The 55,702-nt window shown below is 70.8% G+C and carries 46 protein-coding genes; 20 read left to right on the top strand and 26 right to left on the bottom strand.

Annotation, left to right across the window (positions count from 1 at the left end; translation table 11 throughout):
• Positions 1-278: 278 nt before the first annotated feature.
• The 3 genes from ACWCPY_RS34875 to thyX all read right to left on the bottom strand — a co-directional run bounded on the left by ACWCPY_RS34875 (position 279) and on the right by thyX (position 3,883).
• Positions 279-1,964: a ribonuclease J gene (locus tag ACWCPY_RS34875; RefSeq protein ID WP_362454108.1), complete on the bottom strand. Its 1,686-nt coding sequence runs from the start codon at positions 1,962-1,964 to the stop codon at positions 279-281.
• A gap of 129 nt (positions 1,965-2,093) precedes the next feature.
• Positions 2,094-2,993, bottom strand: a complete 900-nt coding sequence (gene dapA, locus ACWCPY_RS34870; RefSeq protein ID WP_451271840.1) for a 4-hydroxy-tetrahydrodipicolinate synthase — start codon at positions 2,991-2,993, stop codon at positions 2,094-2,096.
• A gap of 152 nt (positions 2,994-3,145) precedes the next feature.
• Positions 3,146-3,883, bottom strand: coding sequence for an FAD-dependent thymidylate synthase (thyX, locus tag ACWCPY_RS34865; protein WP_072489299.1), 738 nt, complete (start codon positions 3,881-3,883; stop codon positions 3,146-3,148).
• A 186-nt stretch (positions 3,884-4,069) separates the two neighbouring features.
• Here thyX and ACWCPY_RS34860 point away from each other — a divergent pair, with 186 nt between their 5' ends.
• Together ACWCPY_RS34860 and ACWCPY_RS34855 are read left to right on the top strand one after the other, a co-directional pair.
• Positions 4,070-4,309, top strand: a complete 240-nt coding sequence (locus ACWCPY_RS34860; RefSeq protein WP_072489300.1) for a hypothetical protein — start codon at positions 4,070-4,072, stop codon at positions 4,307-4,309.
• Between the two features lie 94 nt (positions 4,310-4,403).
• Entirely contained in the window at positions 4,404-4,955 is a 552-nt protein-coding gene (locus ACWCPY_RS34855) for a hypothetical protein (RefSeq protein WP_451271838.1), read from the top strand.
• Positions 4,956-4,998: 43 nt separating this feature from the next.
• Here ACWCPY_RS34855 and ACWCPY_RS34850 read toward each other — a convergent pair whose 3' ends face one another.
• The 6 genes from ACWCPY_RS34850 to eccD form a co-directional block, all read right to left on the bottom strand.
• Positions 4,999-5,457 carry a hypothetical protein gene (locus tag ACWCPY_RS34850; RefSeq protein WP_451271836.1) on the bottom strand — a complete coding sequence of 153 codons (459 nt, stop codon included), beginning with the start codon at positions 5,455-5,457 and terminating at the stop codon, positions 4,999-5,001.
• Positions 5,458-5,469: 12 nt separating this feature from the next.
• On the bottom strand, positions 5,470-6,222 hold the full coding sequence (gene dapB / locus ACWCPY_RS34845) for a 4-hydroxy-tetrahydrodipicolinate reductase (RefSeq protein ID WP_451271834.1): 753 nt from the start codon (positions 6,220-6,222) through the stop codon (positions 5,470-5,472).
• Between the two features lie 24 nt (positions 6,223-6,246).
• On the bottom strand, positions 6,247-7,626 hold the full coding sequence (locus ACWCPY_RS34840) for a M16 family metallopeptidase (RefSeq protein WP_451271832.1): 1,380 nt from the start codon (positions 7,624-7,626) through the stop codon (positions 6,247-6,249).
• Positions 7,623-9,836: a polyribonucleotide nucleotidyltransferase gene (locus ACWCPY_RS34835; RefSeq protein WP_072489305.1), complete on the bottom strand. Its 2,214-nt coding sequence runs from the start codon at positions 9,834-9,836 to the stop codon at positions 7,623-7,625. Before ACWCPY_RS34835 ends, ACWCPY_RS34840 begins: the two co-directional genes overlap by 4 nt.
• A gap of 336 nt (positions 9,837-10,172) precedes the next feature.
• Positions 10,173-10,463: a 30S ribosomal protein S15 gene (rpsO, locus tag ACWCPY_RS34830; RefSeq protein ID WP_003965855.1), complete on the bottom strand. Its 291-nt coding sequence runs from the start codon at positions 10,461-10,463 to the stop codon at positions 10,173-10,175.
• Between the two features lie 161 nt (positions 10,464-10,624).
• A complete protein-coding gene (gene eccD / locus ACWCPY_RS34825; protein ID WP_451271829.1) occupies positions 10,625-12,106 on the bottom strand; it encodes a type VII secretion integral membrane protein EccD in 1,482 nt (493 codons plus the stop codon).
• 186 nt (positions 12,107-12,292) lie between these two features.
• Here eccD and eccCa point away from each other — a divergent pair, with 186 nt between their 5' ends.
• The 7 genes from eccCa (at position 12,293) to ACWCPY_RS34790 (ending at position 22,320) form a co-directional block, all read left to right on the top strand.
• Positions 12,293-16,255, top strand: coding sequence for a type VII secretion protein EccCa (gene eccCa, locus ACWCPY_RS34820; RefSeq protein WP_451271827.1), 3,963 nt, complete (start codon positions 12,293-12,295; stop codon positions 16,253-16,255).
• Between the two features lie 139 nt (positions 16,256-16,394).
• Positions 16,395-16,847, top strand: coding sequence for a hypothetical protein (locus ACWCPY_RS34815; protein ID WP_451271825.1), 453 nt, complete (start codon positions 16,395-16,397; stop codon positions 16,845-16,847).
• A 260-nt stretch (positions 16,848-17,107) separates the two neighbouring features.
• Entirely contained in the window at positions 17,108-17,251 is a 144-nt protein-coding gene (locus ACWCPY_RS34810; protein WP_451271823.1) for a hypothetical protein, read from the top strand.
• Between the two features lie 35 nt (positions 17,252-17,286).
• On the top strand, positions 17,287-19,602 hold the full coding sequence (locus ACWCPY_RS34805) for a hypothetical protein (protein ID WP_451271821.1): 2,316 nt from the start codon (positions 17,287-17,289) through the stop codon (positions 19,600-19,602).
• Positions 19,603-19,666: 64 nt separating this feature from the next.
• Positions 19,667-20,677, top strand: coding sequence for a hypothetical protein (locus ACWCPY_RS34800; RefSeq protein WP_451271819.1), 1,011 nt, complete (start codon positions 19,667-19,669; stop codon positions 20,675-20,677).
• A 146-nt stretch (positions 20,678-20,823) separates the two neighbouring features.
• Positions 20,824-21,834 (top strand): hypothetical protein, encoded by a 1,011-nt coding sequence (locus ACWCPY_RS34795; RefSeq protein ID WP_451271817.1) that lies wholly within the window; start codon positions 20,824-20,826, stop codon positions 21,832-21,834.
• A 252-nt stretch (positions 21,835-22,086) separates the two neighbouring features.
• Positions 22,087-22,320 (top strand): DUF397 domain-containing protein, encoded by a 234-nt coding sequence (locus tag ACWCPY_RS34790; protein WP_329813693.1) that lies wholly within the window; start codon positions 22,087-22,089, stop codon positions 22,318-22,320.
• A gap of 70 nt (positions 22,321-22,390) precedes the next feature.
• Here ACWCPY_RS34790 and ACWCPY_RS34785 read toward each other — a convergent pair whose 3' ends face one another.
• The 4 genes from ACWCPY_RS34785 to eccB all read right to left on the bottom strand — a co-directional run bounded on the left by ACWCPY_RS34785 (position 22,391) and on the right by eccB (position 26,178).
• A complete protein-coding gene (locus ACWCPY_RS34785; RefSeq protein ID WP_329813694.1) occupies positions 22,391-22,696 on the bottom strand; it encodes a WXG100 family type VII secretion target in 306 nt (101 codons plus the stop codon).
• Between the two features lie 50 nt (positions 22,697-22,746).
• The gene (locus ACWCPY_RS34780; RefSeq protein WP_329813695.1) at positions 22,747-23,097 is read right to left on the bottom strand and encodes a hypothetical protein; all 351 of its coding nucleotides are present in this window, start codon (positions 23,095-23,097) and stop codon (positions 22,747-22,749) included.
• Positions 23,098-23,356: 259 nt separating this feature from the next.
• Positions 23,357-24,580: a type VII secretion-associated serine protease mycosin gene (mycP, locus tag ACWCPY_RS34775; protein WP_451271814.1), complete on the bottom strand. Its 1,224-nt coding sequence runs from the start codon at positions 24,578-24,580 to the stop codon at positions 23,357-23,359.
• Between the two features lie 47 nt (positions 24,581-24,627).
• Positions 24,628-26,178, bottom strand: coding sequence for a type VII secretion protein EccB (gene eccB, locus ACWCPY_RS34770; RefSeq protein ID WP_451271812.1), 1,551 nt, complete (start codon positions 26,176-26,178; stop codon positions 24,628-24,630).
• A gap of 219 nt (positions 26,179-26,397) precedes the next feature.
• On the opposite strand from eccB, the gene eccE reads away from it, so the two are divergent.
• From eccE to ACWCPY_RS34730, 8 genes are all read left to right on the top strand, one after another.
• On the top strand, positions 26,398-27,729 hold the full coding sequence (gene eccE / locus ACWCPY_RS34765) for a type VII secretion protein EccE (protein ID WP_451271810.1): 1,332 nt from the start codon (positions 26,398-26,400) through the stop codon (positions 27,727-27,729).
• On the top strand, positions 27,729-28,451 hold the full coding sequence (locus ACWCPY_RS34760; protein WP_451271808.1) for a hypothetical protein: 723 nt from the start codon (positions 27,729-27,731) through the stop codon (positions 28,449-28,451). The genes eccE and ACWCPY_RS34760 overlap by 1 nt, the downstream gene beginning before the upstream one ends.
• Positions 28,452-28,772: 321 nt before the next feature.
• The gene (locus tag ACWCPY_RS34755; protein WP_451271806.1) at positions 28,773-31,487 is read left to right on the top strand and encodes an SCO5717 family growth-regulating ATPase; all 2,715 of its coding nucleotides are present in this window, start codon (positions 28,773-28,775) and stop codon (positions 31,485-31,487) included.
• A gap of 197 nt (positions 31,488-31,684) precedes the next feature.
• On the top strand, positions 31,685-33,556 hold the full coding sequence (locus ACWCPY_RS34750) for an ABC transporter substrate-binding protein (protein ID WP_451271805.1): 1,872 nt from the start codon (positions 31,685-31,687) through the stop codon (positions 33,554-33,556).
• 93 nt (positions 33,557-33,649) lie between these two features.
• The gene (locus ACWCPY_RS34745) at positions 33,650-34,732 is read left to right on the top strand and encodes an ABC transporter permease (protein ID WP_451271803.1); all 1,083 of its coding nucleotides are present in this window, start codon (positions 33,650-33,652) and stop codon (positions 34,730-34,732) included.
• Between the two features lie 11 nt (positions 34,733-34,743).
• Complete coding sequence (locus ACWCPY_RS34740; RefSeq protein ID WP_266427465.1) at positions 34,744-35,664, top strand: ABC transporter permease; 921 nt, start codon at positions 34,744-34,746, stop codon at positions 35,662-35,664.
• Complete coding sequence (locus ACWCPY_RS34735; protein ID WP_451271801.1) at positions 35,661-36,689, top strand: ABC transporter ATP-binding protein; 1,029 nt, start codon at positions 35,661-35,663, stop codon at positions 36,687-36,689. Before ACWCPY_RS34740 ends, ACWCPY_RS34735 begins: the two co-directional genes overlap by 4 nt.
• The gene (locus ACWCPY_RS34730; RefSeq protein WP_451271799.1) at positions 36,686-37,681 is read left to right on the top strand and encodes an oligopeptide/dipeptide ABC transporter ATP-binding protein; all 996 of its coding nucleotides are present in this window, start codon (positions 36,686-36,688) and stop codon (positions 37,679-37,681) included. The genes ACWCPY_RS34735 and ACWCPY_RS34730 overlap by 4 nt, the downstream gene beginning before the upstream one ends.
• 236 nt (positions 37,682-37,917) lie before the next feature.
• Here ACWCPY_RS34730 and ACWCPY_RS34725 read toward each other — a convergent pair whose 3' ends face one another.
• The 9 genes from ACWCPY_RS34725 to rimP all read right to left on the bottom strand — a co-directional run bounded on the left by ACWCPY_RS34725 (position 37,918) and on the right by rimP (position 49,800).
• Positions 37,918-38,871: a bifunctional riboflavin kinase/FAD synthetase gene (locus ACWCPY_RS34725; protein ID WP_403781991.1), complete on the bottom strand. Its 954-nt coding sequence runs from the start codon at positions 38,869-38,871 to the stop codon at positions 37,918-37,920.
• A 43-nt stretch (positions 38,872-38,914) separates the two neighbouring features.
• Positions 38,915-42,568, bottom strand: coding sequence for a trypsin-like peptidase domain-containing protein (locus ACWCPY_RS34720; protein WP_451271797.1), 3,654 nt, complete (start codon positions 42,566-42,568; stop codon positions 38,915-38,917).
• Positions 42,569-42,782: 214 nt separating this feature from the next.
• The gene (truB, locus tag ACWCPY_RS34715; protein WP_451271795.1) at positions 42,783-43,679 is read right to left on the bottom strand and encodes a tRNA pseudouridine(55) synthase TruB; all 897 of its coding nucleotides are present in this window, start codon (positions 43,677-43,679) and stop codon (positions 42,783-42,785) included.
• On the bottom strand, positions 43,676-44,128 hold the full coding sequence (gene rbfA / locus ACWCPY_RS34710; protein WP_451271793.1) for a 30S ribosome-binding factor RbfA: 453 nt from the start codon (positions 44,126-44,128) through the stop codon (positions 43,676-43,678). Before rbfA ends, truB begins: the two co-directional genes overlap by 4 nt.
• 25 nt (positions 44,129-44,153) lie before the next feature.
• A complete protein-coding gene (locus ACWCPY_RS34705; RefSeq protein ID WP_266427449.1) occupies positions 44,154-44,450 on the bottom strand; it encodes a DUF503 domain-containing protein in 297 nt (98 codons plus the stop codon).
• A 167-nt stretch (positions 44,451-44,617) separates the two neighbouring features.
• Positions 44,618-47,710, bottom strand: a complete 3,093-nt coding sequence (gene infB, locus ACWCPY_RS34700; RefSeq protein ID WP_451271791.1) for a translation initiation factor IF-2 — start codon at positions 47,708-47,710, stop codon at positions 44,618-44,620.
• A 147-nt stretch (positions 47,711-47,857) separates the two neighbouring features.
• Positions 47,858-48,136 carry a YlxR family protein gene (locus ACWCPY_RS34695; RefSeq protein WP_072489326.1) on the bottom strand — a complete coding sequence of 93 codons (279 nt, stop codon included), beginning with the start codon at positions 48,134-48,136 and terminating at the stop codon, positions 47,858-47,860.
• Positions 48,137-48,259: 123 nt separating this feature from the next.
• On the bottom strand, positions 48,260-49,300 hold the full coding sequence (gene nusA, locus ACWCPY_RS34690; RefSeq protein WP_266729381.1) for a transcription termination factor NusA: 1,041 nt from the start codon (positions 49,298-49,300) through the stop codon (positions 48,260-48,262).
• 2 nt (positions 49,301-49,302) lie between these two features.
• The gene (rimP, locus tag ACWCPY_RS34685) at positions 49,303-49,800 is read right to left on the bottom strand and encodes a ribosome maturation factor RimP (protein WP_403781976.1); all 498 of its coding nucleotides are present in this window, start codon (positions 49,798-49,800) and stop codon (positions 49,303-49,305) included.
• Between the two features lie 177 nt (positions 49,801-49,977).
• Here rimP and ACWCPY_RS34680 point away from each other — a divergent pair, with 177 nt between their 5' ends.
• The 3 genes from ACWCPY_RS34680 to ACWCPY_RS34670 are packed head-to-tail and all read left to right on the top strand — an operon-like array spanning position 49,978 to position 51,951.
• Positions 49,978-50,505 (top strand): hypothetical protein, encoded by a 528-nt coding sequence (locus ACWCPY_RS34680; protein WP_451271788.1) that lies wholly within the window; start codon positions 49,978-49,980, stop codon positions 50,503-50,505.
• Complete coding sequence (locus ACWCPY_RS34675) at positions 50,502-51,020, top strand: ferritin-like domain-containing protein (RefSeq protein ID WP_451271786.1); 519 nt, start codon at positions 50,502-50,504, stop codon at positions 51,018-51,020. The genes ACWCPY_RS34680 and ACWCPY_RS34675 overlap by 4 nt, the downstream gene beginning before the upstream one ends.
• Positions 51,021-51,048: 28 nt before the next feature.
• Entirely contained in the window at positions 51,049-51,951 is a 903-nt protein-coding gene (locus ACWCPY_RS34670; protein WP_451271784.1) for an aminoglycoside phosphotransferase family protein, read from the top strand.
• A 69-nt stretch (positions 51,952-52,020) separates the two neighbouring features.
• On the opposite strand, the gene ACWCPY_RS34665 is transcribed toward ACWCPY_RS34670, so the two are convergent.
• The 4 genes from ACWCPY_RS34665 to ACWCPY_RS34650 all read right to left on the bottom strand — a co-directional run.
• Complete coding sequence (locus tag ACWCPY_RS34665) at positions 52,021-53,715, bottom strand: proline--tRNA ligase (protein WP_451271782.1); 1,695 nt, start codon at positions 53,713-53,715, stop codon at positions 52,021-52,023.
• Between the two features lie 81 nt (positions 53,716-53,796).
• The gene (locus ACWCPY_RS34660) at positions 53,797-54,366 is read right to left on the bottom strand and encodes a GNAT family N-acetyltransferase (RefSeq protein ID WP_451271780.1); all 570 of its coding nucleotides are present in this window, start codon (positions 54,364-54,366) and stop codon (positions 53,797-53,799) included.
• A 64-nt stretch (positions 54,367-54,430) separates the two neighbouring features.
• Positions 54,431-55,276, bottom strand: coding sequence for a GNAT family N-acetyltransferase (locus ACWCPY_RS34655; RefSeq protein ID WP_451271778.1), 846 nt, complete (start codon positions 55,274-55,276; stop codon positions 54,431-54,433).
• Positions 55,277-55,444: 168 nt separating this feature from the next.
• Positions 55,445-55,702, bottom strand: a 258-nt coding sequence (locus ACWCPY_RS34650) for a flavodoxin-dependent (E)-4-hydroxy-3-methylbut-2-enyl-diphosphate synthase (protein ID WP_451271776.1), incomplete at its 5' end; no start/stop codon positions are given.

Below are 55,702 nucleotides of genomic sequence, written 5' to 3'. Positions count from 1 at the left end.
GCTTTCGCGTTTCCCTTTCCGGCGGTTCCAACCTTACCAGACTCTTTTTCGTTCCGTTTCCGGTCCGAATTTGAATTCCGGTGGCCTTTGGATTGACCTTGCCTTTCGGCGGACCCGACTTTATCAGAAGTTCTGAGTCGGAATTTCCACCCCCTCGGGAGGCTCACGACACACAGGTGTGCGCGGTGCTTCCCGGTCAGGCGGAGCCGTAAACGTACTGGAGCGGGGCGCCCCGATGCAAATCGGGGGCCCCGCTCCTCAGTTCACTCCGGACGGCGTCAGACCTCGACGACCACCGGAAGGATCATCGGGCGCCGACGGTAGGTGTCGGAGACCCACTTGCCCACCGTACGACGGACCAACTGCTGGAGCTGGTGGGGCTCCAGCACGCCGTCCTGGGCGGACTTGTTGATCGCGTCCTCGATCTTCGGTACGACTGCACCGAATGCCGAGTCGTCGATGCCGGAGCCACGGGCGTGGATGTCCGGGCCGCCCACGATCTTGCCGGTGGAGCTGTCGACCACGATGAAGACCGAGATGATGCCCTCGTCGCCGAGGATGCGGCGGTCCTTGAGCGAGGTCTCGGTGACATCTCCGACCGAGAGGCCGTCGACGTACACATAGCCCGCCTGGACCTTGCCGACGATCTTGGCCTTGCCGTCGACGAGGTCGACGACGACGCCGTCCTCGGCGATGACGATGTGGTCCTTGGGTACGCCGGTGAGTGCGCCCAGTTCGGCGTTGGCCCGCAGGTGGCGCCATTCGCCGTGGACCGGCATCAGGTTCTTCGGCTTGCAGATGTTGTAGAAGTACAGCAGCTCGCCGGCCGAGGCGTGGCCCGAGACGTGGACCTTGGCGTTGCCCTTGTGGACGACGTTGGCGCCCCAGCGGGTCAGACCGTTGATCACGCGGTACACCGCGTTCTCGTTGCCCGGGATCAGGGACGACGCGAGGATCACCGTGTCGCCCTGGACGATCCGGATCTGGTGGTCGCGGTTGGCCATCCGGGACAGCGCGGCCATCGGCTCGCCCTGGGATCCCGTGCAGACCAGCACGACCTCGTCGTCCGGCAGGTCGTCGAGGGTCTTCACGTCGACGACCAGGCCCGCGGGGACCTTCAGATAGCCGAGGTCACGGGCGATGCCCATGTTGCGGACCATCGAGCGGCCGACAAAGGCGACCCTGCGGCCGTACTCGTGTGCCGCGTCGAGGATCTGCTGGATGCGGTGGACGTGGCTGGCGAAGCTCGCCACGATGATGCGCTTCTGGGCGTTGGCGAAGACCGTGCGCAGGACGTTGGAGATGTCCCGCTCGGGCGGTACGAAGCCCGGGACCTCGGCGTTCGTCGAGTCGGAGAGGAGGAGGTCGATGCCCTCCTCGCTCAGCCGGGCGAAGGCGTGCAGGTCGGTGAGCCGGCCGTCCAGCGGGAGCTGGTCCATCTTGAAGTCGCCGGTCGCGACGGCCATGCCCGCGGGCGTGCGGATGGCGACCGCGAGGGCGTCCGGGATGGAGTGGTTGACCGCGACGAACTCGCAGTCGAACACGCCGATGCGCTCGCGCTGGCCCTCCGCCACTTCGAGGGTGTACGGACGGATGCGGTGCTCCTGGAGCTTCGCCTCGATCAGCGCGAGGGTCAGCTTGGAGCCGATGAGGGGGATGTCCGGCTTCAGGCGCAGCAGGTACGGGACACCACCGATGTGGTCCTCGTGGCCGTGCGTGAGGACGATGCCCTCGATGTCGTCGAGACGGTCCCGGATGGTGGTGAAGTCCGGCAGGATCAGGTCGATTCCGGGCTGCTCCTCCTCGGGGAAGAGGACGCCGCAGTCGACGATGAGCAGGCGGCCGCCGTACTCGAAGACCGTCATGTTGCGGCCGATTTCGCCGAGGCCGCCGAGCGGGGTGACGCGGAGGCCGCCCTTCGGGAGCTTCGGCGGGGTGCCGAGTTCGGGATGCGGATGACTCAAAAGACTCTCCTTACCACGCGCGCCACGTACCGCTTGGGCACGTGGCGCGCATGTCATTCGTGCACTTGCTGTTGTCTGTGATGTCGCTCTTGCGAGTGTTCTTCGCTTATTCAGTTGTGAAGTCTGTGGTTACAGCTCTACCCCGCCGGCCGCGAGATCGATCTTGAGCTGTGCCGTTTCCTGTCCCGTGAGTTCCACCAGGGGGAGGCGCAGCGGGCCTGCGGGGAGGCCTTGGAGGGCCAGTGCGGCCTTGGTGGTGATCACGCCCTGGGTGCGGAACATCCCGGTGAAGACCGGCAGGAGCTTCTGGTGGATCTCCGTGGCCTTCTGGATGTCTCCGCCGGTGTACGCCTCGATGAGGGCGCGCAGGTCGGGGGTGACGACGTGGCCGACGACGGAGACGAATCCGACGGCGCCGACCGAGAGCAGCGGAAGGTTCAGCATGTCGTCGCCGGAGTACCAGGCGAGGCCGGAGCGGGCGATGGCCCAGCTGGCGCGGCCGAGGTCGCCCTTGGCGTCCTTGTTGGCGACGATGCGCGGGTGCTCGGCGAGCCGGACCAGCGTCTCCGTGTCGATCGGCACACCGCTGCGGCCGGGGATGTCGTAGAGCATCACCGGCAGCCCGGTGGCGTCGGCGATGGCCGTGAAGTGGCGGAAGAGGCCTTCCTGCGGCGGCTTGTTGTAGTACGGCGTCACCGCGAGGAGTCCGTGGGCGCCGGAGCGTTCGGCCGTACGGGCGAGCTCGATGCTGTGACGGGTGTCATTGGTGCCGATGCCCGCGACGACGTGGGCCCGGTCGCCCACGGCATCCAGTACCGCCCTTACGAGCTGGTCTTTCTCCGCGTCGCTGGTGGTCGGGGACTCGCCGGTGGTGCCGTTGACGACCAGGCCGTCATTGCCTGCGTCCACGAGATGGGCGGCGAGCCGCTGGGCACCGTCGAGGTCGAGTGCACCGTCCGCCGTGAAGGGCGTGACCATAGCGGTGAGGACCCGCCCGAAGGGGGTCTGCGGAGTGGAGATCGGAGCCATGGGTAACACGCTACTCGCTGCTCAGCGCCCAATGTCCCCTCGGGGGGACAAGCGATAGGAGCCCGGCACTGCCTGCTCGGGGGTTCAAGCAGTGCCGGGTCCGTTTGATCAGCCTAGATGAACTTCACGAAACGCCGCAATACGGACACCGCTTACGGGGCTACGCGTCCGTTCTTGTTGAAGGCTGCATGGGTGAGCGGCATGAGCCGGGCCCAGTGCTCCTCCATCTGCTGGCCCACCATCTCGATCTCGCGCTGCGGGAAGGACGGCACCTTTGCCAGCTCGTGCTGGGTGCGCAGGCCGAGGAAGTGCATCAGCGAGCGGGCGTTGCACGTGGCGTACATCGAGGAGAACAGGCCTACGGGGAGCACGGCGCGGGCGACCTCGCGGGCCACTCCCGCGGCGAGCATCTCCTGGTACGCCTCGTACGCCTGACGGTAGGAGTCCTCCATGACGCGGCCGGTGAGCTCCTGCTGGGCCTGGGTGCCCTCGACGAACTCGTACTTGCCCGGGCGGCCCTGCTGGACGAGCTTGCGGGACGCGTCCGGGACGTAGAAGACCGGCTCCAGCTCCCGGTAGCGGCCCGATTCCTCGTTGTACGACCAGCCGACGCGGTGCCGCATGAACTCGCGGAACACGAAGATCGGGGCACTGATGAAGAAGGTCATCGAGTTGTGCTCGAACGGGCTGCCGTGGCGGTCGCGCATCAGGAAGTTGATCAGCCCCTTGGAGCGCTCGGGGTCCTTGGTGACCTCCTCCAGGGACTGCTCACCGGCCGTGGAGACACGGGCCGCGAACAGGACGTCGGAGTCGCCCGCGGCATGTTTCACCAGCTCAACGGTCACATCGCTGCGGAAGCTGGGCTTTGCGGGCTCGGGGGTCTCGGTCACCGGCGGGGTCCTTCCAGTTGCGTCGCTCGGGCGGCGTCCACTCTACGGGCCACCACTGACAACCGGGTCCGGAAGGGCCTTCCAGGGATTTCTTCGACGAATTCGGCGTTTCGGGGCACCTATCGGGCCTGTTCTGCGTCTGACTCATTAGCAGCATCCGAAACAGAGTTCAAGGAGACCTTCCTCATGTTCCGCCGGCGTGAAGCCGTCCCGTTCTCGTTCGTGGCCGAGAGCGACCGATTCCGCAGCAACGTCACACCGCCGCCGCGGGAGCGCGCCAGCGTCTCCCAGCTGGCCGGCCGCTCCCTCGTCGGGCTGACCATCGTCGCCGGCCTCGTCGGGTCGCTGATCCTCGGCCTGCCGGCGCTCAGCCCCGCCCAGAGCTCCTCGCACGCCGAGCAGACCGAGGCCGCCCACGGGCACTGACTCGTACGGGGCCCCTGGGGTGGTCGGGTCGGTGATCTCCTCGGTAGCCTCACCGGGCACAGCAATCGAGCGTGTTTGTGAGTGAGGATCAGTCGTGCCCCTGCCCTTCCTGACGGCCGACCGCGCGTTTGACGCCAGCGCCGAGGAGATCGCGCTGCCGTTCGACGACCACGACAGCTGGCGGCGTCCGTACCGTCCCGGCCCCTGGCGGGTCGCGGCCGCGGCCTTCCTGCTGCTGCTCGCGTCCTTCGTCCTGCTCGCGGGGATGGTCACCGCGTTCGCCGGGGCGCTGCCGGGCGCGGTCGTATGCCTGGCGGTCGCCGCCGTGGTCATCGTCTGCGCACTGCGGCTGCTGCGGGTCGGTACCTGGGTCAGCCGGCACGGCGTACGCCGGGTGGGTTTCTTCACGACGACGACCGTGCCGTGGGACCAGGTCACGGCCGTCCGCACGGTGCAGCAGCCCGTGAAGTGGCTCGGGCTCCCCCGCACCGTGCAGGGGCAGGCGCTGATCCTCGTACGCCAGGGTGGCGAGGCGATTCCGCCCCTGCTCACCGACAGCAACGCCGACTTCCTGACGCGGGCCGAGGCCTTCGACCGCGCGGCCGACACGGTGGAGGCGTGGGGGGACGAGTACCGGCGGGTCTGAGCCCCCTTCGTACGACCGGGACCGCCCGGTCCGGCACGCCCGTTCAGGACGTGCTGGGCCGGGCGTCCTTCATGTGCAGGGCGATGGCCCGCTGCATGGCCTTCCGGGCCCGCGGGGTGTCCCTGGCGTCCTGGTAGGCGACCGCGAGGCGGAACCAGCAGCGCCAGTCGTCCGGGGAGTCCTCGGTCTCCTCGCGGCGTCGGGCGAACACCGCATCGGCCGAGTCCCGGTCGATGCGGCCGGACGGGGTGCGGACCAGCTCGTCGACCGGCAGACCGCCCTCCGCGTCGAGTGCCGCGGCCAGCGCGTTCGCCCGCGACACGAACTGGGTGTTCTTCCAGAGGAACCAGACGCCGATCACCGGCAGGATCAGCACCGCGACCCCGAAGGTGACCGTCAGCAGTGTGCCGTGCCGGATGAGCAGCACGCCACGGCTGCCGACCAGGACGAAGTAGAAGACCAGGACGGCGGCGGTGACGAAGTAAGTGATCTTTGCGCGCATGGCAGGGCTCAGTCAGTTCAGGTCGAGGAAGTGTTCCAGGCCGAACGTGAGGCCCGGAGTGGTCACCACACGGCGTGCGCCGAGCAGGATGCCCGGCATGAAGCTGCTGTGGTGCAGGGAGTCGTGGCGGATGGTGAGGGTCTCGCCCTCGCCGCCGAGCAGTACTTCCTGGTGGGCGAGGAGGCCGCGGAGCCGGATCGCGTGGACCGGGACCCCGTCGACGTCCGCCCCGCGGGCGCCGTCGAGGGCCGTGGTGGTGGCGTCCGGCTGCGGGGCGCAGCCTGCCTTCCTGCGGGCCTCGGCGATCAGCTGGGCGGTACGGGTGGCCGTGCCCGAGGGGGCGTCGGCCTTGTTGGGGTGGTGCAGTTCGACGACCTCGACGGACTCGAAGTAGCGGGCGGCCTGCTCCGCGAACCTCATCGTGAGGACGGCGCCGATGGAGAAGTTCGGCGCGATGAGCACACCGGTCCCCGGGGAGCCGGCGAGCCAGGTGTTCAGCTGCGCGAGCCGTTCCTCGGACCAGCCCGTCGTGCCGACCACGGCGTGGATGCCGTGCCGGACACAGAAGTCGAGGTTGTCCATCACGGACGCGGGGGTGGTGAGCTCGACGACGACCTGGGCACCGGATTCCGTGAGGGTCTCCAGTTCGTCGCCGCGGCCCAGCGCGGCCACCAGCTCCATGTCGTCGGCCGCCTCGACGGCCCGTACCGCCTCGGATCCGATCCGGCCCTTGGCGCCGAGAACGGCCACGCGCAGCTTGCTCATTGCTCTGTTTCCTTAACGGTGGAGTTAGGAGACCGCTTCTTCGAGGCGGTCGGCCTGCTTGTCCTTGAGCGGCCCGATGACGGAGAGGGAGGGGCGGTGTCCGAGGACCTCGGCCGCGACGGCGCGGACGTCGTCGGGGGTGACCTGTGCCATCCGGGCCAGCATGTCGTCGACCGACATCTGGTCGCCCCAGCACAGCTCGCTCTTGCCGATGCGGTTCATCAGCGCGCCGGTGTCCTCCAGGCCGAGGACCGTGGAGCCGCAGAGCTGCCCGATGGCGCGGCCGATCTCCTCGTCGCTCAGTCCCTCGGACGCCACCCGGTCGAGTTCGTCCCGGCAGATCTTGAGGACGTCGTGGACCTGGCTGGGCCGGCAGCCCGCGTACACCCCGAAGAGTCCGCAGTCGGCGAAGCCCGAGGTGTACGAGTACACGCTGTAGGCGAGGCCGCGCTTCTCCCGTACCTCCTGGAAGAGGCGTGAGCTCATGCCGCCGCCGAGGGCCGCGTTGAGAACGCCCAGTGCCCAGCGGCGGTCGTCGGTGCGGGCCAGGCCGGGCACGCCGAGGACGACGTGGGCCTGCTCGGTCTTGCGGTTCAGGAGCTCCACCCGGCCCGCGGTGCGCAGCTTGCGGGAGCCGTGGCGCGGGGCGACCGGGACGGCGTCGGTGCGGGACAGGGCGCCCGCCCGCTCGAACGCCTTGCGGACCTGGCGCACGACCGTGGCGTGGTCGATGTTGCCGGCGGCGGCGACGACCAGGTGCGTGGGGTCGTAGTGCTTCTTGTAGAAGCGGGCGATCCGGCCGCGGTCGAGCGCGTTGATGGTGTCGACGGTGCCGAGGACCGGGCGGCCGAGGGGGGTGTCGCCGAGCATGGTGTGCGCGAACAGGTCGTGCACGCAGTCGCCCGGGTCGTCCTCGGTCATCGCGATCTCTTCGAGGATGACGCCGCGCTCGGCGTCGACGTCCTCGGCGGTGATCAGCGAGCCGGTCAGCATGTCGCAGACGACGTCGATGGCCAGCGGCAGGTCGGTGTCGAGGACCCGCGCGTAGTAGCAGGTGTACTCCTTCGCCGTGAAGGCGTTCATCTCGCCGCCGACCGCGTCGATCGCGGCGGAGATGTCGAGGGCGCTGCGCTTGGCGGTGCCCTTGAAGAGGAGGTGTTCGAGGTAGTGCGTCGCGCCGTTCAGCGTGGGGGTCTCGTCGCGTGAACCGACGTTGGCCCAGATTCCGAAGGTGGCGGAGCGTACGGAGGGCAGGGTCTCGGTGACGACCCGGAGGCCGCCGGGCAGGACGGTGCGGCGGACCGTGCCGATGCCGTTGGTGCCCTTGAGAAGCGTTTGGGTACGGGCGACGGCCCGCGCCTCCGAGGAGGCGCGGGCCGTCGTCACGGAACTACGGGACGTCACTTGGCGGCGTCGTCCTTCTTCTCGTCCTCTTCACCCTCGATGACCGGGATCAGGGAGAGCTTGCCGCGGGAGTCGATCTCGGCGATCTCGACCTGCACCTTGGCGCCGACGCCGAGCACGTCCTCGACGTTCTCCACGCGCTTGCCACCGGCGAGCTTGCGGATCTGCGAGATGTGCAGCAGGCCGTCCTTGCCCGGCATCAGGGACACGAACGCACCGAAGGTGGTGGTCTTGACGACCGTACCCAGGTAGCGCTCGCCGACCTCCGGCATGGTCGGGTTGGCGATCGAGTTGATCGTGGCACGGGCGGCCTCGGCGGCCGGTCCGTCGGCGGCACCGATGTAGATGGTGCCGTCGTCCTCGATCGTGATGTCGGCGCCGGTGTCCTCCTGGATCTGGTTGATCATCTTGCCCTTCGGGCCGATGACCTCACCGATCTTGTCCACCGGGATCTTGACGGTGATGATCCGCGGGGCGTTCGGGGACATCTCGTCCGGGACGTCGATGGCCTCGTTCATCACGTCGAGGATGTGGAGGCGGGCGTCGCGGGCCTGCTTCAGCGCGGCGGCCAGGACCGAGGCGGGGATGCCGTCGAGCTTGGTGTCGAGCTGGAGCGCGGTGACGAACTGCTTCGTACCGGCGACCTTGAAGTCCATGTCGCCGAAGGCGTCCTCCGCACCGAGGATGTCGGTGAGGGCGACGTAGTGGGTCTTGCCGTCGATCTCCTGGGAGATCAGGCCCATGGCGATACCGGCGACGGCGGCCTTGAGCGGCACACCGGCGTTCAGCAGCGACATGGTGGAGGCGCAGACCGAGCCCATGGACGTCGAGCCGTTGGAGCCCAGCGCCTCGGAGACCTGGCGGATCGCGTAGGGGAACTCCTCGCGCGTCGGCAGCACCGGCACGATGGCGCGCTCGGCGAGCGCTCCGTGGCCGATCTCGCGGCGCTTGGGCGAGCCCACGCGGCCGGTCTCACCGACGGAGTACGGCGGGAAGTTGTAGTTGTGCATGTAGCGCTTGCGGGTCACCGGGGAGAGGGTGTCCAGCTGCTGCTCCATGCGGAGCATGTTGAGGGTGGTGACGCCCAGGATCTGGGTCTCGCCACGCTCGAACAGCGCCGAGCCGTGCACCCGCGGGATGGCCTCGACCTCGGCGGCGAGCGTACGGATGTCCGTGACGCCGCGGCCGTCGATGCGGACCTTGTCCTTGATGACGCGCTCGCGGACCAGCTTCTTGGTCAGCGCGCGGTACGCGGCGGAGATCTCCTTCTCGCGGCCCTCGAAGGCCGGGAGGAGCTTTTCGGCGGCGATCTCCTTGACGCGGTCCAGCTCGGCCTCGCGGTCCTGCTTGCCGGCGATGGTGAGCGCCTGGGCCAGCTCGGACGTCACGGCGGCGGCGAGCGCCTCGAAGACGTCGTCCTGGTAGTCCAGGAAGACCGGGAAGTCGCCGGTCGGCTTGGCGGCCTTGGCGGCGAGGTCCGACTGGGCCTTGCAGAGGACCTTGATGAAGGGCTTCGCGGCTTCCAGACCGGCGGCGACGACCTCCTCGGTGGGGGCCTCGGCGCCGTCCTTGACGAGCTGGATGGTCTTCTCGGTGGCCTCGGCCTCGACCATCATGATCGCGACGTCGCCGTCCTCCAGGACGCGACCGGCGACGACCATGTCGAAGACGGCGTCCTCGAGCTCGGTGTGCGTCGGGAAGGCGACCCACTGGCCCTTGATCAGGGCGACACGGGTGCCGCCGACCGGGCCGGAGAAGGGCAGGCCGGCCAGCTGCGTGGAGCAGGAGGCGGCGTTGATCGCGACCACGTCGTACAGGTGGTCGGGGTTGAGCGCCATGATCGTCTCGACGATCTGGATCTCGTTGCGCAGGCCCTTCTTGAAGGAGGGGCGCAGCGGGCGGTCGATCAGGCGGCAGGTGAGGATCGCGTCCTCGGAGGGCCGGCCCTCACGACGGAAGAAGGAGCCGGGGATCTTGCCGGCGGCGTACTGCCGCTCCTCGACGTCCACCGTGAGGGGGAAGAAGTCGAGCTGGTCCTTGGGCTTCTTGGAAGCGGTGGTGGCCGACAGCACCATGGTGTCGTCGTCCAGGTACGCCACGGCGGAGCCGGCGGCCTGCTTGGCCAGGCGGCCCGTCTCGAAGCGGATGGTGCGGGTGCCGAAGGTTCCGTTGTCGATAACGGCCTCGGCGTAGTGGGTCTCGTTCTCCACTAGCGTTTTCTCCGATACATAGCGTCTTCGCGCCCCCACGCCCGTGTGGCGGGGGACGGTAGCGGAGAAGCCCTCCATCGGCGGGCCGGTCTTCGATCGAAGCACCCGGGTCGATGAGTCCGGGGGCCACTACCGAGGACCGGCGGCGGGGAGGTCTGCTTCTCGCTCGTCTGTCGGTCGTTCTCCGACCAGGTTACTGAGATTCGGTTCTGCTTGGCATTTCCGGCCGTGCGGGCGGGCCCTTCACGTCCCGTACATGCGCGCGTACGCACCATCGTACGTACAGCAAAGGGAGCGGCCCCCCTCAGTGGTGGGAACCGCTCCCTTCACGGCGAACTACTTGGCGCCGCCGGCCGCACCGCGGCGGATGCCGAGGCGGTCGACCAGGGCACGGAAGCGCTGGATGTCCTTCTTGGCCAGGTACTGAAGGAGGCGGCGACGCTGGCCGACCAGGATCAGCAGACCACGACGGGAGTGGTGGTCGTGCTTGTGCGTCTTGAGGTGCTCCGTCAGGTCCGAGATCCGGCGGGAGAGCATCGCGACCTGGACCTCGGGGGATCCGGTGTCACCCTCCTTCTGGGCGAACTCGGACATGATCTGCTTCTTCGTAGCGGCGTCGAGCGGCACGCGTACTCCTCTTGATGTTCGATGCGCCCACGAGTGCCCCTGGTCTTGATCGCAGGGGAGCTTCCATGACTCGGAGGCGAAGGTCCGATGAGCGCAGCTCCCAGCATGATCCGGGAGGGCGTACACAAACGGCCGTCACACAGCGTACCAGCCCCCGCGGCTCAGCTCGTCAGGGCCCTTGCCCTGGCGAAGACGTCCAGTACCGCCAGGCAGAGCGGGACCAGCGAGAGCAGGACGGCGCTCTCGGCCAGGTCGAGCAGCCTGCCCCAGAACGGGGAGAGGCCCTTGCGCGGAATGATCAGGCCGATCGCGGTGAGCAGCGCGGCCCCGGCGGCGACGGCTGCGGAGAGCCAGATCGTACGGATGTCCAGGGAGCTGCGGTCCCCGTACCTGACCAGGTCGAAGAGCAGGTCGGCCGGCGGGTTCAGGGAGAGGCCGAGGATCAGCAGGGCGACCGTGCCGAGGCCGGCCACCAGTACGCAGGCGACCTGTGAGGTGTAGCGGAACAGCCGGGCGCGCAGCAGCATCGCGAGTCCAGCGGCCAGGGCCAGGAGCCGGCCCCAGACGTTGTCCGAGAAGCCGAGCACGGCACCGCATCCGACGACGACCGCCGCGCAGCCCCCGACCAGGCCGAGCAGCATCTCGTGGCCCCGGCGGGCCTGGGCCGCGATGCGCTCGGCGTCGACGGGGGTGCCCTGGGCGGACGGCTCGGCGTACGGGTCGGTGAGGCTGTCGTCGTAGCCGCCGGGGGCGGTGCGCGGCGACGCGTAGCCGATGGGCAGCCGGGCGAAGCGGGCGGAGAGGCCGGGCAGGAAGGCGACCAGGCCGAGGGCGACCGGTGCGCAGACGGCGGCCGTCTGCGTGGCCGATGCCTCGGTGAGGATGGCGACGAAGGTGGCCAGGGTGCCGACGGTGGCGAGGAAGGTGGCCGCGACGAACGGGGCGTCGCCGCTCGGGGTGAGGGCGACCAGGGCCACCGAGGCGATCAGGACGGCGACGCAGCCGAGCAGGAACTGGAGCCGGCCGGGGCCCTGGCCGGCGTCCGGGCCGATGATGCCGGAGCCCGCGATGAGTACGAGGGGCAGTGCGCCGAGACCGAGGGCGACGGCGGTGGAGCGGTCGGCGTAGACGCGGGCACGCACCCCCGCGAACGCGGTCAGCAGCAGGCCGGCGGAGCCCGCGATGATGCCGGGCAGGCTGTGCATGTCGTGCCTGACCGGGTCGGCGAACCAGAGCACGAAGCCCATCAGTACGAGCAGCAGCACACCGCCGACCAGGCCCGCGCCGCGCAGCAGTTCGTCGCTCCACAGGTGGCGGTCGCGGGTGACGGCCGAGGCGACGGCGTCGGAGACATCGTCGAAGACGGCGGGCGGCAGGGACTGGGCGAAGGGGCGCAGGCTGAGGAGTTCGCCGTCGAGGACCTGCTGGGCCGCGAGGGTGCGCGCGCCGTCGAGGACCGTGCCGTCGCGGCGTACGAGGTGGTATCCGGTGGGGCTTCCTGCTGCCTGGGTCTGGCCGGTGAGGCGGAGGATCTCCGGGTAGACGTCCGCGACGGCGATGTCCTCCGGCAGGGCCACATCGATCCGGCTGTCGGGCGCCACGACGGTCACCCGGCAGAAGCCCGTCGCTGCAGTCGAACTCACGTGTCTGGTCCCCCTGATTCGCGGTTGCGCACGGTGCGCGCGCCACCCTACCGGGAGGGGGGCAGGTCATCTGCAAGTAGGATCGCCGTCGCGCGGAGTGACGTCCGCGAGCAATGGCAGCCACGGGGGCTTCGGTGCGCATTCGGCCGGTCTTGTGCCCGTCCGTACCGAGGGATTGGTGTTCCGGTGAGCCAGATCGTCGTGAAGCGACCTCCGAGGGCACTGCCACCGGAAGTCCCCGTTGACGAGTTGACGTTGGAGTCCCCTCCGGAACTGCCCCGCGGGCAGCAGGAGGGCATGCTGATGCAGATCCTGCCGGTGCTCGGCATGGGGTCGTCGGTGGTCTTCTTCTTCTCGCCGCAGGCACCTCCGTTCATGCGGATCATGGGTGTGCTGATGCTGGTATCGACCGTCGGGATGGTGGTCGCGCAGCTGGTCCGCCATCGTCGCGGTACGCAGGGGCAAATGGCCGATGTACGGCGCGACTACCTCAAGTACCTGGCACAGACCCGGCGTACGGTGCGCCGGACGGCGCGCGCCCAGCGGGATGTGCAGCTGTATCTGCAGCCGGCCCCGGAGCAGTTGTGGTCGGTGGTCGCCGAGGGCAGCCGGGTGTGGGAACGGCGCGTCGGTGACAAGGACTTCGGGCAGGTCCGGGTGGGCCTCGGGGCGCAGCAGCTGGCCACCCCGCTGATCGCTCCCGACACCGCTCCGGTGGACGAGCTGGAGCCGATGTGCGCGGGTGCGATGCAGCGGTTCCTCGCCGTGCACGGGTCGTTGGACGGGCTGCCGATGGCCGTGTCGATGCGGGCGTTCTACCACGTGACGGTCTCCGGCCGGCCGGAGGAGGCGCAGTCGGCCGCGCGGGCGCTGGTCGCCCAGCTGGTGACACTGCACTCCCCCGAGGACCTGATGGTCGCCGTGGTGGCGGCGCGGGGTGCGGTGGAGCGCTGGGACTGGACGAAGTGGCTGCCGCATCTGCAGCTGCCGGGGCAGGTCGACGGGGCCGGTACGAAGCGGCTGTTCGGGGACGACCTGGGCGAGCTGGAGCAGTTGCTGGCGGGCCGGCTGGAGGGGCGGCCGCGGTTCGGCCGGGAGAGTCAGCCGCTGCTGGACCAGCCGCACATCGTGGTGGTGCTGGACGGTGGGATGGTGCCGTCCGACTCGCTGTTCGCGGCGGCCGAGGGCATCCAGGGCGTGACGATCGTCGAGGTGGTGCCGGGCGAGCTCGACGAGCCGCGCGGCGGGCTGTCGGTGGTGGCGCGGCCGGGGCTGCTGCGGCTGGAGTCGGGGGCGGGGATGGCGTACGAGGGGGTGCCGGACGGGATGTCGCTGCCCGCGGCCGAGGCGCTGGCCCGGCAGCTGGCGCCGCTGCGGATGGGCGGGGGCGACGACGACGAGCCGCTGCTGGCCAATCTGGACTTCACGGATCTGCTGAACCTGGGCGACGCGGCCGCGGTGGACGTGGCGCGGACCTGGCGGCCGCGGTCGGTGTCCGAGCGGCTGCGGGTGCCGATCGGGATCGGCGAGGACGGTCAGCCGGTGATGCTGGACCTGAAGGAGGCCGCGCAGGACGGCATGGGTCCGCACGGGCTGTGTGTCGGTGCCACGGGTTCCGGCAAGTCCGAGCTGCTGCGGACTCTGGTGCTGGGGCTCGCGGTCACGCACTCCTCGGAGACGCTGAACTTCGTGCTCGCGGACTTCAAGGGCGGGGCGACCTTCGCCGGGATGTCGCACATGCCGCATGTCGCGGCCGTCATCACCAACCTCGCGGACGACCTGACACTGGTCGACCGCATGGGGGACGCGATCCGCGGTGAGCTCCAGCGCCGGCAGGAGCTGCTGCGCTCGGCCGGGAACTACGCCAACATCCACGACTACGAGAAGGCGCGGGCGGCGGGTGCGGCGCTGGAGCCGCTGGCCTCGCTGGTCCTGGTCATCGACGAGTTCTCCGAACTCCTCACCGCCAAGCCCGACTTCATCGACATGTTCATCCAGATCGGCCGGATCGGGCGTTCGCTGGGTGTGCATCTGCTGCTGGCCTCGCAGCGTCTGGAGGAGGGCAAGCTGCGCGGTCTCGACACCTATCTCTCGTACCGGATCGGGCTGCGGACCTTCTCCGCCGCCGAGTCGCGTACGGCGCTCGGTGTGCCGGACGCGTACCACCTGCCGTCGGTGCCCGGTTCGGGCTATCTGAAGTTCGGTACGGACGAGATGACCCGGTTCAAGGCCGCCTATGTGTCGGGCACGTACCGCACGGGTGTCCCGGATCTTCCGGTGGGGGCGCTGCCGATCGAGCGGCGGCCCGCGCTGTTCAGCGCCCTTGAGGTGCCGGTGGTGTACGCGGCGCCCGACCCGGCGCATCTGACGGCGGCCGCGGGGGCCGGCGCGGACGACGACGCGCTCGCCGACACGGTGCTCGATGTGATCGTGCGCCGGCTGGAGGGACAGGGGGTGCCCGCCCATCAGGTGTGGCTGCCGCCGCTGGACCGGGCGCCGACGCTGGACCAGCTGCTGCCGGGGCTGGCGCCGACCGCCGATCGGGGCTTCACGGCCACCGAGTACACCCGTCCGGGCGGGCTGACCGTGCCGCTCGGGCTGATCGACAAGCCCTTCGAGCAGCGGCGCGAGGTGCTGTACCGGGACTTCTCGGGCGCGGCGGGCCACATGATGGTGGTCGGCGGTCCGCAGTCCGGCAAGTCGACGCTGGTGCGTACGCTCATCTCGTCGTTCGCGCTCACCCACACCCCGAACGAAGTGCAGTTCTACGGGCTGGACTTCGGTGGTGGCGGTCTGGTCTCGCTGGCGGATCTGCCGCATGTCGGCGGGATGGCCTCGCGGCTGGACCCGGAGCGGGTGCGGCGTACGGTCGCCGAGGTCGCGGGCGTGCTGAACCGGCGCGAGGAGTTCTTCCGCGCCCACTCCATCGATTCCATCGCCACCTACCGGCGCAGGCGCGCCCTGGGCGATCTGCCCGGCGAGCCCTGGGGCGATGTCTTCCTGGTGGTGGACGGCTGGGGCGGTTTCCGGTCCGAGTACGAGATGCTGGAGCAGGTCGTCACCGACATCGCGTCGCGCGGGCTCGGCTACGGCATCCATGTCGTGATCACGGCCGCCCGTTACATGGAGGTGCGGGCCGCGCTGAAGGACCAGATGCTGGGCCGTCTGGAGCTGCGGCTCGGCGACGTCATGGACTCCGAGTTCGACCGGAAGGTCGCGGCCAATGTGCCGGCCGGTGTCCCGGGCCGGGGCCAGGTGGCGCAGAAGCTGCACTTCATGGGCGCGCTGCCGCGGATCGACGGTTCCAGCAGCGCCGCGGATCTCTCCGACGGCACGGCCGCGTTCGTCGCGGCGGTGAAGGCGAACTGGGCGGGTCCCACCGCGCCGCCCGTGCGGCTGCTGCCGCGCAAGCTGCCGGCCGATCAGCTGCCGAAGGGCTTCGAGTTCCCGCAGCGGGGCATCGCGATCGGTATCGACGAGACCGATCTGGAGCCGGTGTTCGTCGACTTCGAGACCGATCCGTTCTTCCTGGTCTTCGGGGAGAGCGAGTCGGGCAAGACCAATCTGCTGCGGCTGATCGCGAAGCAGATCTCGGAGCGCTACTCCCCCGACGAGGCGAAGCTCGTCGTCGGTGACTACCGGCGGGGTCTGCTGGGCGCGCTGCCGGAGGGCCATCTGCTGGAGTACGCGCCGATGGCGAGCTCGATGCAGATGCACATGGAGGCCCTGGCGGGTGTCTTCGCGCGCCGGCAGCCGCCGACCGATGTCACTCCGCAGCAGTTGCGCGACCGCAGTTGGTGGACCGGGCCGCAGATCTTCATCATCGTCGACGACTACGACCTGGTGGCGACGAACGCGGGCAATCCGCTGGCCCCGCTGGCGGAGTACCTGCCGTTCGCCCGGGACACCGGGGTCCGCTTCGTCATCGCGCGGAACTCCGCCGGTGCCTCGCGGTCGATGTACGAGGCGTTCATGCAGCGCATCAAGGAGCTGGGCGCGCAGGGGGTCGTCCTTTCCGGCGACCCGGGCGAGGGCGATCTGATCGGTACGGTGCGCGGGCACGCGATGCCGCCGGGGCGCGGGTACTTCGCCTCGCGGCGCCGGGGGAACCCGCTGGTGCAGATCGGGCGGCTGCCGGAGCAGCGCTGAGCGAGGGGAGCCGGGGCGGGATTCTCCCGCACCCCGGCTCCTTTGGTGGGCACAGGTGTACTAGCGTCTACCGGTGTGATCTTCACGCCTCCGGGCAGGGGTCACCAGGTGCACGACAGTCGCTGTTACGGGGAATCTCATGGGTTTTGACGAGGAATGGGGTCTGCTGCGCGGGCAGGCCGCGGAGCGGCAGAGCACCCACATGCAGCTGAACGGTACGGGCGACGGCCCTTTGTCCGGCCCCGGCGGCAAGGATTTCGCCTCGACACCGGCGCAGAAGACGGCCGCGGCGAACACGATCGAGACCGAGCTGGAGCCGAACACCAAGAAGGCCACCGACCGGGCGGACGAGACATCCACCGCGGCGGTCAAGGAGTTCGACGGCTGGGACACCGGGGCGGGTCTCAAGAAGGTGATGGAGACCTGGGACAAGCAGGTGAAGGTCCTGATGGGCCGGCTGTCCGTGGAGAAGGGAGCGCTGCGCGGCGCGTCCAGTCTCTTCGCCGGCAACGACCAGCTGATCAAGTCCCAGTTCACTCCGTTGCTCAAGCCGCAGCCGGGTCCGTACGCCTCCGGGCTCGACGGACTGTAGGGCCGGGAACCGGCGACGTCCGCATCGCGGCCACCGTCCGGGGGCCGCACCGATGGGCCGGGGAAAGGTTTTCGACGAGCATGCGAGGGGCCCTGGTCGGCTGCGCCTTCCAGATCGGTGACGAGGCGTCGGGGCCCATGCGGTCGGCACCGGGAAGCTTCGGGCGGAGCCCGTGCTCACACCGGTGATCACGAGCGCCGGACGGTTGCCGACGGACGGCGTCACCTCATATCCGGAGCTCACCGCGGCCGGGCGAGCCAGTGGCCACCGATTCGGGTGCCTGCGCCACCGTACGGCTGAACCCCGTGAGGGCCGGCGATGCCGCCCTGCTGGTGACGGCCGGGGCCGCAGGACGCACCACGTTCACCGCGCCGGCCCGAGCGCTCCACGCACAGATCGCCTGACGGTACGAGAACCGAACAAGCCACGGGGGACACACATGCTCACCTACCACGACGTGATGACCACCGATCTCAGTCAACTGACCACGGCCGCGGGCAAGTGGGACGAGATGGCTGCGGAGATCAAGAAGGTGGCTGACCGCTACAAGGACAGCGTCCAGAAGATCACGCTCGGGCCCTCCTGGGCAGGCGTGAGTGCCCAGACCGCCCACACCAACTTCGCCGCCACCCAGTACGAGTACACGGCCGCCCAGACGGAGGCGAAGGCCATAGCCTCGCTGCTGCGCGACGCGCACGAGGACTTCGTGCGGCTCAAGAAGAACCTGGAGTCCAAGCGCGCGGAGGCCGTCAAGGCGGGGATGCGCGTCTCCGAGAGCGGAGTGGTCAGTTACGACTACGACAAGCTCACGCCCGGAGAACGTTCCGCCATGCACCACGACCCGGACTTCGCACAGAGCGTCAGCAAGGCCGCGGCGTCGTGGACCGAGGCGATCAACGCGTGCGTCAAGGCGGTGGACGACGCCGACCAGGGGGTGAAGATCGCACTCGACGCGGTCACCGAGGACGGCTACGGCGACAAGAACGACGAGACCCTGGGTGTCGGCTTCAACAATCACGCGTACGGCGACATCGAGAAGTACGAGGCGGAGAACACGGCGGACATCGCCACCCGGCTCAACAACGGCGAGAAGGTCTCCGCCGCCGACATGACCGAGTTCCAGCGTGCGGTGCGGGACAACCACGGCGACAAGGCGTTCTCGCAGACACTGCTGAACACATTGGGTCCGGACGGCCTGGTCAAGGTCACCAACCGGCTCAACGACCGTGCCTACGACTCCGACAAGAAGCACAAGGGCCAGTACCTGGAGATCGAGAAGAACCTCGGGAACACGATCGCCACCGCGACCAAGGTGCCCGGTAGTGTCCGGGACGCCCCGCCCGGATCGGCCGCGTTCAAGAAGTGGGTGGACAGCGGGGACGGGAAGTTCTACCGGGAGTGGATGGAGGGGATCGACAAGACCGGCGGCAAGGACTACGGGGACGAGGTCGGCAACCCGCTCTACGGCTACCAGACCGTCGTCAGCGTGATGCAGCGGGCCGATACGCCGTTCGACGACCAGTTCCTCTACGACATGGGCGACAAGCTCATCGAGGCCGAGAAGAACCACCCCGGAATCTTCGAGAAATGGGGTCACGGCCACAACGGGATCGAGACGGACGCCATCGACGGTGTGCTGGACGTGATGAGCCGGAACCCCGACGCGGCCACCGCGTTCTTCGACCCGGACGGCAACGGGACCGACCCGAACCACGTCAGGAACGACCACCTGAAGTACCTCGCGGGCAGTGGCGACGATTCCCGCACCTGGCCCCGGAACACCATCACGGGCGTGGCCGTGACCACGATGGACGACCCGACGAGCCGCATGGGTCTCGGCGCTGCGCTCGAAGCCGCCGCCACCGGTCACGTGCCGCTGGGCGCCGGGCAGGACCCGTGGCCGGAGGCCGAGCACAGCGAGGCGCAGGCCCGGGTCATGAACGGCATCCTGGAACAGCTCGCGCCGGGCGAGGGCGAGGGCACCGAGGCGTCCGTACCGAAGAATCTGCGACTGCCCCTCGCCAACGCCCTGGGCGATTACGCCTCCGACACCCACGAGATCATCAGCGAGACGTCGGGCGACCACATCCGCAACCGGGCCGAAGGGTACTTCGTCGACGAGAACGGCCGGGGCCATCTCTCGACCACGTCGAAGGACCTCATCCAGGTGATGCGTGGGCTCTCCGACGACCCGAACGCCTATGCCACGCTCCACAAGGCCGAGGCGCGTCATCTCAACGCCCTGCTGGACAACATCCCGAATGGGAAGACGGACTTCGATCACAGCGGCAGCTTGGGGGACGCGGGTGCGGTCCTCGGCGCGTACACGGCGATCCGCGAGGACGTGATCAACGACGACCGGATGAGCGAGTACAGCAAGGCCGACTGGAAGTCGAAGATGGCCTACCACGTGGTCGGCGGGGCCGTCACACCCCTCACCCTGCCAATCGGCGGAAGGGCGCTACCCATCGGTGACGCAATTCAGCGCGGTGTGGACACCTGGGCCTGGGAGTGGGGAAACCAGATGAAGGGCGAAGCCGACGTGAAGGCCAACGCCGCGATCGCCGACGAATATCTCGATGCGTCCATGCAGGTCAACGAGACCCTCGACGGCTGGGCCGCGGGGCGTGACGACATCGACACCAACACCGATGACGGCAAGGCGAAACTCAGAACGCTGAATCGACTCATGCTCGATGGTCGGACGACCGGCAGCACACAAGCCCACAAGTACCTGACCGACACAACCAATTGACCGCCCCGAGCAACACGTCCCGGGCCCGACCGGTCGCTCCCCACCTGCCGCGGAGGAACACCACATGTCCGAACCATCCGCCGACAAGCCCCCCAGCCGCCGTCCCCTGTACGCGGTCACCGCCGCCCTGCTCGCCGTGGCCTTGGCCGGGGGCGCGTGGTTCCTGCTCGGCCGGGGGCAGCCGACGGACCACTGCGGCAAGCTCATCAAGGATGATCGTGTCAAGTCCGCGCTCGGCTCGCGCCACTCGGCCGACATGAGTTGCGCGGATCTGGGTGCGGCGGTGAAGGCCGCCACCACCGGTGGCAAGGCGGCACCGCACACCCGGTCCCAGGCCGACAGCATGAAGAAGGTCCTACTCGCCGTGAACGACAGTCTCGTCCACGACGACCGGACTCTCGCTGCGGATCTCCGGATGCCACTCGCCGAATCCCTGGCCGACTACGCGAACGACATCCAGGAGATCCTGGACGGCACCAACTCCGAGTACACCCGTTGGGCCTCCCCGAGCAGCATCGCGTGGCAGGACGAAACGGGCTACCACTTCTCGGTGTTCCGGGGCGAACTCGTCCGCGTACTGCGGGGCGTCTCGGAGGAACCGACGGCGTACGCGATCCTGCGCAATGCCCAGACGCGATGGGGTGCGGCTCAGCTCGGTTCGCTGACCGCGGAGGCGAAGAGCAACGTTCTGGAGGGTGCGCCGGTCACCAATGCCTCGGCTCTGGGCGGCTACGACGCGATCGCGGCCGACGTGGTGCGGGACAAGGAGGCCTCGGCCGCGGCCCGGTGGGGGGACGCGGTGTACACGGCCCTGAGCAGCCCCGAGGCGACCGCGTCGGCGGCTCCTCGATCCGCACTGTCCGGCCGGATCGCCGAGAAGTGGCGGGCGTCTCTGGCATCAGTACCGGCCAAGGAACGGACGGACCACCTGCGCGAGCAGGGCACGTTCATGTTCACCACCTGGGCCGAGGCGGCGGGGGTGGGCCGTGACCGGGCGGCGCCGGTGGAGGCGCGGTGCCATCGCACCGGTCAGGAGCAGTACGCCGCACTCGCTCAGAGCCTGAGAATGTCGTGACGATCGGGGAGCTGGAGAGCGACAGCCACACATCGGGCAGCACCCACGCCCACAAGTACATGTGACCGCCCCAGCCAATGGGCGCACGAAGAGACACATCTCCCAGCCGTTCGACCGCTCACTCACGCGCTGAAGAGGACCATCGCATGTCCGGACCATCTGCCGACGCGCCGCGCAGCCGCCGCCTGCTCTACGGGGTCACCGCCTCGCTGATCACCGTGGTCCTGGCCGGAGGAGCGTGGTTTCTCCTCGGCCGGGGGCAAGCGGCGGTCGGCTGTGACGCGCTCGTCGAGGACCATCGCGTCAAGTCCGCGCTCGGCTCGCACCACTCGTCCGGCATGAGCTGCTCGGAACTCGGCGCGGCGGTGAGGACGAGCACCACAGGCAGCGGTGCCGGGCCGCGCACCAAGGCCCAGGCCGACAGCATGAAGCAGATCCTGCTCGCCGTGAACGAAAGCCTTGACGGGACCGGCCAGTCCATCGCCGCGGACCTCCGGAGACCGCTCGCCGAGTCACTGGCCGGTTGCGCGAACGACGTTCAAGAGATTCTGGACGGTCTCACTTCGGAGTACTTCGACGCGGACGGCCAGGACGATCCCGCGTGGCAGGACGAGACGGGTTACCACTTCTCGGTGCCCTACGGCGACCTCGTCAGCGTACTGCGGGCTGTCTCGGAGGACCCGGTGGCGTACGTGGCGCTGCGCAACGCCCAGACCGAATGGGGGGCAGCTCAGCTCGCCTCACTGCTCAAGGAGAAAATGAACAACACCCTGCTGGTGGCGCCCACGCACAACGCATCGGCACTCGGGAACTATGACGCGATCGCGGCCGATGTGGTGCGGCACAAGGGGGCATCGTCCGGAGCACGGTGGGCGGACACGGTGAACACGGAGCTGCGCAGGCCCGCGACAGTCGCACCGGTGGCTCCTCGGTCCACGCTGTCCGACCGGATCACCCGGCGTTGGCGGGCGTCACTGGTGTCGGTGCCTGCCGCCCAGCGGACGGACGAGCTGCGCAAGCAGGGACCGTTCATGTTCACCACCTGGGCCGAGGCCGTGGGGTTGAGCCAGGAGCGGACGAAGGCCGTGGAAGGTCTGTACCGCAGCAGCAGCGAGAGCGGGTACGGCCGGCTGATGGAGCACCTGAAGATGTCATGACAGGACCTGCAAGGGTGCTTGCAGGAGCCGGGATGAACGGCATGACGTCATCGACTCATTCCCGGAGCAGGCGGCTCCGCACTCGGGGAGCGGTGCATGGCCCGGCACCGTTCCGAGGCCGTGGGGCCGTGGCGGCGGTCGATACCACCGTGACACGGAAGCTGTAAACACCGGGACCGCCGTGCGCGGTGGCGGGGATAGTCTGCTCGCGGGCGACGAACACGTTCCGCCACAGGAGAGGAAAGGCACCTGATGGGCACGCAAGCGGAGAAGGACGAGCTGTACGCACTCGACATCTCGGGGGTGGAGTGGCTGAGCGCGCCCGGCACCGAGGAGGCCGAGGAGCGCGTCGAGATCGCGCATCTGCCGGGCGGTGCGGTGGCGATGCGGTCCTCGCTGGATCCCGGGACGGTGCTGCGGTACACCGAGGCCGAGTGGCGGGCCTTCGTCCTGGGTGCGCGGGACGGCGAGTTCGACCTGAAGTAGACGGCGCACATGGGGAAGGAGGGGCACGCTCGGGCGAGCGTGCCCCTCCTTGCCGTATGCGTGGGTGCGGTCAGTACGCCTCGGTGAAGCCGAGCGAGGCCTTGTGGTCGGTGGCGCGGTAGCTGTCCTTGCCGTTCTCGACGATCCTCGCGACCTGCTCCAGGCGGTCCTTCATGTGTTCCGCCCGGCTCTTGTACTTGCCCTGCAGGCTCACGTACTTGCCGTGGGCCTCACCGTCCCAGGTGTCGGTGACGACCTTGAGGGCGGCGTCCATCTCCTCCAGGTCCTTGACGATGTTCCTGGACACCGTGCGGATGCGGTTGGCCATCTCCTGGACGGTCTCGTACTTGACCTTGGTGTTCGGGTCGTGCCCCATGTGTGTTCTCCTCGGTGCTCGGCGGTGCGGAAGGCGTGGTGCGGCGCCGGTCAGACGTTGTTGAGTCCGGAGGTGTTGGCGTTGGGCGCCGACTCCTTGACCGCGTTGAAGGCCGCACGGACCTCCTCGTCGTTGGCGTTGCTGAGGTTCTTGGTGGCGCCCACCGCGTTGAGCAGGACGTCGAGGAGCCGACGGATCTGGTCGTGGTCCTCGTTGATCATCAGCTGCGCGGACTTGAACCCCGAGGCGCCGACGCCCGTCCATCCGGCGCCGACCGTCTCCAGGATGTCGGCCAGTTCCCTGGACTGACGGGACACCGCGCGGCCCGTCTCGATGATCTTGTTCTTCGCCTGGACGATCGGATCGTCGGCAAGTCCGAAACCGCCTGAGGGGCTGGTCATCCGCAAGTCCTATCTCTCGGTTGCCTGGCCTGTCCGTCCGTCACGGTCAGGATCCTTCCGTTCCCATGTGCTCCGGCAAAGGAATGGGGAAGGTCCGGGCCGGGAAAGTGCCGTCTCGGCACTCCCATGCCTCGAACTCGGCGCAGGCCACTTCTCGTTCCCCCGTCACACACGTGAAGTCTGTTACCACCCTAGCCACTTCGCGGTCGCTCCCCAACCGCTCTTCACCAGTGGCCGGCCACATTGCCGCGCGGCCGTGTCATCGTGCGGCGCGCCTTCGGCGCGCGTCCCGGACCACCGTCGCGGCCCCGCCGATCACCCCGACCAGGACGGCTGCCGCGGCCAGCGCGTAGGTGGCGTACCGCTCGCTGCGCTCCTGCGGTGTCTCCGCCAGGGAGAGCTGTGCGGGCTCGGGGGCCGGTGCCTTCGGCGGCGCCGGGTCCGGATGCGGGGCGTCCTGCGGGAGCTCGTCCCCGGACAGGGCACGGACCGGGTCGACGACGCCCCAGCCGACGTAGTCGTCGTGGCCGGTGACGGAGCGTTCGGCGGTCTGCTCGATCCGGGCGACGATCTGGGCCGCCGTCCACTTCGGGTACTTGGCCCGCATCAGGGCGGCGACCCCGGCGACGTAGGGCGCCGAGAAGCTGGTGCCGTTGTCGGTGCACTGGCCGTATCCGGGGACGGTGGAGACGATGTCGACGCCCGGGGCGGCGACCCCGACGAAATCGCCGGCCTGGGAGAACGGGGCGCGCTCGTTGTTGCGGTCGGACGAGGCGACGGCGAGGACCCCGTCGAAGGCGGCGGGGTAGGTGCGTTTCAGTCTGCCGTCCATGCCGTCGTTGCCCGCGGAGGCGACCACGACGATGTTCCTGGCGAGCGCCCTGGCCACCGCCCGGCCCAGCACGGAGGTCTCCTCCAGGGCCTTGGTCGTGTCCTGGGAGATGTTGATGACCTGGGCGCCCTTGGCTATCGCGTGGTCGATCGCGGTGGCCATCGTGGTGTCCTTGCCGCTGTTCTTCTCGTCGTTCTGGCGGATCGGGATGATCGTGGCCTCGGGGGCCAGTCCGACGAATCCGGTGCCCTTGTGGGGGCGGGCGGCGATGATGCCGGCGACCTTGGTGCCGTGGCCGACCTCGTCGACCGTGCCGTCGCTCTTGCCGCCCTTGAGGTAGTCGGCGCCCGCCGCTGCGTCGACGGCCGTTGTGAGCTGCGGGTTGTCGTTGTCGACGCCGGTGTCGATGACGGCGACGCGTACGCCCTTGCCCTTGGTGTCCTGCCAGAGTTCGTCCAGCAGGACGCGTTGCAGCGGCCAGGGGCGGCCCTCGTACTGCTGCTTCATCGGGAAGGTGCACTCGCCGCCGCCGTCCAGGCCCGTGTCGCCGGGTTCCCGGGCGCCCTCGGCGGCGTACGCGGTCCCCGGCGCCGCCAGTGCGGTCAGTGCGGCGGTGACCGCCATCGCGCGGACCGTCCTGCGGTACCCCATCCGTGTTCCTCCCCCGTGCCGTGCGCTGCCCGCCGTCTTCTGCAACGTCATGAACCCTGGGGCTGGCGGGCGCTGTTGGTGTCCAGCCTGGGGCCCTTGGACAGGAAGTCCGACCACTCGATCGGTACGAGGGCGGGCATCACCTTCTCGTATCCGAGTCTGCTCTGCGCCTGGCTGGGCTCGGGGCGGCCGTCCGACTGCTGCTGCTGGTCGCCGGTGCCGATGTCGGAGCGCCTGGCGTCGCTGTCGCCGTTCGCCTGCACCGCGTAGCGCAGTCCGGTGTCGGTCACCAGGAAGAGTGATCCGTCGGGCCTGGTCTGCCGGCCCCGGACCTGGGTGTAGAGCAGGCCGCTGCCGGGCGTGACATAGGTGCTGGTGCCGCCGACGGCGATGGAGGCGGGATACGCGGTGCCCGCCCAGGTGCTCAGGGTGGTCCGGCCCGAGCCGTCCACGTTGCGCAGCACACTGCACACGGTGTCGCGGCCGGTGGTGCCGCTCTCGGCGGAGTTGACCTGCTGGGTCCGGTTCGCCGGCCAGTGCGCGGCCTGGCCGGCGAAGGCGGCGGTGTCGGGCACGAAGTCCTGGAGGCCGACGGCACGTGCCTCGCCCTCCAGGTTCAGCACGGCGGTCTGCGGTGAGCTGATCAGCAGCCAGGCGGTGAACCCGGAGACGCGCTGGACCTTTCCCTGGAGCACCACGTAGTAACTGGTGCCCTCGCCGGTCCTGGTCCGCAGGACCGTGCCGACCTTGTTCTCCTCCGCGGAGAGCTGCCCCGCGACGTGTGCCGGGGCGCCGACGTCGCCGGGGATCGCCGGGAAGGCGATCGGGCTGCCGTCGTGCAGGGTGGCCAGCCAGTCGTCGGTGACGGACTGCGGCTGCCTGCTCCCGACCAGGGCGTTGGTCAGATGGCCGCTGTCGGCGGCGGTCTCGGCGATGCGGTACTTGGTGCCCTTCGCGTCGACGAGGTAGCGGGCCCGGTCCTGGCCCTGGACGTAGAGCACCTGGTCGCCGCCGAGCTTCTGCCTGCCCTCGGTCAGTCTGTCGTCACGTGCGCCGAAGACGAAGGCGGCCTTCTGCACGGTGTTTCCCTTGCCGCCGGGCTGTACGCAGACGGCCCACCGCTTCGCCGTCCCGGCGTCCGCGGCCTCGGGCAGCCGGTCGGGGGCGTACGGAATGCCGAGGATCGGTCCGCGCGGGGGCTTGCCCGCGTCCAGGACGTCGTCCGCGACCTGGATGACGTCGTACTCGGACGGGTTGAGCAGCAGCCGGGCCGAGGCGAGGTTGAGCACGGGGTGCAGCAGGGTCTTTTTCTTCTTGCCCTTGCCGGTGGTGAGCACGACGTAGCGGGTGGTGGACTTCTTGCCGACGATCACCTTGGTGGCGGGCTTGTCCCAGTCCTTGGGAGCGGTGGGCTTGAACATGCCGACGGCACCGAAGCCCGCGAGGATCAGGGCTCCGACGACCACGCTCGGCAGGACCGCGCGCAGCGGGCGCGGGGCGCCCTCCTCGGTGCCGCTGGACGAGGGTTGGAGGAATGCCGCCACCGTGCGCTTCTTCGCGAAGGTGTATGCGTTGAGCTCATCCCGCCGTGATGCCATGAGTCGCTTCGTCTCCCCGTGTCTCCCCGCGCGGCACCGGAGCGTTCGCGTCGCCGGCCGGGCAGCGATGCCGGACCTCGGTGCCGGACCGGCCCCCTACTATGCCTGCTGACCGCGGGCGGTGGTGGGGCGGGTAGGGTGATCCGGCCGCCAGGGGCCCGACCGGGTCGGGCGGTATACGGGTGGAGTTGGGGACCGATGAACGGGGGGAACGCCGGGATGACGGCTTCCGCGACACGGGCACGTCCGGCCGGGAACACAATGGGCCCCGCAGCTCCCGGAGCCGGTGGTCCATCTGCTCCGCACGACCCCGCGCGGCGCTTGGCCGGACCGGCCTCCGGCCGCGCCAACGGGCGGGTCGGGAAGCTCGGTTCATTCCGATTGCAACAACTCGTACTGCTGCAGATCGCGGCCGCACTGCTGCTCGCGGCGTGGGTGGTCGACCCCCTGATGCTGGCTCCGGCCGTGGTGGTCGCCGCGCTGCTGGTGCTGCTGGCCGTCGTACGCAGACACCGCCGCTCGCTGCCGGAGTTGCTGGGCACCGTCCTCTCGCTGCGCGCGCGTTCCCGCAGGGCCGCCGCGCTGGAGCTGCCGCCGGGCACGGAGCCGGGAATCGCGCCCGCCGTCGAGTGCGATCCGGCGCTGCGCACGTACTCGTTCAGCGACCGTGACCGGCGGCCGGTCGGCATGATCGGTGACGGTACGTTCGTCACGGCCGTCCTCCAGGTGGAGTCGGACGTCTCGGCACTCAGGCCGGACCGGTCGGCGCAGCCGCTGCCCCTGGCGCTCGTACGGGATGTGCTCGAAGTCGACGGGATCCGGCTGGAGTCGGCGCAGATCGTGCAGCACACCCAGCCCGCGCCCGCCCCGCATCTGCCGCAGCAGTCCATCGCCGCACGCAACTACGCGCCGCTGCAGGCCCAGACGGGTTCGCCCGCCGTCCGGATCACCTGGATCGCGCTCAAGCTGGACCCGGAGCTGTGCCCGGAGGCCGTGCAGGCGCGCGGCGGCGGCATCACGGGGGCGCAGAAGTGCCTGGTGCGCGCGGCCGACCAGTTGTCCAGCAGGCTGACCGGGGCCGGCTTCCGTGCGACGGTGCTGACCGAGCAGGAGCTGACGTCCGCGATCGCGACCTCGGTCTGCGCCAGCGCACCGGCCATGACGCAGGCCGGCCTGAGCGGTACACCGGCCCGGCGTACCGAGGAGAGCGCGCGGACCTGGCGCTGCGACGACCGGTGGCACACCACCTACTGGGTGGCCCGCTGGCCGCAGTTCGGTGCCGGCGGTGCCGCGATGCCGCAGCTCGTGGCTCTGCTCACCTCGCTCCCGGCGCTCGCCACGACCTTCAGTCTCACACTGGGGCACGGCGAGCGGCAGGGCGTCTCGATCACCGGGCACATCCGGATCACCGGCCGCAGCGACGAGGAACTGCTGGGTGCCCGCCACGAGTTGGAGCGCACCGCCCGCGGGGTCAGGACCTCGCTGGTACGGCTCGACCGCGAGCAGCTGCCCGGTGTGCTCGCCACACTGCCGCTCGGGGGTACCCGCTGATGTCCGCACCCACCAACACGGGGAGCCGGCTCGGCTTCGGGCTGATCGGTCCCCGACGGGCACGGCAGTCGGTCTCGCTCGACCAACTGGAGTCGCTGGCCCTGCCGGTCGGCGACGACGGCGTGGTGATCGGTGTGGACGCCCATGGCCGGCCCGCCGTGCTGGGGGTCAACCGGCCGACTCCGTACGAGGTCACGTTGATCGGCGGGGTGTGGACGGCACAGGTGCTCGCGCTGCGGGCGGCCGCCACCGGTGCGCGGATCGTCGTGGAGACGGGCCGGGCCCAGACCTGGACGGCCCTCGCGCACGCGGCGGGCGGCGGTCAGCCGTGCATCACGCTCCACGATGTCGGACGGGTGCCGCCGCAGGGGCCGTCGGCCGGTTCGCCGGTGGTCGTGGTGCGGGACTGCGGCATGCGGCCACCACGTGGGCGGGTGGTGTCCGGGCCGTGGCAGTCGGTGCTGACGCTGCTGCCGTACCTCAGCCCGGTGGCACCGAGGCTGATCGAGAAATCGGCCCTGGTCGGCATCCAGCGGGTATCCCCTGACGAAGCGGCACAGATCGGCCGCATACTGCACCTTCCGGCCGTCGAGACCCAGGCGCTGTCCACACTGGCGGACGGGGTCACGCTCTGGTGCGCGGGGCGCGACCGGCAGTTCGTGATGACCCAGGCGACCGATGCCGAGACCGGACTCCTGGGCGGCGCGCGCAGGATGGACTGACGGCGCTGCCCGCTCGCGGGCCGTCCGTACGGAACGTTCGGCTTTCCGTACGCAGATGTACATGTTTGACCGCTTCGCCCTTCACGCGGTGCCGTACTCGGTCCGCTTGAGGGCGGTACGTGATGCACGGGACAGCTCTTGCGGTGCCGTACGGCCTGCCGGAGCAAGCCCCATGACGATTAGGGTGGGTCCGGGCGCGGCAGAAGAACCTGCGGGCAGGCAATGCGTGTCCCAGGGGGAGAGCCGGGCGGTCAGGCAGACGGAAACGGTCGCCCCCCACCCACTACGGCACAAGGGTGCTCGACCACACCAGGAGGCAAAGTGAACGGCGATCGGGACGAGATCCGCGGGGGCTGGAACAAGCCCGTCGACGAGTCGTCCGACGCGGAGCCCGCCGAGATGACGGGTGAGTTCACCATCGACTACACCCCGCCCGCCTGGTACACGCAGAACGCGCCGGGGGACTCGTCGGGCGGCGCCGGAACACACCTGGCGCCGCCTCCGCCGCCCAGCGGAGCACCGCTGTCCGTACCCGCGCCCGCGCCGTCGGCCCGGGGCGGTTTCGACTCCGACTGGACTCCGGCGCCGCCCGCGCCCGCACCGGCGCCCGTTCCCGCCCAGTCGTCGGCAGGCGACGCGACGACGGGGGACGCCACGCCCGCTCCCGCGGCGAGCGCGGCGGATTCCGGCGGTGCGTCGGAGCCGTTCGGGAGCGGCGACGTGGAGAGCGGCACGACCATGCGGTTCTCCCCGGCCTCGTTGAAGCGGCAGATCGCGGAGATCGAGGGGCGTCCGGCGGACGCCGCCGGGGACGACCCGGTGGCGGATTCGGCCCCGGTTCCGGGCTCGGGTCCCGCGGCGGCCGATGCCGGTGTCGGTGGTACCGGCGCGGGCGAGGCGCCCGCTTCCGACCCCGCGCGGACGGCGGGCGCCTCCGCCGGTGAACCCGACGACGTGGCCGTCACGGACTCGGCCCACGGGGCCCGGACGGATGCCGCGGGCGGTGCCGCCGACGGGCCGCAGGACTCGGCCCCCTCCGACGCCGTCCCGGACTCGGCGCCGGGCCACGCACCGCAGAACGCCCCGGCACCCGCCACACCGAACCCCTGGGCCCCAGCGCCGCCGCAGGGCGGTGGGCTGCCGCAGGGCGGTGGGCTGCCGCCGCTGCCGCCCGCTTTCCAGCCCGCCGCGCCGCGGTCGGCTCCGCAGTGGCCCGCGCCCGGCCCGGCCGGCCAGGCGCCCGGCGGTTACGGGTTCCCGCAGACCGGGGCGGCTCAGCCGCAGCAGCCGCAGGCACCTCAGCCGCCCCAGGGCGGCTACGGATTCCCGCAGCAGCCCGCTCCCCCGGCACAGCAGACACCGGCTCAGGGCGGCTACGGATTCCCGCAGGCGCCCCAGCAGCCTCAGGCACCCCAGGCGCCCCAGCAGTCCCAGATGCCTCAGTGGCCTGCGCAGCAGGGCGCCCCGCTGCCGCCGCAGGTCCCCAGCGGGCCCCAGGCACCGCAGACGCCTCAGCCCCCGGCTCAGGGCACACCCCATCTGCCTGCCCAGGTGACCCCGCAGCTGCCCGCTCAGCCCCAGCTTCCCCAGCAGCAGCAACAGCAGCAGCCGCAGAGCACGCCCGGGCATCCGGGCCAGCCGGGGCAGCAGGGCCAGCCGCCGCAGGGCCAGGCCGTCGACCCCCGCACCGGGGGCGCCTGGCCCACCCCCGTCACCCATGACCAGCGCGAGCGTTCCGTGCCCGGCGCTCCGCTCGGGTACACGGCCGCCGTGGAGCTCTCCTCCGACCGGCTGGTCCGGGGCAAGCAGAAGGCGAAGAGCAGCCGCAACCCCTCCGGTGCGTCCCGCTTCAAGCTGGGCGGCAAGAAGGAGGAGGCCGAGCGGCAGCGCAAGCTCGACCTGATCCGTACGCCCGTGCTGTCCTGCTACCGGATCGCGGTCATCAGCCTCAAGGGCGGCGTCGGCAAGACCACGACGACCACCGCTCTCGGCGCGACCCTGGCCACCGAGCGGCAGGACAAGATCCTCGCCATCGACGCCAACCCGGACGCGGGCACGCTCGGCCGCCGGGTGCGCCGCGAGACCGGCGCCACCATCCGTGACCTGGTCCAGGCGATCCCGTACCTCAACTCGTACATGGACATCCGCCGGTTCACCTCGCAGGCGCCCTCCGGTCTGGAGATCATCGCCAACGACGTGGACCCGGCGGTCTCCACGACGTTCAACGACGAGGACTACCGGCGCGCGATCGACGTACTGGGCAAGCAGTACCCGATCATCCTCACCGACTCGGGCACCGGCCTGCTCTACAGCGCGATGCGCGGGGTGCTGGACCTCGCCGACCAGCTGATCATCATCTCCACGCCCTCGGTCGACGGCGCGTCCAGCGCGTCCACCACCCTGGACTGGCTCTCGGCACACGGGTACGCGGAGCTCGTGCAGCGCTCCATCACGGTCATCTCGGGGGTCCGCGAGACCGGCAAGATGATCAAGGTCGACGACATCGTGCAGCACTTCGAGACGCGCTGCCGCGGCGTGGTGGTCGTACCGTTCGACGAGCACCTGTCGGCCGGCGCCGAGGTCGACCTCGACATGATGCGCCCCAAGACCCGCGAGGCGTACTTCAACCTCTCCGCGATGGTCGCCGAGGACTTCGCCCGCGCCCAGCAGCAGCAGGGGCTCTGGACGTCCAGCGGCTCCAACCCGCCGCCGCAGTACGCCCCGCCGATGCCCGGCCAGCAGCAGTACGCCCCGCAGCAGGGGTACCCGCAGCAGCAGCCGTACGGCGGCCAGCAGCCCCCGCAGCCGTACCCGCCGCAGCCCGGTCCCGGGGCCGGGCAGAACGGCTGGCAGCAGCCGTTGCCCCCGCAGGCCCCGTCCGCCGCGGCCCCGGCCGGCCCGCTCCCGCCCCAACAGCAGCAGCCCGCTCTGCCTGGTCAGCCGGGTCAGCCCGGGCAGCCGGTCCCACCCGAGCTCCAGGGGCCCGTTCCGCCCGCGGGATGGCAGCAGCAGCCGCCGCCAGCGCCTCAGCAGTAAGGCGTCAGAGGTCTAAACCAATGAGGGTCCGCACCGTCTCCACGGTGCGGACCCTCTGTGCATTCCCGCAGACCACACGCCGTTTCGATGACCGTTGACGTGGCTCGACCCCCGCTGATAAACCTTCGCTTCACCAGCTGGCGAACCACAGATCAACCCGCCTTCTCCGTGCGAGTCATGACGCGAGGTCCCTGACCATGGTCGAAAGAGTTCCACCACGCTCGTCCCAGCCACGCTCACGTCTGCGTGTCCTCCTGGCCTCCGGTGCCGCCGCGCTGGCGCTGGCCGCCGGGTCCGTCGTCCCGGGTGTGCCGCTCGGCGCCGCGCCGCAGCAGGCGCAGGCCGCAGACAGCGGAAAGTCGACACTGACCGTCGCCGTCGCACAGAGCGTCGACTCGATGAGCCCGTTCCTGGCGCAGAAGCTGCTCAGCACCAGCATCAGCCGGCTCATGTACGACTTCCTCACCAACTACGACCCCAAGGACAACCACGCGATCCCCGGCCTCGCCACCAAGTGGGAGCCGTCCGCGGACAAGTTGACCTGGACGTACACCATCCGTTCCGACTCCAAGTGGTCGGACGGGCAGCAGGCCACCGCCGAGGACGCGGCCTGGACGTTCAACAAGATGATGAGCGACGAGGGCGCCGCGCAGGCCAACGGCAACTTCGTCGCGAACTTCAAGAAGGTGACGGCTCCCAGCCCCACGCAGCTGGTCATCGAGCTCAAGGAGCCGCAGGCCACCATGGCGGCACTCGATGTGCCGATAGTGCCGAAGCACGTCTGGGAGAAGGTCGGTGACTTCTCCAAGTTCAACAACGACAAGACGTTCCCGGTCGTCGGCAACGGGCCGTTCATCCTGACCGACTACAAGGTCGACCAGTATGTGAAGCTCAAGGCCAACAAGGACTTCTGGCGCGGCAAGCCCAAGTTCGACGAGCTGGTCTTCAAGACGTACAAGGACCAGGACGCCGCGGTCGCCGCACTGCGCAAGGGCGAGGTCTCCTTCGTCGCCGGCTCCCCCGCGCTGACGCCCGCCCAGGCCGCGTCGCTCAAGGGCGAGAAGAACATCAAGGTCAACGAGGGTCCGGGCCGTCGCTTCTTCGCGCTGGCCACCAACCCGGGCGCGCAGACCAAGGACGGCAAGAAGTTCGGCAACGGCAACAAGGCCCTTCTCGACCAGAAGGTGCGCCAGGCCCTCTTCCTGTCCATCGACCGCAAGACCATCATCGACAAGGTCTTCCAGGGCCACGCCGTCGAGGGCCAGGGCTACATCCCGCCGCGCTTCTCCGCGTACCACTGGCAGCCCACCGCCGAGCAGAGCCTCGCGTACGACCCGGCCAAGGCGGCCAAGCTGCTCGACGAGGCGGGCTACGACCTCAAGGGCGACCAGCGGGTCGGCAAGGACGGCAAGCCGCTCGACCTGCGCATCCTGTGCCACGCGACGGACCCCAACGACAAGGCGATCGGCAAGTACCTCAAGGAGTGGTGGGGCAAGCTCGGCATCGGCCTGAAGGTCGACTGCCTCGACGACGTCTCGGTGCCCTGGTACGCCGGTGAGTACGACCTCGCCTTCGACGGCTGGTCCGTCAACCCGGACCCCGACTTCGTCCTCGGCATCCACACCTGCGCCGCGCTGCCGGCCAAGGCGAAGGACAGCGCCTCCACCGACAACTTCATCTGCGACAAGCAGTACGACGAGCTCTACAAGAAGCAGCTCGCCGAGTACGACCCGGCCAAGCGCGCCGAGATCGTCAACCAGATGCAGTCGTGGCTCTACGACTCCGGGTACATGAGCGTCATCGCGTACCCGAACGCGGTCGAGGCCTACCGCACCGACCAGATCAAGTCGATCACGACCATGCCCCAGGCGGCCGGCAACATCTACGGCCAGGACGGTTACTGGAGCTGGTGGTCCGCGGCTCCTGCGTCCGGCGACAGTTCGGACGGCTCCGGCGGGTCGGGCTCGACCGGCGTCGTCATCGGCATCATCGTGGTGGTCGTGGTGCTCGCCGGTGGCGGGCTGTTCATCGCGAAGCGCCGCCGCAACACGGCGGACGACCGCGAGTAACCACTCGGACGGGTCGAGAGAGAGACCGGCCGGTGAACACGCAGCTCACCGGCCGGCCCCCTCCACGTGCAGCACGAGTAACGAGAGTTCCCCATGACAGCTGACAGCACTCCGGCGCTCGTGCAGGTCGCGGACGCGGACACCGACGGCCCGGCTCAGGCCGGCCCGTCGGCCGCCCGCGGTCCACGGGCGCGCAACACCAAGGCATACCTCCAATACGTGGCGGCCAAGATCGCGGGAGCGGCGGTCTCGCTCTTCGCCGTTCTGGTCACCAGCTTCTTCCTCTTCCGGCTCATCCCCAGCGACCCGGTGAAGCAGATGACGGGCGGCCGGCCCGTCTCCGCCGAACAACTCCAGTCGCTCCGGCACCAGTTCGGGCTCGACCAGCCGATGTGGCAGCAGTTCACGTCGTATGTGGGAGACGCCCTCACGGGCGACTTCGGCACCTCCTTCCAGTTCCACGCGCCGGTCATCGACAAGATCACCGAGGCGCTTCCGGCGACCCTGCTGCTCACCGGCACGTCGTACGTCCTCTACACCGCGCTCGGCATCTGGCTCGGCACCCGGACCGCCTGGCGCAACGGCTCCACGAGCGACCGCTTCAACACCGCGTTCGCGCTCACGCTCTACTCGGTGCCGTCGTTCTGGCTGGGCCTGCTCCTGATCATCGTCTTCGCGGTGGGCATCGGCCCGATCCCCGGGATGTTCCCGACGGGCGGTCTGGAGTCGGGCAACGAGACCGGCTTCGCCTACGTCCTCGACGTGGCGCACCATCTGGTCCTGCCGGTGATCACACTGGTCGCGGTCGGGTACGCGCAGACGCTCCTGGTGATGCGTTCCTCGCTGCTCGACGAGATGGGCAGCGACTATCTGACGACGGCCCGCGCGAAGGGACTGCGGGACGACGTCGTACGCCGCAAGCACGCCGTGCCGAACGCGATGCTGCCGACCTTCACACTGATGTTCGTGAACCTCGGGCATGTGGTCGCCGGACAGATCCTGGTCGAGACGGTGTTCTCCTGGCCGGGCCTCGGCGGCCTCTTCTACCAGGCGCTCAGCGTGCCCGATCTCCCGCTCGTGCAGGGGCTGTTCTTCGTCTTCGCCACCGCGGTGATCCTGGCGAACACCCTTGCCGATGTGCTCTATCCGCTGCTCGATCCCCGGGTGGGCCGATGACGACCGAATCCATGCCCACGCCCACGAAGGCGGAGACGGCACAGAATCCGCGCGCTCTGGCCCGCGCGCGCAAGCGCCGGTCCATGGCCCGCTTCTGGCGGGAGTACCGGGGCCACCGGAGCGGACTGTGGGGTCTGGGCGCGCTCGTCCTGATCGCGCTGGTCGCGGTGTTCGCGCCGCAGCTCGTCGGCGCCGACTCGCAGAGCGTCACCGGCGCCCCCGGTGGCGCGCTGGAGTCACCGAGCGGCGAATTCCCGCTCGGTACCGACCAGTTCGGCCGCAGTGTGCTGGCGCTGCTGGTGTGGGGCACCCGGGTGTCACTGACGGTCGGCCTGCTCGCGGCGTTCCTGTGTGTCGCCATCGGTACGGTCGTCGGCATCGTCGCCGGTCACTTCCACGGCTGGTACTCGACGGTCCTGATGCGGATCACCGACTGGTTCCTGGTGATGCCCACGCTGGTCCTCGCCATCGCGCTCGCCACGGTGATGGACCGCTCGATGTGGACCGTCATCATCGCGATCGGGGTCACGACCTGGCCGACCACGGCCCGGCTGGTCCGGGCCCAGACGCTCGCCGTGGAGTCCCGCCCGTACATCGAGCGCGCCCGCGCGCTGGGAGGCGGCCACGGGCACATCATGGTCCGGCACGTGCTGCCGAACGTGATGCCGTTGGTGCTCGCGCAGACCACACTGGTGATCTCCAGCGCGATCCTCACCGAGGCCACCCTGGCCTTCCTCGGCCTCAGCGACCCGACCACCACCTCCTGGGGCGGCATGCTCCAGGACGCCCGCGAGGCGGGTGCGGTCAGCGCGGGCGACTGGTGGTACCTGGCACCGCCCGGCATCGCCATCGCCCTGGTGGCCCTGGCGTTCACGCTGTGCGGCCGCGCCATCGAGTCCGTCCTCAATCCCAAGCTGGGGGTGGCCCGTTGAGCACGACGAGCATCCAGAAGACGCCGCTTCTCGACGTACGGGACCTCACGGTGACGTACGCCGGCGGGGCACAGGCCGTCCGTGGTGTGAACCTCTCGGTCGACGCGGGGCAGAAGCTCGGCATCGCCGGTGAGTCGGGCTGCGGGAAGTCGACGCTGGCGCTCGCGCTGCTGCGCCTGCTGCCCGCCGGTACGAAGGTCTCCGGCGAGATCCTGCTGAACGGCGAGGACGTCCTCACCATGAAGTGGGGCCAGGTCCGGGCGGTGCGCTGGGCCGGGGCGTCGATCGTCTTCCAGGGCGCGATGCACTCGCTGAACGCGGTGCACCGCATCGGGGACCAGATCGCCGAACCGATCCTGCTGCACAAGAAGGCGACGCAGGCCGGGGCCGCGAAGAAGGCCGGCGAACTGCTGGAGCAGGTGGGACTGCCCGCCGCCCGCGCCTTTGCCTATCCGCACGAGCTCTCCGGCGGGCAGCGGCAGCGCGTGATGATCGCGATGGCGCTGGCCTGCGACCCGGGGCTGATCATCGCGGACGAGCCGACCACGGCGCTCGACGTGATGATCCAGGCCCAGATCCTGCGGCTGATCGAGCAGCTGGTGTCCGAGCAGGACCTCGGCCTGATCATGATCAGCCATGACCTCGCGGTGCTCTCGGACACCTGCGACCGGCTCGCGGTGATGTACGCGGGCCGGGTCGTCGAGGAGGGCCCGGCGTCCGAGGTCTACGAGAACGCGCACCACCCGTACGGCAAGGCCCTGTCCGGCGCGTTCCCGCGCATCGGCGACCCGGCCTCCCGGTTCGCGCCCCGCGGGCTGCCCGGCGATCCGCCGGACCCGTCGGCGCTGCCCGGCGGCTGCACCTTCCACCCGCGCTGCCCGGTGGCCCTGGATTCCTGCACGACCGAGGACCAGGAGCTGCGGGCCGCGGGACCGGAGCGGCGGGCCGCCTGTGTGCTGGTGGAGCCGGGGGCTCTCGCGGCCGCGGCCCTGCCGGGCGCCGAGGAAGCAAGGAGCACACCATGAGCACCACCACTCCCCTGCTCAGCGCCGAGGGGCTGAAGATCACCTTCCCCGGCCGGCGCGGGGCCGCCCCGGCGCGGGCCGTGGACAGCGTCGACCTGGACATCCGGCCCGGTGAGATCGTCGCGCTGGTCGGTGAGTCCGGCTGCGGCAAGACGACGCTGGCGCGCTCGCTGCTGGGCCTGGTCCCGCCGACGTCCGGGCAGGTGACCTTCGGCGGCGAGCCGCTCGACTATGCCGGCCGGGCGCTGAAGACCTACCGCAAGCGGGTCCAGCTGGTGCTCCAGGACCCCAGCGGCTCGCTCAACCCGAGGCACACGGTGTACGACGCCGTCGCCGAGGGGCTGCGGATCCACGGGTACGCCGGGGACGAGCGGGAGGCGGTGGCCGGGGCGCTGTCCCGGGCCGGGCTGCGGCCCCCGGAGCGGTTCTTCCTGCGGTATCCGCACGAGCTGTCCGGCGGTCAGCGTCAGCGCGTCGTGATCGCGGGTGCGCTGGTGCTGGAGCCCGAGCTGATCGTGGCCGACGAGCCGGTGGCCTCGCTGGACGCCTCGGTGCGCGGCGAGATCCTGGCCCTGCTGCTGCGGCTGCGGGACGAGCTGGGCCTGTCCGCGCTGGTGGTCACGCACGACCTCGGGCTGGCGTGGAACATCGCGGACCGGGTCGCGGTGATGTACCTCGGCCGGATCGTGGAGACGGGCAAGGTGGAGGAGATCCTGACGGCTCCTCAGCACCCGTACACCCAGGCGCTGTTGTCGGTGCTCCCGGAGTCCGGGGCGGAGCCGGTGGTCCTGACCGGTGAGCCGCCGGACCCGTCCAGGGTGCCGTCCGGCTGCCGGTTCCACGCCCGCTGCCAGGTGCTGGCCTCGGGCGAGGCGGAACGGGCGGGCGTCGCGGAGGCCTGCCGTACGAAGGATCTGCCGGTGCTCGCGGGCGGCGGGCAGACCCAGGTGGCGTGCCACTGGGCGGCAGCGGCCGCGAAGGCCCGGGCCTAGGGTCTTTCGTTTGGATCAGGCCGGATCAGGGAGCGGGATCTGGTGCGTGCGATCGCAAGGCGAAGGAGGGAGCCAGGGCGGAGCCCTGGCGAGTGACGACAACGCGGCGAGTGTGCGTGCCAGCTCCCGCGAGCCCGGCATGATCCAAACGAGAGGTCCTAGGGCAGACCACGACGCGGGGCCGGGACCGTCTCCTCGACGGTCCCGGCCCCGCGTCGTCCCGTACGGGAAGAGGTTCAGCCGCGCTCGTACGCGGAGATCAGCTCGCCGCACCGCTTCACATCGGCGGCCATCGCCACGAGCAGGTCGTCGATCGAGTCGAACTTCAGCATCCCGCGCACATACGCGAGGAAGTCCACCGCGACATGGAGCCCGTACAGATCGAGGCCGACGCGGTCGATCGCGTACGCCTCCACCGTCCGCTCCGTGGCGTCGAACTGCGGGTTCGTGCCGACCGAGATCGCGGCGGGCATCGCCTCGCCGTTCACGTTCAGCCAGCCCGCGTAGACGCCGTCGGCGGGGATCGCGGTGTGCGGCAGGGTCTCCACGTTGGCCGTGGGGAAGCCGAGCTCACGGCCGCGCTGCGCACCGCGGACGACGATGCCCTCGACCCGGTGCGGGCGGCCCAGGATCTCGGCGGCGCCCGCGACATCGCCCTCGGCCACCAGCCGCCGGGTGAGGGTGGAGGAGAACGGCTCGCCGCCGCCCGCCTCGCCGCTCACGTACAGGTCGATGACCTCGACGCGGTAGTCGTAGGTCTCACCGAACTCGGTGAGCAGCTGCACGTTCCCGGCGGCCTTGTGGCCGAAGCGGAAGTTGGGTCCCTCGATGACAAGCTGCGCGTGCAGCTTGTCGACGAGCACCTTCACGATGAAGTCGGTCGGTGCCAGCTTCGAGAACTCGCTGGTGAACGGCAGGATGAGCACCGCGTCCACCCCCAGCTCCGCCATCAGCTCGGCGCGCCGGTGGTGCGGGGCGAGCAGCGGCGGGTGGCTGCCGGGCCGTACGACCTCGCTGGGATGCGGGTCGAAGGTGACCACGACCGACGGCACGCCCAGCTCACGGGCTCGCTCCACGGCACGCCCGATGATCAGCTGGTGTCCGCGGTGCACCCCGTCATAGGAGCCGATGGTGACGACGCTGCGTCCCCAGTCCTGGGGGATGTCCTCCAAGCCACGCCAGCGCTGCACTCTGACCGCTCCTCGCCCGAACCTGTGTACGTGGGTTTGTCTCTTACGCAGGTCTAAGACTGCCATGCTCACGCCGCGCGGCCTGCATCGGCATCGCCTTCGCGCTGCCCAGCGCCTCCACCGTCCGCCGCGCGCTCGGGCCGACGAGCGCCGCCCATTCCTGCGGGGCGTCGGCCAGCCACCCGTTGATCAGGGCGGCGAATCCGGGCACCGCACGGGCGAGTTCGACCAGCCGGCGGTCGAAGCGGACCGCGCCCTCGGGGGTCCGGACCAGCAGGGTCGCGGTGCGGTGGACCAGGGCGCGGGTGCGGGCGGGGGCGCGGGTGCCGGAGCCGGTCGCGGCGGCCCGCAGCAATGCGTCGAGCACGGCCGGATCACGGTGGGCCTCCTGCTCGAAATCCAGCAGGACCTCCAGCAGCTCCTCCCGCAGCGGCCCGGAGGCGGGGCTCCCGGGTGCGGCGAGCACTCCGGCGAGCGCTCCGCGTACCGGTGGCGGGACGGGGCGGTCCCGCAGCAGCCCGGTCACCAGGGGCAGCAGCAGGGCGCGGGCGGCGGGACCGCGCTCCAGTCTCCGGTCGATGTACGAGGCGGGATACACGGCGTCGTCCGGGTGGCTGTCGATGTAGGCGCGCACCAGCCCGGCGGTGTGGAGGGCGAGCGCGGGGGCATCGACCCCGGCCAGTGAGCACAGCGCCTCGCCCGCCCCGTCGTCCGGCCGGGTGAGCCGCTCCCGGAACGCGGCGAGCACCGCCTCCGGGTGGGAGGGCAGCGCGACGGCGAGCGCCTCCGCGGACGGCCCGGACTCCCCCGCGACGAAGGCCCGGAGCGCCTGCGGGAGATAGCGGTCGCGGGTCCGTGGATCCTGTACGAGCAGGGCGAGCGCGGCCCCGTGCAGGGTGGCGTCCGCCGGACGGGCCAGCAGGGCCAGGGCGGATCCGCGCAGCAGCTCGCGGTCGGCGTCCAGGGTGGCGTGTGCCGAGGTGACCAGCGCGTACGAGGCGGCGGCGGTGCGGCGGTCCGCGCGGTCCTCGTCGTGGGCCCAGCGGTGGACGGCCCGGCACAGCGCGGAGGGCTCGTCCTCGGCCAGCGCGCCGAGCAGCTCCCCGGCCCTGGGGTGGGGCGTCGAGACGAGCGCGTCGGTCAGCTCGTCGACGGCCAGGTCCCGGCGGGCGTAGAGGAGCGCCTGGGCGGCGGCCGCCACGGTCGGCCGCATCGCGTCCCCGTCCCCGGCGGGGAGCGGGCGCTCGTCGGTGAACCAGCCGCAGAGCAGGGGCTGTACGGTCCGGGGCCGGTCGGCGAGACGGCGCGCCACGGCGTCCAGGAACCGTTCGCCGCCGTCGGCACATGTGCCTGTGGAGCGGTCGTCGGCACGGGGTTCGCCGGGGGGCGGGCCGTCGGCGGGGACGAGGCGCCGGAACAGATCGATCCGGTCCTCCTCGGACAGCCTGAGCCGCCACCAGAACCACGGCCCGAACGCGGCGTATGTCCCCGGGCCCCCCGGCGCACCCGTGGCCGCCCGGCGCACGACCCGGCCGGCCAGGAGCCGCAGCACGCCGAGGTGCGGCCGGGCGTCGGGCACCCGGAGCAGCGTCTGGGAGAGCAGCCGGACCGCCCACCAGCGGGCGTCGTGGCGCGGTCCCGGTTTCGCGACCGCCTCGGACCCCGCCTCCGTGGACAGCCGGTCCAGTGCCTCGATGAGATCGGCCAGCTGGTGGGAGAGGGCGGCGGGGCCGTGCCGGCGGCCCAGGAGCAGCAGGGCCTGGATCACCGGGCCGATGCGGTGGCGCGGTACGGGCAGGGTGCGCGCACCGGTCGCCGCGGGCGGCTTCCTCGGCTGCGGAACCCGGCCTTCGGCGGCTGTCGTCCCCGGCTCTCCGCCCGGCCCCTGCTGGGCGTGCCAGCGGTGGACCAGCGCGTGCAGCGCCGCGTCCACGTCCAGGTGGGCACCCTGCACCCAGTCCCCGAACTCCTCGTGCGCGAAGCGGTAGCCGGCGCCCGCCGGGACGAGCAGGCCCTCGGTGAGGACGGCCGACGCCCAGCCCGTGCGCCAGGGGAAGACCTCCTCGAACGCCGCCCGGTCCAGCTCCCCCTGCCCGGGGCCCAGACAGCGCCGCGCCGCCTCGTGGACCTGCCCCGCCACCCGGGCGGCCAGCCTGCGTACCGCGCCGCCCCCGGGCGTCCGGCCGGACGCGGCGGCGATGCGGACCGCGACGCGCAGGCACATCAGGTCCAGGTGGGCGCCGAAGACCTCCTCGGTCCCCGGCTGCCCGGCGACGTCCCCCGGCAGCGCGGCGCGCACCTCCGCGAGCAGGCGCAGGGTGAGCGGGTGCCGGTCGTGCCCGGGGGCGAGCGCCTCCGGCGGGATGGCGTACCGCTCCTTGGCCTGTCCGGCCTGGCCCGCGGTGAAGTCGCCCAGGCGGACCGCGGGAGGCAGCCGCCTGGCCGGTCTGGCGGGGCGGTGCAGCGCGCCGGGCGGACAGAGCGCACCGGCCGTCTCCCAGTGTTCGGGGCCGCAGGCGATCACCAGCCGCGCCCCGTTGTCCCGCAGCCACTCGACGGTGGCGGTGGTCCACCGGGCCGGTTCGTGGGCCAGCGCGGGAGGCATCTCCTCGGGGCCGTCCAGCAGGACGAGCAGGGGGCTCCCGGACTCCTCGGCCAGCCGGGCCACCCGCTCGGGGGTGGCGCCCGCCATGTCGCCCCGGGCGCCGGCCGCGGTGACGATCCGGCCGGCCCGGCGCAGCGTGCGGGCGACGGCGTCGGCGACCGAGGTGTCGTCGGCCAGCAGATCGGCGCCGCGCAGCCAGAGGGTGGGCGCGGGTACCGGGCCGCGCGCCCGGCGTGCGGTGAGCGCGGCCAGTTCGGTGGTGCGGCCGGTGCCCGGCGCTCCGACGAGACCGAGGACGACGGCGGGGCCGTCCGGTGCCGCTCCGGCGCGGACCGGGCCCGCGAAGGCGTCGAACTCCGTGGTGGCGTCCGGGCGTTCCACCGGATCGGGGCAGGCGGCGGGTCCGTACGCCGAGCCGAGCGAGGTCGCGGTGAGGTGCAGGGCGCCCGCGAGGTTCAGATCGCGTCCGTATCCGGGGACGCTCGTGGCGTTGCGCCGCAGCAGGGCGCCGAGCGGGCCCCCGGTGCCCGCCGCCCGGAGCGGCACGGCGAACCCCGCCCCCGTGTGCCCGGCACGCAGCGCACTGCCCAGCACGGCGATGACCGCGCCGCTCTCCGGGTCGAGGACGGGCCCGCCCACGGCCGCGCCGCCCAGCCGCAGGGCGTCCCTGCCGTCCGTGCCGAGCGCCAGCTCCAGCGCCGCGTCGATCCGGTGGGTGCGGCCGTTCGCGGTGTACGTCACGGGGGCGGTGCCGAGCACCCTGGCCTCGCGCCAGCCGTGCGCGGCGATCGTCACGTACGTACCGGCGTCGATCCGCTCCCGCAGGGCGATCGGGACCGGCTCCACGCCCAGCTCGCCCGACCCCTCGGTGTGCAGCAGGGCGAGGTCCAGCCCGGGCAGCGCGGTGATGTCGCCGGCCTCCACGGCGCGGCTGCGGCCGTCCGTCCCGTGCAGGACCAGCCCGGTGGGGCCGTCCACGGCTTCATGACTGGTCAGTACCGTGCCCCGGTCGTCCGCGACGAACCCGGTACCCCTCGGCCGGCCGGCCTGATCGCAGATACGTACCAGCGCTGCCCGGTCCCCGCTTCCCATGATCCGAACGTTAGGTCCGATGATCAGCGCGTGTACCACTCGGAGTAAAAGCGCCCCCGAATGCACCCCCATTCACTCCGAGCGCCTGCCCATTGGGGTGAATTGACGGCGTCCGGTGGACAGAACAAGTGGGGGACCGTGGAGCGGGCGCCGGGAACTGCCCCGCCCGCTCCACGATGACCATGCCGGAGAACCGGTCTGCCCACGGAGCCTGTCAGGCGAATACGGCGAGGCTCTTGGCCTTGCCCTTCTGCTCCTCGACGAGCACCAGGAAACGCCCGTCGGGCCCGAAGACACCGACCGGTCCCGGCGGGAAGGCCGGCATGTCCAGCCGGACGCCGTTCAGCAGCAGCTTGGCGCGCTTCTCGTCCACGTCCCAGCGGGGGAAGGCCGAGGCGGCGGCCTCGGCCACCGGCATCACGGTCAGCTCCTGCTGGTGCTGGTCGAGCGTCCGCGCCGCGTCGAGGCCGTAGGGCCCGACCCGGGTGCGCCGCAGCGCGGTCAGATGCCCGCCGACGCCGAGCCCGGCACCGAGGTCCCGGGCGATCGCGCGGATGTACGTGCCCGAGGAGCAGACCACCGAGACGACCAGGTCGACGACCGGCGTGCCGTCCTCGGCGACCTCCGGGCGGACGTCGTAGACGTGGAAGGACGAGATCGTCACCGGCCGGGCCGGGATCTCGAACTCCTCGCCGCCGCGCACCCGCGCGTAGGACCGCTTGCCGTCGATCTTGATGGCGCTCACCTTGGACGGCACCTGCATGATCGGTCCGGTCAGGGCCGCGACCCCGGCGTCGATGCCGTCACGGGTCACACCGGAGGCGTCGGTGGACGAGGTGATCTCGCCCTCCGCGTCGTCCGTGATGGTGTCCTGGCCGAGCCGGATCGTGCCGAGGTACTCCTTCTCGGTCAGTGCGAGATGGCCCAGCAGCTTGGTGGCCTTCTCGACACCGAGCACGAGAACCCCCGTCGCCATCGGGTCCAGCGTGCCGGCGTGGCCGACCCGGCGGGTCCGGGCGATGCCGCGCATCTTGGCGACGACGTCGTGCGAAGTGAAGCCGGACGGCTTGTCGACGATGACAAGGCCGTCCGGCGTTTTCTGCGATGTCATTCGGAGGCGGCGTCCTCGTCGTTGTCGTCGTCCGCCTTGCGGTACGGGTCGGCACCACCGGCGTACGTGGCGCCCGAGGACGCCTCGCGCACCCGTGCGTCCGAGGCACGCGCCCGGTCGAGGAGGTCCTCGATCGCCTTGGCGTTCTCCGGCAGGGCGTCCGCCACGAAGGCCAGCGTGGGGGTGAACTTCGTCCCCGCCGCCGCTCCGACCGCCGAGCGCAGGATGCCCTTGGCGCTCTCCAGACCGGCCGCGGCGCTGGCCCGCTCCTCGTCGTCGCCGTAGACCGTGTAGAAGACCGTGGCCTCCCGCAGGTCACCGGTGACCCGGGTGTCCGTGATGGTCACGTGCGTACCCAGACGCGGGTCCTTGATGCCGCGCTGCAGTTTCTCGGCGACCACCTCCTGGATGAGGTCCGCCAGCTTCTTAGCCCGCGCGTTGTCGGCCACTGGTCCGTCTCCTTCTTCGCCTTGCTCAATCGTCTTCGTCGCTGTGTACCCGCCGTCGTACGGACAGCAGCTCCACTTCCGGGCGTGCGGCCACCAGCCGCTCGCACCGGTCCAGAACATCTGTGAGGTGTCCGGTGTCCCCGGAGACCACGGCAAGACCGATCTCGGCCCTGCGATGGAGATCCTGACCGCCCACCTCCGCCGCGCTCACCGCGTATTTGCGCTGGAGTTCGGCGACGATCGGGCGGACGACGGAGCGCTTCTCCTTCAACGACCGTACGTCGCCGAGAAGCAGATCGAAGGACAGTGTCCCCACATACATGTATGTCCGGATGTCCCGCCGGTTCGGGTTCGCGCCCTGCCAGTGCTTGGCAGGGACACCAGAACCGTACACGGAACGGCCGGGGCCGATCGACGGAAATACGACCCGTCGACCGGCCCCGACTGTTGAAGAGAGGTCCGGGGGTCTCCCCCCGGATTTCCCGTGGATCAGCCTCGCGGCTTCTCGCGCATCTCGTACGTCGCGATGACGTCGTCGATCTTGATGTCGTTGAAGTTTCCGAGGTTGATACCGCCCTCGAAGCCTTCGCGGATCTCGGTGACGTCGTCCTTGAAGCGGCGCAGACCGGAGATGTTGAGGTTCTCCGCGATGACCTTGCCATCGCGCAGCAGGCGCGCCTTGGTGTTGCGCTTGACCTCGCCGGAGCGGACCAGCACACCGGCGATGTTGCCCAGCTTGGACGAGCGGAAGATCTCGCGGATCTCCGCCGTACCGAGCTCGACCTCTTCGTACTCCGGCTTGAGCATGCCCTTGAGGGCCGCCTCGATCTCCTCGATGGCCTGGTAGATCACCGAGTAGTAGCGGACGTCGACGCCCTCGCGCTCCGCCATCTGCTGGGCACGCCCGGCAGCGCGGACGTTGAAGCCGATGACGATGGCGTCGGAGCCGGTCGCCAGGTCGATGTCCGACTCGGTGACCGCACCCACACCGCGGTGCAGGACCCGGATGTCGACCTCGTCGCCGACGTCGAGCTGGAGCAGCGAGGACTCGAGAGCCTCCACCGAACCGGACGCGTCGCCCTTGATGATGAGGTTGAGCTCCTGGACCAGACCGGCCTTGAGCGCCTCGTCCAGGTTCTCCAGGGAGAACCGGACACCCTTGCGGGCGAAGTTGGCGTTGCGCTCACGGGCGGCACGCTTCTCGGCGATCTGACGGGCCGTACGGTCCTCGTCGACCACCAGGAAGTTGTCGCCGGCGCCCGGGACGTTGGTGAGACCGAGCACGAGGACGGGGGTCGACGGACCCGCTTCCTCGACGTTGTTGCCGTTGTCGTCGAGCATCGCCCGGACACGGCCGTACGCGTCGCCGACCACCATCGTGTCGCCGATGCGCAGCGTGCCGCGCTGGACCAGGACGGTCGAAACGGCACCGCGGCCGCGGTCGAGGTGGGACTCGATCGCAATACCCTGCGCGTCCTGCTCCGGGTTGGCCCGCAGGTCGAGCGAGGCGTCGGCGGTGAGGACGACGGCCTCCAGCAGTGCCTCGATGTTGAGGCCCTGCTTGGCGGAGATGTCGACGAACATCGTGTCGCCGCCGTACTCCTCGGCCACCAGACCAAACTCGGTGAGCTGACCGCGCACCTTGGTCGGGTCGGCACCCTCGACGTCGATCTTGTTGACCGCGACCACGATCGGCACCTCGGCCGCCTTGGCGTGGTTCAGCGCCTCGATCGTCTGGGGCATCACACCGTCGTTCGCCGCCACCACGAGGATCGCGATGTCGGTGGACTTCGCACCACGGGCACGCATGGCGGTGAACGCCTCGTGACCCGGGGTGTCGATGAAGGTGATCCGGCGGTCCTCGCCGTTGACCTCGGAGGAGACCTGGTAGGCACCGATGTGCTGCGTGATGCCGCCCGCCTCGCCCGCGACGACGTTCGTCTTGCGGATCGCGTCCAGCAGTCGGGTCTTTCCGTGGTCGACGTGACCCATGACGGTCACGACCGGCGGACGGGAGACCAGGGCCTCTTCGCCGCCCTCGTCCTCGCCGAACTCGATGTCGAAGGACTCCAGCAGCTCGCGGTCCTCCTCCTCGGGGCTGACGATCTCGAGGACGTAGTTCATCTCGTCCGCGAGCAGCCTGAGGGTGTCGTCGGAGACGGACTGCGTCGCCGTGACCATCTCGCCGAGGTTCATCATCACGGCGACGAGCGACGCCGGGTTGGCGTTGATCTTCTCCGCGAAGTCGGTGAGGGAGGCACCGCGCGACAGACGGACGGACTGTCCGTTGCCGCGAGGCAGCATGACGCCGCCCACCGACGGGGCCTGCATGGCCTCGTACTCCTGGCGCCTCTGCCGCTTCGACTTGCGGCCACGACGCGCGGGGCCGCCGGGACGGCCGAACGCACCCTGCGTGCCACCACGGCCACCGGGGCCGCCGGGACGACCGCCGAAGCCGGGACGACCGCCGAAGCCGCCGCCACCGCCACCGGGACGACCCGCACCGCCACCGCCGCCACCGGGACGGCCGGCGAAGCCGCCGCCACCGCCACCGGGACCGGCCGGACGGCCTGCGAAGCCACCGCCGCCGGGACGGCCTGCGCCACCGGGACGACCGCCGCCGCCACCGGGACCGCGGCCACCGCCGGGGCCGCCACCGGGACGCGGGCCGGCAGCGGGACGCTGCGGCATCATGCCCGGGTTCGGACGGTTACCACCGGGGGCACCGCCCGGACGGGGAGCCTGCGGACGGGGCATGCCGCCCGGAGTCGGACGGGCGCCGCCCTGGCCCTGGGGGCGCGGGGCGCCACCGGGGCCGCCCTGCGGACGCGGGGCGCCCGGACGGTCCTGGCCGCCACCGGGACGCGGGGCGCCGCCGGGACGGGGCGCCTGCGGACGGGCCATGCCCGTCGAGCCACCGGAGGTGAAGGGGTTGTTGCCCGGACGGGGACCGGCCGGACGGGCGCCGGGGCGCGGTGCGCCCTGGCCCGCGGGACGGGCGGGGCGGTCGCCGCCGCGCTCGCCACCACGGCCGCCGTCGCGCTGGCCACCGTCACGCTGACCGCCGGCCGGGGCCGGACGGGCGGGGCGGGGGCCGGGGGTGGCACCCGCGGGACGCGGGGCCTGCTGCTGCGGGGCAGCCTGCGGGGCCGGAGCCGGAGCCGAGAACTCGGCGGCGGGCACCGGGGTCACCGGAGCGGGCTTGGGCGCGGGCTTCGGGCCCGGACGCGGGCCGGGAGCCGGCGCGGAAGGCGCTGCGGGGGTGCTGCTCGCCGGGGCGGCGGCGGCCGGCTTGGGGGCCGGGGCGCCGGGCTTCGGGGCAGCGGGACGTGCCGCAGCGGCCGGGGAGGGCGCTGCGGGCTTTGCGGGCGTCGCCTTGCGGGGCGCGCCAGGCTTTGCAGCGGACTTGCCGGCGTTGCCGCCGGGCCCCTGCAGTGCGTCAGTCAACTTGCGTACAACCGGCGCCTCGATCGTCGAGGACGCCGAACGGACGAATTCACCGAGTTCTTGGAGCTTGGCCATGACGACCTTGCTCTCGACGCCGAACTCCTTGGCGAGTTCGTATACCCGGACCTTAGCCACTTCGCTCCTTTTAGGTCCGGGTTACCGCCGGACCGTCGCTACTTCATGGGCGTACTCATCGCGTACTCATCGAGTGCTCATCGCAATCTCGACCTACTTCCAACTCGCGAGGTACCTGACCGCACGGGGTCCCGTGCCGTTCATTTCTTACGGTGTCACCCGTTCGACGAACCGCTGCACTGCGGCGGGGTCGAACGGCCCCTTGGCCTTGAAGGCCCGGGGGAAGGCCCGGCGGCGAACCGCCAGGTCCAGACAGACAGAGGCGGGGTGTACATAGGCACCCCGGCCGGGCAGCGTACCGCGAGGATCGGGGACGCAGGCGTCCCCGTCCGCGACGATGCGCAGCAGCTCGCTCTTGGCCGCCCGCTCCCGGCATCCCACACAGGTTCGCTCAGGGCAAGCACGGGCGTGCGTCCGGCCAGACACGGCTAAGTCTACCTCCCCGCACCGACCTCACCCCTTTGGGGCAAAAATCGAACGGATGTTGTCGTGATCTCAGCGGCATGCCGCCCAGATGTATTCCCCGCGGGTGTGATTCCCGCGGACCGGTCAGCGACGCTCGGACCGCTCGCGGGCCCGCTCGGCCCGCTCCCGGTCGGCCACGTCGCGCTCGGCGTCGGTCTCGGTGTCCGGGCGGATGTCGATGCGCCAGCCGGTGAGACGGGCGGCGAGGCGGGCGTTCTGCCCCTCCTTGCCGATCGCCAGCGAGAGCTGGTAGTCCGGCACGGTGACCCTGGCGGACCGGGCACCGAGGTCGACCACCTCGACCTCGCTCACCCGTGCGGGCGACAGCGCGTTGGCGACCATCTCGGCCGGGTCGTCCGACCAGTCCACGATGTCGATCTTCTCGCCGTGCAGCTCGGCCATGACATTGCGCACCCGGCCGCCCATCGGGCCGATGCAGGCGCCCTTGGCGTTCAGCCCGGAGCGGGTCGAACGGACCGCAATCTTGGTGCGGTGACCGGCCTCGCGGGCGATCGCGCAGATCTCCACGGAACCGTCGGCGATCTCCGGCACCTCCAGCGCGAAGAGCTTCTTCACCAGGTTGGGGTGGGTCCGCGACAGCGTCACGGACGGGCCGCGCACACCCTTGGCGACCCGTACGACGTAGGTACGCAGCCGCAGGCCGTGGGTGTACTCCTCGCCCGGCACCTGCTCCTGCACCGGCAGGATCGCTTCCAGCTTGCCGATGTCGACCAGGACGTTCTTCGGGTCCTTGCCCTGCTGGACGACGCCGGTGACGACATCGCCCTCGTGGCCCGCGTACTCGCCGAACGTCTTGTCGTCCTCGGCGTCGCGCAGCCGCTGCAGGATGACCTGCTTGGCGGTGGTCGCGGCGATCCTGCCGAAACCGGACGGGGTGTCGTCGAACTCCTTGGGCTCCTGGCCCTCTTCCAGGTCGGCCGGGTCCTCCTTCGCCCACACCGTCACATGGCCGCGCTCGTCGAGCTTCACTCGCGCGCGGCGGTAGCTTCCGTCGGTACGGTGGTAGGCGATGAGGAGGGCCGACTCGATCGCCTCGACGAGCACGTCGAAGGGGATCTCCTTGTCCTGTGCCAAGCCCTTCAAGAGCTTCACATCGATGTCCACGGCTACGCCTCCTCTTCCTTCTTGTCCTTGCGGCTGAATTCGATCTCCACGCGCGCCTTGGCGATCTCGTCGAAGGCGACCCGGCGGGACGTGGGCTTGCGGCCCTTGACGCCCGGCACTTCGAGGTCGAGGCCCTCCTCGTCCACGGCGAGGATGCGGGCCACCAGCTCGCCGCCCTCGTGCAGGTGGAACTTGGCCAGGCGGCCCGTGGCACGTACGTAGTGGCGGTGCTCCGTCAGCGGACGGTCGGCACCGGGGGAACTGACTTCGAGGACGTACTCGCCGTCGCCCATCGCGTCGGTCTCGTCCAGCTTCTCGGAGATGGCGCGGCTCAGCTCGGCGCAGGCGTCCAGCTCGACGCCCTCTTCGGAGTCCACCACGATGCGCAGCACACGGCGGCGGCCGGCCCGGGACACCTCGATCTCTTCGAGGTCCAGCTGTTCGGCGCTGACGAGCGGTTCGAGCAGCCCGCGCAGCCTCTCGCTCTGGGTGGTGCTCATCCGGGTGACTCCTCGGCCGCGTGTGCTGTTGTGGGGATCGTCGCGTGTCAGGTCAAAGGGTATCCGGTCCCGAGGGGTGTTGCCGTCCGCCTGCTCCCCGGCCGCGGGTACGCTCGCCTGCGGTGATCACTTCAGGACAGATCCAGTCAAGTCAGGTACAGGCCCGAAGGAGAACAGGTGCGGCGCACGGGGACGACGCGCAGAGGTGTGTTCACCGCGACGGGAGCGATCGCCCTGGGGGCGGTGCTGGCCGGCTGCGGTGACGGGCCGGGCGGCGGGAAGGGCTCCGGCCGGTCCGGGGCGGCGACCGCGGCCGAGCAGGCCTCCGCGGCACGGGCGGAGAAGCGGATCCGGACGGCCGCCGCGCGGACCAGTCTGGAACTGCTCGGCGGCTACGAGCACGTGATCAGGACCCATCCGGCGACCGCCGCCGGGCTCGCGCCGCTGCGGGACGCCGTACGGGCCCACGCCAAGGCGCTGGCGCCGGCCGGCGGGCAGGCGCTCGCCTTCTCGCGGTCGCGGGCGACCGATGCCGGGGCCGCCGTCAGGGAACTGGCCGCGGCGGAGCGCCGCGCCGCGGACACACACCTGGCGGCCCTCATGGAGGCACCGCCGGAGCTGGCCCGGCTGCTGGCGTCGATCGCGGCGGCGGGCGCGGCCCACGCCTATCTGCTGACCGAACTCGCCAAGGAGACCTCGTCATGAGCGCCGGGACACAGAAGGCCGCCCAGGCGGCCCTGGCCGCCGAGCACGCGGCGGTGTACGGGTACGGGGTGGTCGGCGGCCGGATCGCCGAGGGCCGCCGGGCCGAGGCCAGGGCCGCCTACTACGCGCACCGGGCCCGGCGCGACGCTCTGGTGCGGACGGTGCGCGGGCTGGGCGGTGAGCCGGTCGCGGCGCAGGCGGCGTACGCTCTGCCGTTCGCGGTGCCGGACCCGGCCGCGGCGGTGCGGCTGGCGGCCGTGCTGGAGGACCGGGTCGCGGGCGTGTACTCCGATCTCGTCCGGGCCGCCGAGGGGCCGCTCAGGCGGGAGGCCGCCGACGCGCTGCGGGAGGCCGCGGTCCGCGCGGTCCGCTGGCGGGGCAGCGGCGTACCCTTTCCCGGGCTCGCCGAGCGGACCGCCGACGGCACCGGCGCGAAGGCGGGGACCGCCGCGGACGCCGGGTCCGGCGCGAAGAGCGGGGCCGATGTGACGAACGGGTCCGGCGCGGCGCACTGAAGAAGCTCTGAAAGGGAACAAAGCACGTATGGGTTTCGAACCGCCGCAGCGTCTGGTGCGGGCGCTGGGCGAGTCGTACGGGGACGCGGCCGCCGCCGACTGGCTGGCGCGGCTTCCCGCACTGACCGAGGAGGCGCTGTCCGCCACCGGAGGGCCGGCCGTGGAGCGGGTCGCCGCCCCGGGGGGCCGCAGCAGTCTGGTCCTGCTGGTGACGTGCGCCGACGGCACCCCGGCCGCGTTGAAGATCGCACCCCCCGGGGCCGCACCTGAGCTGGAGCAGGCGGCGCTGGCCCACTGGAACGGCTGGGGCGCGGTGCAGCTCGTCGCCGCCGGACCCGGCGCGCTGCTGCTGGAACGGCTGCACCCCGAGGTGTCGCTGCGCTCGCTGCCGGAGGCGAAGGCGCTGCTCGAAGCGGCGGGGACGGTGCGCCGGCTGTGGGTCGAGCCGCCGGCCGGACACGGTTTCGAGACGGTCGCCGAGCGGACCGGGCACCGCATCGAACCGATGCGCGCCTGCGCGGCGGCCGACCCGGACCTGGAACCGCTGGTCGCCGCGGCGCTCGCGGCGCGCGAGGAGCTGGTCGCCCACTCCCCCGAACTTCTGCTACTGCACGGCAATTTCCGCCAGAGCAAGGTGCTGGCCGGGGAGCGGGTGCCGTGGCTGACCGTCGGTCCCGAGCCGCTGGTCGGTGAGCGCGCCTACGACCTGGCGCGCCTGGTGCGCGACCGTGTCGAGGACCTGATCGCCTCGCCCGGCGGCCCGGTGACGGCCCGGCGACGGATCAAGAAGCTCGCCGATTCGCTGGACGTGGACCGGGAGCGGCTGCACGGCTGGACGCTGTTCCGTGCGGTGGAGTCGGGGACCCGGGCGCTGGCGGCCGGCCGCCACCAGGAGGGCGAGCTGTCGCTGGAGTTCGCCGGCTGGCTCTGAGAGCCTGTCGGCCCCGCAACAGCCGCAGGCCCCCGCGCGGTGCGCGGGGGCCTGCGGCTTTGCGCGGTATCAGGCGGTGAGGCGGGCGATCGCCTCGTCGACGGTGAGCTCCTCGCGCTCGCCGGTGCGGCGGTCCTTCAGCTCCAGGACGCCCTCGGCCGAGCGGCGGCCGGCGACCAGGATCTTCGGGACGCCGATGAGCTCGGAGTCGGTGAACTTGACACCGGGCGAGACGCCCGCGCGGTCGTCGACCAGGACCCGCAGCCCCGCGGCGTTCAGCTTCTCGGAGACGTCGAGCGCCAGCTCGGTCTGGAGCGCCTTGCCCGCCGCGACGACGTGCACGTCGGCCGGGGCGATCTCGCGGGGCCAGCACAGGCCCTTGTCGTCGGCGGTCTGCTCGGCGAGGGCGGCCACCGCGCGGGAGACGCCGATGCCGTACGAGCCCATCGTGACGCGGACCGGCTTGCCCTGCTGGCCGAGGACGTCGAGGGAGAAGATGTCGGCGTACTTGCGGCCGAGCTGGAAGATGTGGCCGATCTCGATGGCGCGGTCCACCTGGAGGCCGGTGCCGCACTCGGGGCAGGGGTCGCCCGCCTCGACGACGACGACGTCGAGGTAGTCGGCGACCTCGAAGTCGCGGCCCGCGACGACGTTCTTCGCGTGCTTGCCCTCCTTGTTGGCGCCCGTGATCCAGGCGGTGCCGGGGGCGACGCGCGGGTCGGCGATGTAGCGGACCTTCTCCAGGCCCTGCGGTCCGACATAGCCGCGTACCAGGTCGGGGCGGCCCTCGAAGTCCTCGGCGGTGACCAGCTCGACGACGGCGGGGGCGAGGTGCTCGCCGAGCTTGCCGAGGTCGACCTCGCGGTCACCCGGCACGCCCACGGCCACGATCTCGCCGTCGACCTTGACCAGCAGGTTCTTCAGGGTGGCGGAGGCCGGGACGCCGAGGTGCGCGGCCAGTGTCTCGATGGTCGGGGTGTCGGGGGTGTCCAGCTCCTCGACGGGGCCGTGCGCCGAGCCGTCCGCCGGGGTGGCCTTGAAGGTCACGGCCTCGGTGTTGGCGGCGTAGTCGCAGGCGGGGCAGTCGACGAAGGTGTCCTCACCGGCCGGGGCGGGCGCGAGGAACTCCTCGGACGCCGAGCCGCCCATGGCGCCGGAGACGGCGGAGACGATGCGGTGGTCCAGGCCGAGCCGCTCGAAGATCCGGATGTAGGCGGCGCGGTGGAGCCGGTACGCCTCGGCGAGACCCTCGTCGGTGGTGTCGAAGGAGTACGAGTCCTTCATCTGGAACTCGCGCCCGCGCAGCACGCCGGCCCGGGGGCGGGCCTCGTCGCGGTACTTGGTCTGGATCTGGTACAGGATCACGGGCAGGTCCTTGTAGGACGAGCACATGTCCTTGACGACCTGGGTGAAGATCTCCTCGTGCGTGGGGCCGAGGAGGTAGTCGGCACCCTTGCGGTCCTTGAGCCGGAACAGCAGGTCGCCGTACTCGTCGTACCGCCCGCTCGCCTCGTACGCCTCCTTGGGCAGCAGCGCGGGGAGCAGCACCTCCTGGCCGCCGATGGCGTCCATCTCCTCGCGGACGACGCGGGTGATGTTCTCCAGGACCTTCTTGCCGAGCGGCAGCCAGGTCCAGATTCCGGCCGCGGTGCGACGTACGTAACCGGCCCGGACGAGCAGCTTGTGGTTGAGCGTCTCGGCGTCGGCCGGGTCGTCGCGCAGTGTCTTGATCATCAATCGGGACATGCGCTGGACCTGGGCCATGGTGAACTCCTGCTCGGAAAGGGTGATGTCCAGGAGGTTAGCCGGGCGGGCCGGGTGGGCGGAAATCCGTTGTCCGCGGTCTCAGCCCCTGCGCCGCAGCGGGAGCGGGGCTCCCATCACGGCGTACGGCTTGGGGGCGCTGGGAAAGAGCACCTGACGTGCCAGGTCCTGGTAGCCGAGACTGCGGTACAGGCCACGTGCCGGACTCTCGGTGTCGATGGCGGAGAGGATGGACCGGGGGTGGTCGACGGCGTCGGTGATGGTGGTGATCAGGGCGCGCCCGATGCCCCGGTTCTGGAACCTCGGCAGGACGTGCAGTTCGGTGATGACGAAGGAGTCGTCGAGCCAGTGCACGCAGCCGGTGGCGCGGAGGTAGGGCTCGACGACGGTGGACCACCACTGGCCGCGTTCGTTGGGCATGCCGTAGACGAAGCCGACGAGCCGCTCGTCGGCGGTGGTGGCGCCCAGCGCGCGGGCGTGCGGGTGGTCGAGGTGCCTGAGGACGATGTGGCGCCGTACCTCGATCTCTTCGGGGCCCAGGCCGAAGGCGACGGCCTGCACGGCGAGCGCCTCGTCCACGCGAGCGGCGAGATCGACGGGCCCGATCCGGACGCTGGGAGTGCGGGGGCCGCCCCCGGAAACTGCTGCCATGCGCCGACCCTACTGGCCGCGCCGGGGTACGGGGTACGGGTCGGCGGCGCCGGTGGCCGGAGGGTCAGAACAGCACGCTCATGAACGCGCCGGTCTCCCGGAAGCCGACCCGGGCGTAGGCCCGGCGTGCGGGGGTGTTGTAGTCGTTCACGTAGAGGCTGACGACGGGGGCGACATCGGCCAGTGCGTAGCGCAGGACCGCCGCCATGCCGGTCTCGGAGAGTCCGCGGCCGCGGTGTTCGGGGGCGACCCAGACGCCCTGGATCTGGCAGGCCTGCGGGGTCGCGGCGCCGATCTCCGCCTTGAAGACGACCTTGCCGTCCTCGATCCGGGCGAAGGAGCGGCCGGCTCCGATGAGTTCGGCGACGCGTGCCTGGTAGAGGAGTCCGCCGTCGCCCGCGAGCGGGGAGATGCCGACCTCCTCGGTGAACATCGCCACGCAGGCCGGCATCAGGACGTCCATCTCGTCCTTGCGCATCCGGCGGACCAGCGGGTCGGGGGCGACGTCGGCGGACGGGCTCTCGGTGACCATCAGTGGCTGGTTGGCCCGGACCTCCCTGGCGGGTCCCCAGCCGGGTTCGAGGAGCCGCCACAGCTGGGAGGTGGGCTCGGCGGGGCCGACGATCGAGGAGCAGCGGCGGCCGGCCCGGCGGGCCCGGTCGGCGAAGGCCCGGACGGCCTCGGGGGTGGCGCAGATGGGGACGAGGTTGGCGCCCGAGTAGCAGAGCGAGCGGAGCCTGCCGTCGGTGTACCAGCCCCACATCTCGCCGCCGAGGCGCCAGGGGTCGAGACCCGCGATCTGGACCCGGGACGTCACGAAGGCGTTGGCGACGGGCTCGCTCTCCAGGACGGCGAGAGCGGCACCGAGATCGCCGGGTTCGAGGACCCGGGTGGTGGTCTGCGTCAACACGAGGGGGCCTCACCATACGGTCTGCTGATTTCCGCACTGTAACCGACGCGGCTGATCCGTGCCGCCCGCGCCTGCGCACAGGGTCCGCGGTCCCTCGTGAGGTCGCTCACGGCAGCGCCCCGCCGGTCGGTGTCCGTCCGGCGGGGCGCTGTGGTGCGGGTCATGGGTTCAGCTGACGGAGACCTCGGGCTCGCCCGAGGCGATGCCGTCCTTCTCCATCTGCTCGGCGATCTTCAGGGCTTCTTCGATCAGCGTCTCGACGATCTTCGACTCCGGCACGGTCTTGATGACCTCGCCCTTCACGAAGATCTGCCCCTTGCCATTGCCCGAGGCCACGCCCAGGTCCGCCTCACGGGCCTCGCCCGGACCATTGACGACACAGCCCATCACGGCCACCCGCAACGGAACCTCCATGCCCTCAAGACC

Source organism: Streptomyces sp. NPDC002403, assembly GCF_053593015.1.
This window is presented reverse-complemented; position numbering and strand designations above follow the sequence as displayed.

Coding starts and splice junctions, on each gene's coding strand:
- ACWCPY_RS34730 (WP_451271799.1), top strand. CDS start 36,686: ATGAGCACCACCACTCCCCTGCTCAGCGCCGAGGGGCTGAAGATCACC.
- rimP (WP_403781976.1), bottom strand. CDS start 49,800: ATGAGCACCACCCAGAGCGAGAGGCTGCGCGGGCTGCTCGAACCGCTC.
- ACWCPY_RS34800 (WP_451271819.1), top strand. CDS start 19,667: ATGTCCGAACCATCCGCCGACAAGCCCCCCAGCCGCCGTCCCCTGTAC.
- mycP (WP_451271814.1), bottom strand. CDS start 24,580: ATGGGGTACCGCAGGACGGTCCGCGCGATGGCGGTCACCGCCGCACTG.
- ACWCPY_RS34785 (WP_329813694.1), bottom strand. CDS start 22,696: ATGGGGCACGACCCGAACACCAAGGTCAAGTACGAGACCGTCCAGGAG.
- truB (WP_451271795.1), bottom strand. CDS start 43,679: ATGACATCGCAGAAAACGCCGGACGGCCTTGTCATCGTCGACAAGCCG.
- ACWCPY_RS34670 (WP_451271784.1), top strand. CDS start 51,049: ATGGGTTTCGAACCGCCGCAGCGTCTGGTGCGGGCGCTGGGCGAGTCG.
- ACWCPY_RS34860 (WP_072489300.1), top strand. CDS start 4,070: ATGTTCCGCCGGCGTGAAGCCGTCCCGTTCTCGTTCGTGGCCGAGAGC.
- ACWCPY_RS34815 (WP_451271825.1), top strand. CDS start 16,395: ATGGGTTTTGACGAGGAATGGGGTCTGCTGCGCGGGCAGGCCGCGGAG.
- ACWCPY_RS34675 (WP_451271786.1), top strand. CDS start 50,502: ATGAGCGCCGGGACACAGAAGGCCGCCCAGGCGGCCCTGGCCGCCGAG.
- ACWCPY_RS34850 (WP_451271836.1), bottom strand. CDS start 5,457: ATGCGCGCAAAGATCACTTACTTCGTCACCGCCGCCGTCCTGGTCTTC.
- dapA (WP_451271840.1), bottom strand. CDS start 2,993: ATGGCTCCGATCTCCACTCCGCAGACCCCCTTCGGGCGGGTCCTCACC.
- eccB (WP_451271812.1), bottom strand. CDS start 26,178: ATGGCATCACGGCGGGATGAGCTCAACGCATACACCTTCGCGAAGAAG.
- ACWCPY_RS34740 (WP_266427465.1), top strand. CDS start 34,744: ATGCCCACGCCCACGAAGGCGGAGACGGCACAGAATCCGCGCGCTCTG.
- ACWCPY_RS34760 (WP_451271808.1), top strand. CDS start 27,729: ATGTCCGCACCCACCAACACGGGGAGCCGGCTCGGCTTCGGGCTGATC.
- ACWCPY_RS34705 (WP_266427449.1), bottom strand. CDS start 44,450: ATGTATGTGGGGACACTGTCCTTCGATCTGCTTCTCGGCGACGTACGG.
- ACWCPY_RS34720 (WP_451271797.1), bottom strand. CDS start 42,568: ATGGGAAGCGGGGACCGGGCAGCGCTGGTACGTATCTGCGATCAGGCC.
- ACWCPY_RS34660 (WP_451271780.1), bottom strand. CDS start 54,366: ATGGCAGCAGTTTCCGGGGGCGGCCCCCGCACTCCCAGCGTCCGGATC.
- ACWCPY_RS34795 (WP_451271817.1), top strand. CDS start 20,824: ATGTCCGGACCATCTGCCGACGCGCCGCGCAGCCGCCGCCTGCTCTAC.
- ACWCPY_RS34780 (WP_329813695.1), bottom strand. CDS start 23,097: ATGACCAGCCCCTCAGGCGGTTTCGGACTTGCCGACGATCCGATCGTC.
- ACWCPY_RS34750 (WP_451271805.1), top strand. CDS start 31,685: ATGGTCGAAAGAGTTCCACCACGCTCGTCCCAGCCACGCTCACGTCTG.
- ACWCPY_RS34665 (WP_451271782.1), bottom strand. CDS start 53,715: ATGGCCCAGGTCCAGCGCATGTCCCGATTGATGATCAAGACACTGCGC.
- ACWCPY_RS34790 (WP_329813693.1), top strand. CDS start 22,087: ATGGGCACGCAAGCGGAGAAGGACGAGCTGTACGCACTCGACATCTCG.
- ACWCPY_RS34805 (WP_451271821.1), top strand. CDS start 17,287: ATGCTCACCTACCACGACGTGATGACCACCGATCTCAGTCAACTGACC.
- ACWCPY_RS34745 (WP_451271803.1), top strand. CDS start 33,650: ATGACAGCTGACAGCACTCCGGCGCTCGTGCAGGTCGCGGACGCGGAC.
- eccE (WP_451271810.1), top strand. CDS start 26,398: ATGACGGCTTCCGCGACACGGGCACGTCCGGCCGGGAACACAATGGGC.
- dapB (WP_451271834.1), bottom strand. CDS start 6,222: ATGAGCAAGCTGCGCGTGGCCGTTCTCGGCGCCAAGGGCCGGATCGGA.